General features: G+C 41.2%; 55 protein-coding genes and 1 pseudogene. 28 read left to right on the top strand and 28 right to left on the bottom strand.

All coding sequences use genetic code 11. The features are described 5' to 3' along the window. Nucleotides 1-59: 59 nt before the first annotated feature. A pseudogene (locus AACX33_RS12530) lies at nucleotides 60-413 on the top strand (endonuclease domain-containing protein); the annotation flags it as partial. A gap of 14 nt (nucleotides 414-427) precedes the next feature. On the opposite strand, the gene AACX33_RS12535 reads toward AACX33_RS12530, so the two are convergent. Further along, nucleotides 428-1,936, bottom strand: coding sequence for a UbiD family decarboxylase (locus AACX33_RS12535; protein WP_193997860.1), 1,509 nt, complete (start codon nucleotides 1,934-1,936; stop codon nucleotides 428-430). 670 nt (nucleotides 1,937-2,606) lie between these two features. On the opposite strand from AACX33_RS12535, the gene pstS reads away from it, so the two are divergent. The 8 genes from pstS to AACX33_RS12575 all read left to right on the top strand — a co-directional run bounded on the left by pstS (nucleotide 2,607) and on the right by AACX33_RS12575 (nucleotide 11,968). Next, on the top strand, nucleotides 2,607-3,656 hold the full coding sequence (gene pstS / locus AACX33_RS12540; RefSeq protein ID WP_193997859.1) for a phosphate ABC transporter substrate-binding protein PstS: 1,050 nt from the start codon (nucleotides 2,607-2,609) through the stop codon (nucleotides 3,654-3,656). 82 nt (nucleotides 3,657-3,738) lie between these two features. Next, nucleotides 3,739-4,731 carry a phosphate ABC transporter permease subunit PstC gene (gene pstC / locus AACX33_RS12545; protein WP_193997858.1) on the top strand — a complete coding sequence of 331 codons (993 nt, stop codon included), beginning with the start codon at nucleotides 3,739-3,741 and terminating at the stop codon, nucleotides 4,729-4,731. A 60-nt stretch (nucleotides 4,732-4,791) separates the two neighbouring features. Then, entirely contained in the window at nucleotides 4,792-5,673 is an 882-nt protein-coding gene (gene pstA, locus AACX33_RS12550) for a phosphate ABC transporter permease PstA (RefSeq protein ID WP_193997857.1), read from the top strand. A 45-nt stretch (nucleotides 5,674-5,718) separates the two neighbouring features. After that, a complete protein-coding gene (gene pstB / locus AACX33_RS12555; RefSeq protein WP_193997856.1) occupies nucleotides 5,719-6,498 on the top strand; it encodes a phosphate ABC transporter ATP-binding protein PstB in 780 nt (259 codons plus the stop codon). Nucleotides 6,499-7,048: 550 nt separating this feature from the next. Continuing rightward, entirely contained in the window at nucleotides 7,049-7,834 is a 786-nt protein-coding gene (locus tag AACX33_RS12560; RefSeq protein WP_193997855.1) for a phosphate ABC transporter ATP-binding protein, read from the top strand. A 241-nt stretch (nucleotides 7,835-8,075) separates the two neighbouring features. Next, nucleotides 8,076-9,464, top strand: a complete 1,389-nt coding sequence (locus tag AACX33_RS12565) for an NYN domain-containing protein (protein WP_227789067.1) — start codon at nucleotides 8,076-8,078, stop codon at nucleotides 9,462-9,464. Nucleotides 9,465-9,735: 271 nt separating this feature from the next. Next, the gene (hppD, locus tag AACX33_RS12570) at nucleotides 9,736-10,776 is read left to right on the top strand and encodes a 4-hydroxyphenylpyruvate dioxygenase (RefSeq protein ID WP_193997854.1); all 1,041 of its coding nucleotides are present in this window, start codon (nucleotides 9,736-9,738) and stop codon (nucleotides 10,774-10,776) included. Between the two features lie 493 nt (nucleotides 10,777-11,269). After that, complete coding sequence (locus AACX33_RS12575) at nucleotides 11,270-11,968, top strand: HAD family hydrolase (protein WP_193997853.1); 699 nt, start codon at nucleotides 11,270-11,272, stop codon at nucleotides 11,966-11,968. Nucleotides 11,969-12,056: 88 nt separating this feature from the next. On the opposite strand, the gene AACX33_RS12580 is transcribed toward AACX33_RS12575, so the two are convergent. After that, entirely contained in the window at nucleotides 12,057-12,683 is a 627-nt protein-coding gene (locus AACX33_RS12580) for a CPP1-like family protein (protein WP_193997852.1), read from the bottom strand. Between the two features lie 703 nt (nucleotides 12,684-13,386). Here AACX33_RS12580 and AACX33_RS12585 point away from each other — a divergent pair. After that, on the top strand, nucleotides 13,387-14,106 hold the full coding sequence (locus AACX33_RS12585) for a response regulator transcription factor (RefSeq protein WP_193997851.1): 720 nt from the start codon (nucleotides 13,387-13,389) through the stop codon (nucleotides 14,104-14,106). Between the two features lie 521 nt (nucleotides 14,107-14,627). Here AACX33_RS12585 and AACX33_RS12590 read toward each other — a convergent pair. From AACX33_RS12590 to AACX33_RS12600, 3 genes are all read right to left on the bottom strand, one after another. Next, nucleotides 14,628-14,825 (bottom strand): DUF2811 domain-containing protein, encoded by a 198-nt coding sequence (locus AACX33_RS12590; protein WP_089092473.1) that lies wholly within the window; start codon nucleotides 14,823-14,825, stop codon nucleotides 14,628-14,630. A gap of 578 nt (nucleotides 14,826-15,403) precedes the next feature. After that, nucleotides 15,404-16,054, bottom strand: coding sequence for a bifunctional phosphoribosyl-AMP cyclohydrolase/phosphoribosyl-ATP diphosphatase HisIE (hisIE, locus tag AACX33_RS12595; RefSeq protein ID WP_193998039.1), 651 nt, complete (start codon nucleotides 16,052-16,054; stop codon nucleotides 15,404-15,406). Between the two features lie 102 nt (nucleotides 16,055-16,156). Continuing rightward, nucleotides 16,157-16,345, bottom strand: coding sequence for a ChaB family protein (locus tag AACX33_RS12600; RefSeq protein WP_193997850.1), 189 nt, complete (start codon nucleotides 16,343-16,345; stop codon nucleotides 16,157-16,159). A gap of 107 nt (nucleotides 16,346-16,452) precedes the next feature. Between AACX33_RS12600 and hemL the strand changes: the two genes are divergently transcribed. Further along, complete coding sequence (gene hemL / locus AACX33_RS12605) at nucleotides 16,453-17,751, top strand: glutamate-1-semialdehyde 2,1-aminomutase (protein WP_193997849.1); 1,299 nt, start codon at nucleotides 16,453-16,455, stop codon at nucleotides 17,749-17,751. Between the two features lie 349 nt (nucleotides 17,752-18,100). On the opposite strand, the gene AACX33_RS12610 is transcribed toward hemL, so the two are convergent. Beyond that, nucleotides 18,101-18,262, bottom strand: coding sequence for a metallothionein (locus AACX33_RS12610; RefSeq protein ID WP_193997848.1), 162 nt, complete (start codon nucleotides 18,260-18,262; stop codon nucleotides 18,101-18,103). A 398-nt stretch (nucleotides 18,263-18,660) separates the two neighbouring features. On the opposite strand from AACX33_RS12610, the gene AACX33_RS12615 reads away from it, so the two are divergent. Next, complete coding sequence (locus AACX33_RS12615; protein WP_193997847.1) at nucleotides 18,661-20,265, top strand: serine/threonine-protein kinase; 1,605 nt, start codon at nucleotides 18,661-18,663, stop codon at nucleotides 20,263-20,265. 99 nt (nucleotides 20,266-20,364) lie between these two features. Here the strand turns inward: AACX33_RS12615 and recA are convergent, their stop codons facing one another. Continuing rightward, nucleotides 20,365-21,441, bottom strand: coding sequence for a recombinase RecA (gene recA / locus AACX33_RS12620; RefSeq protein WP_193997846.1), 1,077 nt, complete (start codon nucleotides 21,439-21,441; stop codon nucleotides 20,365-20,367). Nucleotides 21,442-21,940: 499 nt separating this feature from the next. On the opposite strand from recA, the gene AACX33_RS12625 reads away from it, so the two are divergent. Next, nucleotides 21,941-22,960 carry a tRNA-dihydrouridine synthase family protein gene (locus tag AACX33_RS12625; protein ID WP_193997845.1) on the top strand — a complete coding sequence of 340 codons (1,020 nt, stop codon included), beginning with the start codon at nucleotides 21,941-21,943 and terminating at the stop codon, nucleotides 22,958-22,960. A 427-nt stretch (nucleotides 22,961-23,387) separates the two neighbouring features. Then, entirely contained in the window at nucleotides 23,388-24,017 is a 630-nt protein-coding gene (locus tag AACX33_RS12630) for an HD domain-containing protein (RefSeq protein ID WP_193997844.1), read from the top strand. Nucleotides 24,018-24,154: 137 nt separating this feature from the next. Here AACX33_RS12630 and AACX33_RS12635 read toward each other — a convergent pair whose 3' ends face one another. Both AACX33_RS12635 and AACX33_RS12640 read right to left on the bottom strand, forming a co-directional pair. Beyond that, the gene (locus AACX33_RS12635) at nucleotides 24,155-24,583 is read right to left on the bottom strand and encodes a type II toxin-antitoxin system VapC family toxin (RefSeq protein ID WP_193997843.1); all 429 of its coding nucleotides are present in this window, start codon (nucleotides 24,581-24,583) and stop codon (nucleotides 24,155-24,157) included. Then, entirely contained in the window at nucleotides 24,576-24,809 is a 234-nt protein-coding gene (locus AACX33_RS12640; protein ID WP_193997842.1) for a hypothetical protein, read from the bottom strand. The genes AACX33_RS12635 and AACX33_RS12640 overlap by 8 nt, the downstream gene beginning before the upstream one ends. A gap of 196 nt (nucleotides 24,810-25,005) precedes the next feature. On the opposite strand from AACX33_RS12640, the gene AACX33_RS12645 reads away from it, so the two are divergent. From AACX33_RS12645 to bioF, 10 genes are all read left to right on the top strand, one after another. Beyond that, on the top strand, nucleotides 25,006-25,395 hold the full coding sequence (locus AACX33_RS12645; protein ID WP_193997841.1) for a hypothetical protein: 390 nt from the start codon (nucleotides 25,006-25,008) through the stop codon (nucleotides 25,393-25,395). A gap of 106 nt (nucleotides 25,396-25,501) precedes the next feature. Beyond that, entirely contained in the window at nucleotides 25,502-25,789 is a 288-nt protein-coding gene (locus tag AACX33_RS12650) for a type II toxin-antitoxin system Phd/YefM family antitoxin (protein WP_227789068.1), read from the top strand. Continuing rightward, entirely contained in the window at nucleotides 25,782-26,063 is a 282-nt protein-coding gene (locus tag AACX33_RS12655) for a type II toxin-antitoxin system RelE family toxin (protein ID WP_193997840.1), read from the top strand. Before AACX33_RS12650 ends, AACX33_RS12655 begins: the two co-directional genes overlap by 8 nt. A gap of 58 nt (nucleotides 26,064-26,121) precedes the next feature. Next, nucleotides 26,122-27,378 carry an exodeoxyribonuclease VII large subunit gene (gene xseA, locus AACX33_RS12660; RefSeq protein ID WP_193997839.1) on the top strand — a complete coding sequence of 419 codons (1,257 nt, stop codon included), beginning with the start codon at nucleotides 26,122-26,124 and terminating at the stop codon, nucleotides 27,376-27,378. After that, nucleotides 27,371-27,604 carry an exodeoxyribonuclease VII small subunit gene (xseB, locus tag AACX33_RS12665; protein WP_193997838.1) on the top strand — a complete coding sequence of 78 codons (234 nt, stop codon included), beginning with the start codon at nucleotides 27,371-27,373 and terminating at the stop codon, nucleotides 27,602-27,604. Before xseA ends, xseB begins: the two co-directional genes overlap by 8 nt. Before the next feature lie 16 nt (nucleotides 27,605-27,620). Beyond that, complete coding sequence (locus tag AACX33_RS12670) at nucleotides 27,621-28,805, top strand: MarR family transcriptional regulator (protein WP_193997837.1); 1,185 nt, start codon at nucleotides 27,621-27,623, stop codon at nucleotides 28,803-28,805. 2 nt (nucleotides 28,806-28,807) lie between these two features. Continuing rightward, the gene (locus AACX33_RS12675; RefSeq protein WP_193997836.1) at nucleotides 28,808-29,680 is read left to right on the top strand and encodes a mechanosensitive ion channel family protein; all 873 of its coding nucleotides are present in this window, start codon (nucleotides 28,808-28,810) and stop codon (nucleotides 29,678-29,680) included. Nucleotides 29,681-29,910: 230 nt separating this feature from the next. Then, nucleotides 29,911-30,660, top strand: a complete 750-nt coding sequence (locus AACX33_RS12680; protein WP_193997835.1) for a sucrose-phosphate phosphatase — start codon at nucleotides 29,911-29,913, stop codon at nucleotides 30,658-30,660. Continuing rightward, entirely contained in the window at nucleotides 30,657-31,301 is a 645-nt protein-coding gene (gene ruvA, locus AACX33_RS12685) for a Holliday junction branch migration protein RuvA (protein WP_193997834.1), read from the top strand. The genes AACX33_RS12680 and ruvA overlap by 4 nt, the downstream gene beginning before the upstream one ends. Before the next feature lie 90 nt (nucleotides 31,302-31,391). Further along, a complete protein-coding gene (gene bioF, locus AACX33_RS12690) occupies nucleotides 31,392-32,558 on the top strand; it encodes an 8-amino-7-oxononanoate synthase (protein WP_193997833.1) in 1,167 nt (388 codons plus the stop codon). A 21-nt stretch (nucleotides 32,559-32,579) separates the two neighbouring features. Here the strand turns inward: bioF and AACX33_RS12695 are convergent, their stop codons facing one another. From AACX33_RS12695 to acpP, 6 genes are all read right to left on the bottom strand, one after another. Next, nucleotides 32,580-32,939, bottom strand: a complete 360-nt coding sequence (locus tag AACX33_RS12695) for a hypothetical protein (RefSeq protein ID WP_193997832.1) — start codon at nucleotides 32,937-32,939, stop codon at nucleotides 32,580-32,582. Nucleotides 32,940-33,065: 126 nt separating this feature from the next. Continuing rightward, nucleotides 33,066-33,476, bottom strand: coding sequence for a PIN domain-containing protein (locus AACX33_RS12700; protein ID WP_193997831.1), 411 nt, complete (start codon nucleotides 33,474-33,476; stop codon nucleotides 33,066-33,068). 4 nt (nucleotides 33,477-33,480) lie between these two features. Next, nucleotides 33,481-33,774, bottom strand: coding sequence for a hypothetical protein (locus AACX33_RS12705; RefSeq protein ID WP_193997830.1), 294 nt, complete (start codon nucleotides 33,772-33,774; stop codon nucleotides 33,481-33,483). Between the two features lie 128 nt (nucleotides 33,775-33,902). Beyond that, a complete protein-coding gene (gene tkt, locus AACX33_RS12710) occupies nucleotides 33,903-35,915 on the bottom strand; it encodes a transketolase (protein WP_193997829.1) in 2,013 nt (670 codons plus the stop codon). Between the two features lie 317 nt (nucleotides 35,916-36,232). Beyond that, the gene (gene fabF / locus AACX33_RS12715) at nucleotides 36,233-37,483 is read right to left on the bottom strand and encodes a beta-ketoacyl-ACP synthase II (RefSeq protein WP_193997828.1); all 1,251 of its coding nucleotides are present in this window, start codon (nucleotides 37,481-37,483) and stop codon (nucleotides 36,233-36,235) included. Nucleotides 37,484-37,714: 231 nt separating this feature from the next. Next, nucleotides 37,715-37,966 carry an acyl carrier protein gene (acpP, locus tag AACX33_RS12720; protein WP_089092768.1) on the bottom strand — a complete coding sequence of 84 codons (252 nt, stop codon included), beginning with the start codon at nucleotides 37,964-37,966 and terminating at the stop codon, nucleotides 37,715-37,717. A 366-nt stretch (nucleotides 37,967-38,332) separates the two neighbouring features. Here acpP and AACX33_RS12725 point away from each other — a divergent pair, with 366 nt between their 5' ends. Further along, nucleotides 38,333-39,238 carry a CoB--CoM heterodisulfide reductase iron-sulfur subunit B family protein gene (locus AACX33_RS12725; protein ID WP_193998037.1) on the top strand — a complete coding sequence of 302 codons (906 nt, stop codon included), beginning with the start codon at nucleotides 38,333-38,335 and terminating at the stop codon, nucleotides 39,236-39,238. 74 nt (nucleotides 39,239-39,312) lie between these two features. Here AACX33_RS12725 and lpxD read toward each other — a convergent pair whose 3' ends face one another. Then, nucleotides 39,313-40,359, bottom strand: a complete 1,047-nt coding sequence (lpxD, locus tag AACX33_RS12730; protein ID WP_193998036.1) for a UDP-3-O-(3-hydroxymyristoyl)glucosamine N-acyltransferase — start codon at nucleotides 40,357-40,359, stop codon at nucleotides 39,313-39,315. 472 nt (nucleotides 40,360-40,831) lie between these two features. Between lpxD and AACX33_RS12735 the strand changes: the two genes are divergently transcribed. Continuing rightward, on the top strand, nucleotides 40,832-42,079 hold the full coding sequence (locus AACX33_RS12735) for a right-handed parallel beta-helix repeat-containing protein (RefSeq protein WP_339406623.1): 1,248 nt from the start codon (nucleotides 40,832-40,834) through the stop codon (nucleotides 42,077-42,079). A gap of 217 nt (nucleotides 42,080-42,296) precedes the next feature. Here AACX33_RS12735 and AACX33_RS12740 read toward each other — a convergent pair whose 3' ends face one another. The 12 genes from AACX33_RS12740 to AACX33_RS12790 all read right to left on the bottom strand — a co-directional run bounded on the left by AACX33_RS12740 (nucleotide 42,297) and on the right by AACX33_RS12790 (nucleotide 55,644). Further along, nucleotides 42,297-44,468, bottom strand: a complete 2,172-nt coding sequence (locus AACX33_RS12740; protein ID WP_193997827.1) for a GumC family protein — start codon at nucleotides 44,466-44,468, stop codon at nucleotides 42,297-42,299. A 63-nt stretch (nucleotides 44,469-44,531) separates the two neighbouring features. Next, nucleotides 44,532-45,314, bottom strand: coding sequence for a WecB/TagA/CpsF family glycosyltransferase (locus AACX33_RS12745; protein ID WP_193997826.1), 783 nt, complete (start codon nucleotides 45,312-45,314; stop codon nucleotides 44,532-44,534). Between the two features lie 58 nt (nucleotides 45,315-45,372). Then, nucleotides 45,373-46,545 carry a glycosyltransferase family 4 protein gene (locus AACX33_RS12750; protein ID WP_227789070.1) on the bottom strand — a complete coding sequence of 391 codons (1,173 nt, stop codon included), beginning with the start codon at nucleotides 46,543-46,545 and terminating at the stop codon, nucleotides 45,373-45,375. A 23-nt stretch (nucleotides 46,546-46,568) separates the two neighbouring features. After that, nucleotides 46,569-47,879, bottom strand: coding sequence for an O-antigen ligase family protein (locus tag AACX33_RS12755; protein WP_193997824.1), 1,311 nt, complete (start codon nucleotides 47,877-47,879; stop codon nucleotides 46,569-46,571). Next, nucleotides 47,879-48,985 (bottom strand): glycosyltransferase family 4 protein, encoded by a 1,107-nt coding sequence (locus tag AACX33_RS12760; protein ID WP_193997823.1) that lies wholly within the window; start codon nucleotides 48,983-48,985, stop codon nucleotides 47,879-47,881. The genes AACX33_RS12755 and AACX33_RS12760 overlap by 1 nt, the downstream gene beginning before the upstream one ends. 219 nt (nucleotides 48,986-49,204) lie before the next feature. After that, nucleotides 49,205-50,659 carry an oligosaccharide flippase family protein gene (locus AACX33_RS12765; protein ID WP_193997822.1) on the bottom strand — a complete coding sequence of 485 codons (1,455 nt, stop codon included), beginning with the start codon at nucleotides 50,657-50,659 and terminating at the stop codon, nucleotides 49,205-49,207. Between the two features lie 3 nt (nucleotides 50,660-50,662). Continuing rightward, nucleotides 50,663-51,214, bottom strand: a complete 552-nt coding sequence (locus AACX33_RS12770; RefSeq protein WP_228048715.1) for a hypothetical protein — start codon at nucleotides 51,212-51,214, stop codon at nucleotides 50,663-50,665. Then, a complete protein-coding gene (locus AACX33_RS26515; protein ID WP_227789072.1) occupies nucleotides 51,169-51,342 on the bottom strand; it encodes a glycosyltransferase family 2 protein in 174 nt (57 codons plus the stop codon). The genes AACX33_RS12770 and AACX33_RS26515 overlap by 46 nt, the downstream gene beginning before the upstream one ends. 18 nt (nucleotides 51,343-51,360) lie before the next feature. Continuing rightward, nucleotides 51,361-52,800 (bottom strand): sugar transferase, encoded by a 1,440-nt coding sequence (locus AACX33_RS12775; RefSeq protein ID WP_193997821.1) that lies wholly within the window; start codon nucleotides 52,798-52,800, stop codon nucleotides 51,361-51,363. 1,172 nt (nucleotides 52,801-53,972) lie between these two features. Further along, complete coding sequence (locus AACX33_RS12780; RefSeq protein ID WP_193997820.1) at nucleotides 53,973-55,205, bottom strand: NAD(P)/FAD-dependent oxidoreductase; 1,233 nt, start codon at nucleotides 55,203-55,205, stop codon at nucleotides 53,973-53,975. 52 nt (nucleotides 55,206-55,257) lie between these two features. Then, a complete protein-coding gene (gene rd / locus AACX33_RS12785) occupies nucleotides 55,258-55,422 on the bottom strand; it encodes a rubredoxin (protein WP_193997819.1) in 165 nt (54 codons plus the stop codon). A gap of 27 nt (nucleotides 55,423-55,449) precedes the next feature. Continuing rightward, on the bottom strand, nucleotides 55,450-55,644 hold the full coding sequence (locus AACX33_RS12790; protein WP_193997818.1) for a hypothetical protein: 195 nt from the start codon (nucleotides 55,642-55,644) through the stop codon (nucleotides 55,450-55,452). Between the two features lie 739 nt (nucleotides 55,645-56,383). Here AACX33_RS12790 and AACX33_RS12795 point away from each other — a divergent pair. Together AACX33_RS12795 and AACX33_RS12800 are read left to right on the top strand one after the other, a co-directional pair. Further along, on the top strand, nucleotides 56,384-56,941 hold the full coding sequence (locus tag AACX33_RS12795) for an SRPBCC family protein (protein ID WP_193997817.1): 558 nt from the start codon (nucleotides 56,384-56,386) through the stop codon (nucleotides 56,939-56,941). Between the two features lie 5 nt (nucleotides 56,942-56,946). Next, on the top strand, nucleotides 56,947-57,522 hold the full coding sequence (locus AACX33_RS12800; RefSeq protein ID WP_193997816.1) for a DUF924 family protein: 576 nt from the start codon (nucleotides 56,947-56,949) through the stop codon (nucleotides 57,520-57,522). Nucleotides 57,523-57,671 lie beyond the last annotated feature (149 nt).

Genomic DNA, 57,671 nt, shown 5'->3' on the forward strand with positions numbered 1-57,671 from the left:
GGGGTGGGGTTCCTTGGCAAACATCGCCCAAACTCTGGTAGAAACTCAAGCCATTAACACGACAGATGAGGCGTGAACTCACCCCAGCAGAAAAGCAACTTTGGCAAAAGTTGAGAAACCAGCAAGTCTTGGGGTTTAAATTCCGCCGTCAACACGCAATTGACCGTTTTATTGTTGATTTTTACTGTGGAGAAGTGCAGTTAGTGGTGGAAGTGGATGGTGAGATTCACGACTATACCCCAGAAAAAGATGCAATTCGGCAAGAATTTTTGCAGAGTTTAGGGTTGCGAGTTGTGCGGTTTAAGAATGAGGATGTTTTGCAGAGTATTGAGGAGGTGTTGGCGGAAATTGTGCGTTGGTTGCAAGAAGAACCCCACCCCCAACCCCCTCCCCGCAAGCGAGGAGGGGGCTAAGAATGTCATAGTTTCTAGCGCATATCGTAACCGAACAAATTTGGATCGACTTCTCCTAACTTTAAATCTGCTAAACCATATTCAGCCCATCGTCTTTCTACCATCGCCGCTATATCTGGATCTGATTCTAAGGGAGAACCCCATTCATGATCGGTTTCTGGTGGAATCTTGGTCGTCGCATCAATTCCCATCCGTCCACCTAAACCAATTTTCTCACTGGCAAAATCTAAGGTATCAAAGGGTGTGTTGGGCAAAATAAATACATCCCGACTGGGGTCAACTTTGGAACTAATCGCCCAAACGACTTGACGCGGATCACGAATATTGATATCTTTATCCACGACAATCACAAATTTGGTGTAGGTAAATTGGGGTAAGGCACTCCAAAACGCCAAAGCTGCCCGTCGCGCTTGTCCCGGATATGCTTTATCAATGGAAATAATCGCCGCTTTGTAACTCAAAGCTTCCATTGGTAAGAAGAAATCGACAATTTCGGAGACTTGTTGCCGCAGAATAGGAGTGTAAATCCGATTGAGTGCGATCGCCATCATTGCTTCTTCTTTTGGTGGACGACCGCTAAATGTGGTTAAATAAATTGGATCTTTGCGGTGAGTCATACACTCAAAGCGCACCAATGGCGAATCTTCCACGCCGCCGTAATAACCCATATGATCACCAAAGGGGCCATCTGGTAACACTTCCCCTGGTGTAATTGTCCCTTCTAAAACAAACTCGGAATCGGCAGGAACTTCCAAATCTACAGTTTTACACTTGGCTAAGTTCACACCGGAACCGCCATATAGTCCCGCAAACAACCACTCTGATAAATCTACAGGAATAGGTGTCGCAGCTGCCATGATAATTAGAGGATCTACACCCAGTGCGATCGCCACTTCTAACTTTTTACCACGTTCAGCAGCTTTGCGTAAATGTCTCGCCCCACCGCGCACAGATAACCAGTGAACAGTCATCGTATTTTGGGATTGCAGTTGCAAGCGATACACACCCACATTTGGCGTACCTGTTTCACAATCCTTGGTAATTACCAACCCCAGGGTGATAATTTTACCAGCATCATTGATGTAAGGACGAATCAAGGGTAACTTATTCAAATCCAAATCATCACCTTGCAGCACCACTTGCTGACAAGCTGGGAAAAAGTCTCTTCCTGGTTTAGCCTTCACCACATCAAACAGGACTTTCCCAAAATCTATCGCCTGGGAAATCTTCTTTGGTGGTTTTGGTTGTTGCAGCATACCCAGCTTTTTACCCAGAGTTTCCAACTCCTCTGGATGCTGCATATTCATTGCCCAGCATATCCTTTCCACTGTTCCCATCAAATTTATTGCCACCGGGAAGGATGCACCTTTGACGTTCTCAAATAGTAACCCTGGCCCACCTTGTTGCAGCATCCGGTTGGAAATTTCCGCAATTTCAAACTCTGGGTCAACTAAAGCCGAAATTCTCTTTAATTGTCCTTTTTCTTCTAGAATTTTGATGAATCCCCGTAAGTCTCTTGCCATTGTTCTAACAAAGGTGAATATTTAAGAAATGTAAAGCATTCTCTTATATTATTCATCATTACCCAATATTAGTCTGTCAAAGCCTCCTTGCAGACCAGCATCAAATTTGGGTCGGTGCAGTCATCAGACCGCTTTAGCGGTAAATTAACTTAGTAGTAATACCAATTTAATATAAAGATGGATAAATAGAATTTAACCAGAAATCCAGTTCCCCTCCTCGCTTGCGGTGAACCAGCGCTGTAGGCGGGTTTCCCACCGTAGGCGACTGGTGAACCCGAAGGGGGAGGGGTCGAAATAATATGCAGCCTCACAAATAATTGGTGTACGCAGTTCATGATGGCTACTTAGATTGACCGATAGTTCCTTTATGATACAAGCCCCCAGATTTATCTGTGGGGTTTTGTTGGCGTAGCCTGCTAATAACGCCTTTGTTTGTCAGCAACAGGCATTGATTCCTGTAGACAAATAAAATATAGCCTCTCAGGGAATTTATAATCATAAAAATTCCCCAAATACCAATATTATTTTTGATTAATAATTTATCCTATAAATTGGTTTTTAATAATACTTTAAAGCCGTATTAATATAAGCTTAAACTAAATTTAACCTTAAACAAATTAATCTAATGTTGTAAATAAAACAGCAATCAATCTTTAAAATTAGAGGTATTATGGGTTTTTCAACCACCATATTGCAGCGAGCATTTGCTACTTCAGTGGTAACCACTGCTGTTGCACTTGGTTCTATTTGTACAGCACCAGCCCAAGCTCAAGCCCAAACTCTCAACGGTGCAGGAGCAACTTTTCCAGCGCCTTTGTATGAAAGATACGCTCGTGAAGTGAGAAAGAAATTTCCAGATATGAGAATTAACTACCAAGCAATTGGTAGTGGTGGTGGTATTCGGCAAACTATTGCTGGAACCGTTGACTTTGGTGGTAGTGATGCTGCAATGACAGACGCTGACATGGGTAAAGTCAAGAATGGTGTGATTTTAGTACCCACAGCAGGTGGTGCTGTTTCTGTCGTTTATAATCTGTCCGGTGTTAATAATCTCAAATTATCTCGTACTACTTTACCAGCTATTTTTTCTGGTCAAATTACTAACTGGAACGATCCCAAAATCAAAGCTGATAATCCTGGTGTAAATCTACCCAACCAACCAATTCGATTTGCTGTTCGTGCTGATGGTAGCGGTACAACTTTCATTTTCACCAACCACTTGAGTTCAATTAGCTCTTATTTTAAAGGTAGAGTCGGAACTGGTACTGCGCCCAAATGGAATTTGCCCAATGTCCTTAGTGGTAAAGGTAATCCAGGTGTAGCTGCTTTAGTTGCTCGTACTCCTGGCGCTATTGGTTATGTAGAATATTCTTACGCTACGCAAAACAAACTCAAATCAGCACAGATCCAAAATAAAGCAGGGCAGTTTGTGGCTCCTTCTTTGCAGTCTGCAAACGCAGCTTTAGCATCTGTGAATTTTCCTGATAATTATCGTGTTTTTGCAGGAGATCCAGCACAAGGTTATCCTATCGTTGGTCTCACCTGGATGATGGTTTATAAACAGTATTCTAATGCTGCCAAAGCTGATGCTGTGAAGAAATGGATTAATTGGGTATTGACTGATGGCCAAAAATTAAATGATGACATGAACTATACGTCAATTCCTCCCGCAGTGACAAATCGGGTATTGCAGACAGTGAATAGTACTGTTAAACCATAAATTAGCCATCTTAATTCTTTTAGCAGGGTGGGCTATTTGTTCACCCTATTAATCCCAAATAATCTAATTATTTTGATTTTTCATGAAAAATTCAGCTAATTCACCCTACAATAATTCATTGCCTCTAAATGATAAAAACATTGAATTGATCGCTAAGGATGGCATAAAAGGTTGGTTTGACCAAGGATTTACATGGCTCGTCTATACTTTTACTGCGATGACTGTGGCGATGCTATTTGTGATGAGTTGGATCATTTTTAAAGAAGCTAGACCAGCTATTGCGAAGTTTGGTATAGAGTTTTTATGGGGGAAAGATTGGGATGTAGGTAATGAGGTTTTCGGTGCTTTACCTTATATCTATGGAACTCTGGTAAGTAGTGCGATCGCTATTTTATTTGCTTTTCCTGTAGGTTTAGCAGTGGCATTAGTTACCAGTGAGAATTTTTTACCAGTTTCTATCCAAACAACTCTGGCATTTGTGGTGCAGTTAATTGCCGCAATTCCCAGTGTGATTATTGGTTTATGGGGAATTTTTATTTTTATTCCAGCTTTAGAACCCCTACAAAAGTGGATAGCTAAATATTTTAGTTGGATACCAATATTTAATACCACAGACCCTTTTGGGACAAATATGTTAACTGCGGGAATTATCCTCGCAATTATGATTCTGCCCACAATAGCAGCAATTAGTCGGGATGTGTTATTGGCAATTCCTAAAGAATTACGTAGTGCATCTATGGCTTTGGGTAGTACCCGTTGGGAAACAATTTTTCGAGTATTGCTACCTGCTGGTTTTTCGGGAATTGTCAGTGCAGCAATGCTGGCTTTAGGAAGAGCTTTGGGCGAAACAATGGCTGTGACTATGGTGATTGGTAATTCGGCTCAAATCAGTGCTTCTTTATTAGATCCTGCTTATACAATACCTTCTGTCATCGCCAATGAATTTGCCGAAGCCGAACGAGGATTGCACATTGGAGCTTTAACTTATCTGGGATTAGTTTTGTTTGGAGTGACTTTGTTTGTGAATTTTGGTGCTGTTGTCTTGGTAGAGTGGGTGGGAAAGAAAAATCGCTAAGAGATGAATCAAATATATTGTATGTTATCCGCAAATTAAATATGAGAATTATTGATAAATATGAGTAGTCATCAAAATTCAAAAATTCCCCAATCTTTAGCTAATGAATTATTTAGCCCTTTGCCAAAATCAAGGCAGTTATTTACTTATTTAATGAATGCGATCGCCTTGGCATTCACATTTATAGCTTTAATTCCTTTATTATCCATTTTGTGGGAAATTATCGCCAGGGGAATATCTGGACTCAAGCTAGAAATGTTTGTTAATCCTGTGATTGATTTTGGCTTTGGCAATGCCATTCTTGGAACAGCAACAATTGTGACAATTGCTGCACTATTAAGCGTTCCCGTAGGCATATTCACGGGAATATTTTTAGCCGAATTTGGACGTACTCACCCAGCAGCTAACTTTGTCCGCTTTATCACTAACATTCTGACTGGTGTGCCTTCCATTATCGTGGGTGTATTCGCTTACAGTATAATCGTTTTAGTAACTAAACAATTTAGTGCGATCGCAGGTGGCTTTGCTTTAGCTACAATTATGCTACCCGTGATTGTCCTGACCACGGAAGAAGCCTTAAAACTAGTTCCTACAGATCAACGCCTAGCCTCCGCAGCTTTAGGAGGTAATCGCTTACAAACCACTTTTCGCATCGTAGTGACTGCGGCATTACCTGCAATTACCACAGGTATTCTCTTAGCCATCGCTCGTGCGTCTGGTGAAACAGCCCCTCTGGTTGTGACGGCTTTGTTTAGCCTAGATTGGTCAGAAGGACTACTCAGCCCAACAGCCTCCTTACCAGTATTAATTTATAACCTCTACAACGACCCCGACCCACAGAAACATCAATTAGTCTGGACTAGTTCTATAGTTTTACTTGGCTTGGTTTTATTTGTCAGTATTATCTCTCGCTTAGTTACTCGTAAACGAAAGATTAAGTAAAAAAAATTAAAACTGCCCACATTACTGGGTAAATTTATCTAAAAAATGAAAACATTAACTCCAGCTATTCAAGTCAAAAATCTCAGCTTTTACTACAGCACCACTAAAGCCGTTGATAATGTTTCCCTAGATATTTATCAAAATCAAGTAACTGCACTTATCGGCCCTAGTGGTTGTGGTAAATCAACCTTTATTAAGAGTCTGAATCGAATTGGCGAATTAGAAGGTTCAGTCAAAGTAGAAGGACGTGTAGAATTTTTTGGTCAAAATATTTATGACCCCCGCATCAATTTAAATCGACTACGCCGCCAAATTGGTATGGTATTCCAAAAGCCAAATCCTTTTCCCATGAGCATTTACGAAAATGTTGCTTATGGGATCAGAATAGCTGGCAAATGTTCACAGATAGAGTTAGATGCAATAGTGGAATCTGCCCTAAAAGGCGCTGCACTTTGGAATGAAGTCAAGGATAAATTAGATAAATCAGCATTAGGTCTTTCTGGTGGTCAACAACAGCGACTCTGCATTGCCCGTGCTTTAGCCGTCAAACCAAAAGTCCTCCTCATGGATGAACCTTGTTCGGCTCTTGACCCCATCGCTACCATGAAAATTGAGGAACTTATCCAAACTTTGCGCTCGGAATTGACGATCGCTATTGTGACTCATAATATGCAGCAAGCCACTCGTGTTGCAGATTTTACAGCTTTTTTCAGCACCGATGAAAGTCGTATTGGTCAAATGGTTGAATTTGGTGTCACAAATCAAATATTTAATCACCCTTTAGATTCCCGCACCCATGACTATGTTTCAGGACGTTTTGGTTAAAGCGTTGATAGTAGTTATGTAATTTATACAAATAATACTTAAATTAACCTCAAGCTGCTATTGTTGGGACATAACCTATATCTGCCCACATCTCGTTGAAAAATGAAGAGATAGTATTTTAGCATCCTAACTGCACTGTCAGCAGCACAGCAAATCCACTTGTATCTATTGAGTGAATACCGGAAAGTCATGATCTTCCTGACAGGATTCACAAGGAATGCGATAATCAGATGACAATTTCAGGTAAGAAGTATATCGTTTTAACCAAAACTCATTAGGTCTCAATCAAGTTTTCTAGTGTTATTTGCTTGATTTTATGCTTACCAGATCAGCACAACACATTTCATCTAACTTGAACACAAAAAGTGGCCTTTAATTAAACGATGTCAGAACGAGCATTTATTTTGACGCTGGGTAGTCATCAATGAATGAGTAATAGCCTCCTTTATTCGGAACTATGACGAACCCATATTGACTTGACACACAACAAAACAGGAATACTTATTTTACACCTTTGTTTAGTCAATATTTATTGTACCAGTTTCTTAGGATGAATAAACTAATTCCAGCCATACAAGTCAAAAATCTCAGCTTTTATTACAATGCCCAAAAGATATTTGAAAATATATCAATGGATATTTATCAGGGTAAAGTAACTGCAATTATTGGCCCTAGTGGTTGTGGAAAATCTAGTTTTCTTAAATGTCTGAATCGCATGATTGAATTAGAAGCAAAAGTACGGGTTGAGGGGAGGGTAGAATTTTTTAATCAAAATATTTATGAGCGTCGGGTCAACTTAAATCGCCTCCGCCGCCAAGTGAGTATGGTACTCCCCAAGCCGAATCTTTTTCCGATGAGCGTTTACGATAATGTGGCTTATGGCGTGAAAATCGTCGGGTGGCATCCGAAACCAGAATTAGACGCAATTGTAGAATCTGCCATTAAAGATGCTGACCTCTGGGAAGAAGTGAAAAATAAATTGCACAAGTCGGCTTTAGACCTTTCTGGCGGTCAACAACAGCGACTCTGCATTGCTCGTGCTTTAGCAGTTAAGCCACAAATTATCTTGATGGATGAGCCTTGTTTTGCTCTTGATCCTACTGCTAGCATGAAAGTTGAAAGTTTAATCCAAAGTTTGCGCTTGCGTTCAGAATTGACAATGGTAATTATTAGTCACAACTTGCAGCAAGTTACTCGTTTATCTGATTTCACTGCGTTCTTTCATGGTAATGAAAATAAGATTGGTGAAATCATTGAATTTGGTACGACAAAAAAAATTTTTACTCACCCTGTTGATTCTCGTACTCGTGACTATATTTTTGCTCATCTTAGTTGAGCGATTGTCTTTGGTAAATAGTTAGCTAGTTTCCGAGAAAGTTGCAGTTTGAATTAATTTTCTCTACCCAGGAGAGCGGATTTTTTGTTTCCCACGCTTATCCTCATACTTTAGCTAAGTTTCAACGATTTTATTTAGGCAGTTTCACGGTTATCAGTTGTTTTTAGCTAGATATAACATAGTGTAATTACCATCTTTGCTGATGCTCTGAACCAGGTTATTCCAATGTACTGTATGAGTTATGCCAAATGACAAACGGGTGCTAACTACCTCTGATTCTGAGTTAATTAACCAACTTAGTATTGCTGTTTGTAAAGAAATTATCCAAATTTTACAGCAGCATCCTGAATTAGTTGTGGCAAATTACCAAAGTGTTAACTGGAGACTACCTCAATACCAATCTGCACTCATGGCTGGGTTAAATAAAAAAATCAGCAACTTAGCAGATTATCTGACACTGATGCCAAAGATTAAAGAATACTTGGGACTTTTTCTAGTGCCGAGTTTTTTTGCTTCACCCGCCTTCCGTAATCTAGAAGTTATAATTAATGAGTCACTTCCAGAGCTAAATTGCACTGAGTTAAATAATCAAGATGTTTTGGAGCCTCAGAAAAACTCTTTTTCTCCGCCAGCGATCGCTATTTTACTGCTAGATGCAGAAAACTTACAACTGAATACTCAAACCGAAAATTTCTTAACAAAAGTTTGTACCTATCCCCTGCAAGTCAAGATTGCCTTTGCTAATTGGAGTAGCATGGGTAAACGAGATGTGGAATTACATCAGCGTGGATACGAATTAATTCACGTTCCTGTGGGTAAAGATAATGCTGATGGTAAAATGATCGCCTTGGGTTCCTCGGTTCATGAGCGTTATGCCCATGCTAAAGAAGTTATCGTGTGTTCGTCAGATAAAGTGATGACTAATCTGTGCAACCATCTTCAGCAAAATGGCTTAATGGTCTATCAAGCGATCAAAAAAGGAGAAGCTTTGATAGTATTGGATAGCTCTACAGGCAAACAAATCACACAATTTCCCAATTCTACTCCTGAGATTCCCACCATTGAAGTTTTTCTTCAGCAAATTAAAGAATTAATCTCAGCAGAGCAAGAACATCATCAAGTTTATTGGGTTAAACTTTCCATTCTTTCTAAAATTTTTAAAACTAAATATAATTTTACTATCAGTCAAGTAGTTGCTCACCATTTTTCCGGTAAGAAAGCTAGAGATATTTTTGTTAACTATCCGGCTGATTTTGCGATTCACCAAGTTGATCCAGCATCTGAAATATACATAACGCTATTTCAAGTTAATCAGTCACTACCAATAAATGCCAAGGAAGATACTTCATTAACCAGTGCGAAGAAGTCTCCTTTATTGTCTAGTATTAATTCCGCAGCAGATTTGGAAACAGCACTCAAGGATATTCTCCAGGAACTAACGATACAATCTCCGACAAAGTACATTGATATTAGCCCGTTGGGTGTTGAATTTAGTCTGCGCTATGGTAAACCGATCACTGAGCAAATTAAATCCTTACAGTTGAATGGTAATTTTATTAAATTCTTGCAGTCGTGTAAATCTTTTAACTTGAAGCAAACAGGGAAAGCATGGCAAGTTGCTTTACGTTAAATTTTCAAATGCTTTATACTGATATCTCATATCTGGCATCTCTACGCACAAACCCAGACAAGGTAAAAAGATGCACGATAATGCTACCTTATTTATATTGGATTTTATCACTAAATCAAGGGGTTTGGTTTAAATACTATGTAATTAAATAACATGAATTTTTATTTGTGCAAAATGTAAGGTGTATGATTAATCAGGAAATACTTGATAATCTAGCAAAAAATCTCAAAATTACAGATAGGTAAGCTGTTGTGCTGGATTTTCAGGATTTATGAACATCGATCACGTTCATTTCTATGTCGAAGATGCCAAAGTCTGGCGGAATTGGTTTGTACACCACCTGGGGTTTACAGCAGTAGATAGTAGCATCAGTTCGGCTCACACTTGTACGGAAGTGGTGAGCAACGGTATTGTTCGCTTTTTGCTGTCTTCAGCTTTATTGCCTACGAGTCCGGTGGCGGCGTTTTTGTGCCAACATCCTCCAGGGGTAGCAGATGTGGCTTTTGTGATGGAAGATGTGGAAGGAGCGATCGCACTTGCTCAATCTCACGGCGCTACAGTCATCCAACCCATCCAGTCACAGGCCTTTGGTGATGTCTTCCGCAAGTGGGGCAAAATTGCCGCTTGGGGTGGTTTGACTCATACGTTGATGGAAAGCTCAGGAGTGACAGATGATGATCTACAATCAACCACAGAGCATACTTTTAGTTCTATAGATCACATAGTGCTAAATGTGGCTGTGGGTGAATTAGAGTCGGCTGTTGCTTGGTACGCAAAAATTCTCGATTTTCAACCCCAGCAAAGTTTTAAAATTCAAACTGACCGTTCGGCTTTATATAGCCAAGTCATGGTTTCCCGTAACGGTAGAGTACAAATACCGATTAATGAACCAGCTTCGCGCAATTCCCAAATTCAAGAGTTTCTGGATGTGAATCGGGGGCCGGGTATTCAACACATCGCCTTGGGGACTCCTAATTTAATGAGTGCGATCGCGCAATTTCGCTCCCGTGGTTTATCTTTACTCTCGGTTCCCCAAACCTACTACTCACAGATTCAACAGCGCCCTGGATTCCCTTTATCAATCCTAGAACTTGAGGCGATCGCCGAGCAAGAAATTTTGGTGGACTGGAAAGAAAATGCCGAAGACGCAGTATTACTACAGATTTTTACTCAGCCGATTTTTGGACAACCGACTTTTTTCTTTGAGTTTATTGAGCGCCGTTATCAAGCTAAAGGTTTTGGGGAAGGTAATTTTCGCGCTTTATTTGAGGCGATTGAAAGTGAGCAAATTAAACGCGGCACTTTGCAATAACTAATGAGTTGACACTCTCCGGGCTAAAGCTACGGAGATTCTTGGTTCAACGAGTCCACTTAGATGAAACCCCTTGCGGTATCTCACCCAGAGGTGGTTCTCTCCTCAAGCGTTAACTTTCGGTATGCCCTACCGTAGTTGGATGACTCCAAAATTTGTTTGTGCTTAAAAACTGGTCGTCTAGTCCCCATGAAAATTTTACCTATTCCTGGAAAGGAGCTAGAACTATGGAATAGAACCCCATATTTTCAATTGTCTTGGCGAAGCCTCTCCCTTTGGGAGAAGGTGCAGCGTAGAGCCGTTAGGCAACATCGGGTTTTTATACAGGTTGATTACCCTTCCTGTTCAAATCAGTTTAACATCAAAGCACCCTCAAGGGTGCATCTAGCTTTCATCACCTGCCTAAAGTACGAAAAATGCAACGATGTTGCTGTTTCTCAGGTGTTTTCAGCGTCTTTCTTATAATTGTCATAAAAATTTACAATTTCCGCCGATGCTAAGACTAATCACCGACTTCGACGGCCCGATCATGAATGTCTCTGAACGGTATTACCGTGTTTATCAATTTTGTTTGCAGCAAATCCAACATCCCGAACAATCTGTGCAACAACTGGAGAAAGCCGAATTTTGGCAACTCAAGCGATCGCGCGTCCCGGAAAAACAAATTGCCTTAAAATCTGGTTTAGATGGGACGCAAGCACAAGAATTTGCTCAGTTGCGGCGCAAAACCGTACATACAGACACTTACTTTCAGTATGACAGCCTGATCCCAGGTGCTGTAGAGGCGCTGTTACAAATTCAACAGGCGGGAATTGATTTGGCTGTGATGACAATGCGTCGGGTACGGGAACTAGATTATGCAGTGAAAAAATACGACTTAGGCAGTTTTTTTCCAGAAAATCGCTGCTATTGCCTGGAAAACGACTATGTTAAAACTACTGACATTGAAGATAAGCCCTTATTGATGGCACGGGCATTAGCAGAACTGCCCCCCGCAGCCGATACTTGGATGGTTGGGGATACAGAAGCAGATATTGCGGCGGCGAAAAAACACGGTATTAAGGTGATGGCTGTGGAGTCTGGAATTCGCGATCGCACTCAATTAGAAATTTACCATCCCGACTTAATTGTTCAGGATTTAAGTACAGCTGTCAAACTGATCCTCGAATCTCAAAGAGTCGAAATTGGTTAATAGTTCCTGGTCTTAACAACATGGGTAAAAGATAAAATTAACTTATCTATTACCCTTAATTAATCTACAATTCAAAATACTCATCGGCTTAACGTAGAAAACTGCTAATCAGCCACAACAATATAAATGTTAACACTGTAGAAAACTGCTCAGATGTTAACTGACCCAAGTTGATCTGCGGCAACAGCCAACTAGCAATTAGCCCGCCGACAATTAAACCGACAATTAAACCCACCAGCGTTAATAAAACTGCTCTACCAAACTTGCCTTCCTTACGCTTGAGGAAGTAAATACTGATTCCTACACCTACGACTAAAGCCAACTGTAAAACCTGATTGCCTGCGGACTGAGTAAATACACTAATAGTACTTAAACCCAAATACCAAGCTCCAGGTAAGAGTATATCTTTAGGCGCGGGTTGATCGAGCATTCTTTGCAGCCATGCAGGCGACTGCTCACGAGGGCTGGGACTTTCTTTTGAAGGCAATTGCACGCGCAATTCTGGAAACCTGATTCGTTCAGGTACTTTTATTTTACCTTCCTGGCGCATCCGTAGGCGATCCATTAAAATCGCATCGTAAGCTACTTCAATTAGGTCTAGACTCTTGGCATCGCCATTGTATTGCTCCAATTGGCGATTACGAGCATCCTGAATTTCATCGAAGCTAGCATCTTCTGATACCCCAAGTTTCTCGTAGGGATTTTGATCGCTCATGGGAGTTTATACTTTCTTTAGCCTTAGTCAGAGGAAGTCTTTTGCTTCAGGAAAAACAAATTTAAGTTTATCTTGATTCAAACCAACGGATCAATCCATTTTTTGCCCTACAAGGATAGTAGCATGGGTTAGTTGGATTGACTTGGAATTTCTAACTACCTCAACTTTAACATATTGGTATAACTCCGTGTATACCCTCGTGTCTTTGGTCAATGAGCGCCTGACTCTATAATTTTGATTAAAGATGCCTAAAACGCATTTTTTATGAAAAAATTAACTTTTATGTTTCTAAATTTGGCAATTTAGAGTAGGCTGAGGAAAAATTCTAGAATTAGTCTCATAATAACTTGTGGTATGTATCCACATATGGATTTAAAATTAAAAAGTTTTAAATCCCCACTTAATTGGGAAAATCAAGTCTACTAGGTTACCGAACTGCCGTGGTGAATGTTAAGAATATCGCTCTAGTACATATCAACCTTGATAATTATCATACTTCTACGTAAGTATATGTGTGACTAGTAAAATTTTCTTAGTTTCATTTTCCCGAATTCTGATTACACTATTATTTATTATTTTGGATAATCAGGAAATGCATTCCTTACCCCTGTAGAGTCTTAAATAACCCCTAATGTGGAAATTGCGTTTTTACGCAATCCTCCTTCTGTGTTCATCTTACGAATTGTTGTGCAAAGTGATGGTCATGGCTCCCGCCAAGATTCTTGTAGTTGATGACGACCCTGCGGTCCGAAATTTAATCCAACGCTTTTTGATTAAGCAGACCTATCAGGTGGAGGCTGCTGAGGATGGTAAAACAGCCTTAGCCCTATTTGAGCAATTTAACCCCGATTTGGTGATTCTAGATGTGAATTTACCAGATGTTATTGGGTTCAACCTCTGCCAGGAAATGCAAAGTCGTAATGGTGTGTTTGTGTTGATGCTGACTAGTCGCGCCGATGAAGCCGATAAAATTCGCGGCTTTTCTAAAGGTGCTGATGACTATCTCACCAAGCCATTTGGACTGGGAGAGTTAGAAGTGAGAGTAGCAGCAATTTTGAGGCGACAGAGGATTGTGACTACCTCTGAACAAAAACGCCTAGTATTTGAAAAGTTAATGATTGATCCTGCACGACGGGAAGTCGCATTTAACAACCAAGCAATACCCTTAACGGCGCTAGAATTTGACTTATTGCATTTTTTAGCTAGCCATCCGGGTAGAGTCTGGCGACGTGCAGAACTGATTCAAGAGGTCTGGGATTATGAATATGTTGGTGATCAACGGGTTGTAGATGTACACATCGGTCAAATTCGCAAGAAAATTGAAGTCGATGCTAGCCAACCAGCATTAATTCAAACTGTACGTGGCGTAGGGTATAAGTTTGAATGTCCCGCTCACTCTCCGCAGTTGGAAACTCATACTTGAGTGCATAGTCTTTAGTCTAGAGTTTTTCTCGATTAACTCTTGATGAAGTAACTCAGTCGGTAGGCACGAATAAATCTTGTTACATAACAAAATTTCCCAAGTTCCTCACTTAGGCATTCGCGGAGTTTCCCCCTATATCTGATGTTTCCTTCAATTTTGTTTCACTGCTAAAGACAAACACGCCATTACCGTATTCCAGAGATTTTTGAGCAAAAATATCTACTTAATTTTCTTTCCTGTTATCTTGTCCCCATCCACCCCTTGCTATCTGTAATCAGTATCCATTGATGGGGCACGGTAACCGTGCCCATGCTCAGGCAGGAGCCAAAATAACACAGTCTTTGAGATTCAGTTGTCCAAAAAAATTCCCACTATGGTGTCGTACTCTGTGCGATCGCCTCCGGCGGGCGAAGCATTATCGCACACCGTTGGATCACATCTTCTCATAGTTAGAAATATTTTTGCCCACCTACTTACCAGCACTTTGAGTTTTTTGGCTAATTGGTGCAGGGCATTTATATTTAACAATTATGAAACAATGTTTCTAAATATACGCGGGCGGCGCGGCGATCGCTCTCACCATTTTGAAGTAAAAACAGCGACAAAGCAGCCGTCAGCACTCGATTTTGATCCCAATCAGGATGTGCTTCTAAGTAATTTTTGAGAGATTCATGTAGTGTTTCGGGAATTTCTGTAAAGATACTAACTGTTGCGTTCATGAGTTTTTCCTTCTCTGAGGTCAATCAAGCGAGACAAGTTGCTTGCAGTGATGGGGGATTTGCCTTACATAGTCCTGTCTTTACCTGACAATCTACACCAGCCTCTGAGGTGATTTTTGGTGTCAATGGTTGGACAGACTATAAAAGCCAGTCGCATCATTGTGCGCCAAGAGGGGGTGGGTTTGTCAATGCTGCGAAATGTTAAATCCAGTGGTATAAAAAATAAAACTTGACGCAATAATCAGGACTATAGCTAGATTTTTATTACTTAACTTAACATAAACTCAGTGTCTTATGATTTAGGCTATTCTGAATCAACAATCCCCAGTAAAACTGCAACTGCCGATTAGCTCGTAAAACATCTGTGGAAAACTACCAAAATCCCTGTGGAAATCCTGTGGAATTGGTGAGGAAAATTTTAGGTAATGATAAGAATTAAAAAATATTAGTCATTAGTCATTAGTCATTAGTCATTGGTCATTGGTCATTGGTCATTGGTCATTGGGAAGTTACCGTCTTCTCCCCCCTGCTCCCTGCTCCCTGCTCCCCTGCTTCTTCCCCCACTCCCTGCTCCCCTCTTATCGCCGACGTTCTTGTAACTTGCGATATACTGACTTCACATCGACTTGATGATGAGCTAAGGCAACCAGCGTATGGTAGAGTAAATCTGCAACTTCACCGGCGATCGCATCCTCTTCATCATCCTTAAACGCCATGACGACCTCAGCGCTTTCCTCGCCGATCTTTTTTAAAATTTTGTTATCGCCACCGGCCAATAACTTACAGGTATAAGAAGTGTCCACGGGATTGTCACGGCGATCGCAGATCACCTGAAATACTTGAGATAATGTATCCCCTGGTGGAGCAACAATTGCCCCTTCTACTTGATGAAAACAACTGCGTTCTCCAGTGTGACAGGCAATATCTCCTAGCTGCTCCACACCAATGAGCAGTGCATCACTATCACAGTCATAACGGACACTTTGCACCTTTTGAATATGTCCAGAAGTGGCTCCCTTATGCCATAACTCCTGGCGAGAACGACTCCAAAACCAAGTTTCCCCAGTTTCTAAAGTCTTTTTTAATGATTCCTGACTCATCCACGCCATCATTAAAACAGTGCCATCCAAATAATCTTGGATAATTGTCGGCACTAAACCCCGTTCATCGTAGCAAATCTTATCAACAGGAATAGAGTGTGGTAGTGAATGCGGATCAGTAGAAAACATACCAGCTAATTTGTGATCATTAAACAATATTGATGGATTCACGATACCATTCTGAATAGAGCATCTGGTATGCTGACTTAAAATTGAACTTGCTGATTCAGCTTAAACAAAAGCATTCCTATCTGTAGCCAACCGCATTTTTACGGCACTTAAGGCTACTTGGTGGGCTTGAGAAGCTTCACCATACCAATGGATTGCCGAGTTAAAAGCAGCCCGGTAAAGATCCTGGTAAGCCTCAGATAACTTAGTGCGAATCTCTAAAGGCAAGTCATCATTGGACTTGTATAACATATTGTTATTTTTCTGGTTTGGATAACTCTATAAGGTAGAATTTCTAAACAGTTTTTAACCCTATCCTAAGATAGAGCTTTTTATTTTCCACTATTTAGGAGAGAGCCTTGGTAAATACCACAATTAAAACCACAAAATCACAAGAAATCTTTGCCGCAGCCCAAAATCTCATGCCGGGAGGAGTTAATTCTCCAGTTCGCGCCTTTAAATCAGTTGGCGGACAACCCATCGTTTTTGATCGAGTCAAAGACGCATACATTTGGGATGTAGATGGCAACCAATATATTGATTATGTCGGCACTTGGGGGCCAGCTATTTGTGGTCACGCCCATCCAGAAGTGATCGCAGCGCTCCATGAAGCTTTAGAAAAAGGCACTAGCTTCGGCGCTCCTTCCTTACTGGAAAATGTTCTGGCCGAAATGGTAATTGATGCCGTTCCTAGCATCGAAATGGTCAGATTTGTGAATTCAGGCACTGAAGCTTGTATGGCAGTGCTGCGGTTAATGCGGGCTTTCACAAACAGAGAAAAAATCATCAAGTTTGAAGGCTGCTACCACGGTCACGCCGATACATTTCTCGTCAAAGCTGGTTCTGGTGTAGCTACACTTGGTTTACCCGATTCCCCCGGAGTACCTAAATCATCAACCATCACCACTCTGACGGCTCCTTACAATGACTTGGAAGCGGTGAAAGCATTATTGGAACAAAACCGCGATGAAATAGCCGGTGTGATTCTGGAGCCAGTAGTTGGCAATGCTGGATTTATTACACCTGATGCTGGTTTTCTCGAAGGTTTACGAGAACTTACCCATGAACATGGAGCGTTGCTAGTCTTTGACGAAGTGATGACAGGATTTCGGATTGCTTATGGTGGCGCTCAGGAAAAATTTGGTGTAACACCAGACCTAACAACATTGGGCAAAGTTATTGGTGGTGGCTTGCCAGTAGGAGCCTACGGCGGTCGTCGGGATATCATGTCCATGATTGCGCCCGCAGGCCCTGTGTATCAAGCGGGAACTCTTTCAGGTAATCCCTTAGCAATGACGGCTGGGATTAAAACCCTGGAATTGTTGCAACGACCTGGTACTTATGAGTATCTTGATCAAATTACTCGGAAGTTAGCAGATGGCTTAGTGCAAATTGCCCAAGAAACTGGTCACCAAGTTTGTGGTGGTCAGATTAGCGCGATGTTTGGCTTATTCTTCACCTCTGGGCCAGTGCATAACTACGAAGATGCCAAAAAGTCAGATATGGCTAAATTTGGTCGCTTCCATCGTGGGATGTTAGAGCGTGGTGTTTATTTAGCACCTTCTCAGTTTGAGGCTGGTTTTACCTCTTTGGCTCACACTGAAGCCGATATTGAGCAGACATTAGCTGTTGCACGAGAAGTTCTATCTAGTCTCTAAGTGTTGAGTGCTGATTTAATTAAGTACACAACCTCACCCCCAACCCCTCTCCTTGCTTTCGCGTAGCGTCTCCCAATGGGAGAAGGCTACCGTGTACACACAAGTGATCGAATCGCCCCCTAAGCCCCAATTATGGGGGAACAAGAATTTTCCAAGTCCCCAAACTTGGGGGATTTAGGGGGCAAAACAGGCTCAAACGCAGACAGGCAGGACTTGTGTGTACACCGTAGTTTTGCTAAGGAGAGGGGAGACTGTCAAAACATATCTCAAAAACAGTAGCACTACAGGTGCTTTTTTTTTAGCCAGGACTCAGCACTTACTGAGACGCGATTAATCGCGTCTCTACTATTTAACAGCCACAGCCATTATGACCACAGCCTTTGATCGTTTTGTGACCTTCAGCACAGCCTTCAGAACAATAGTATTTACCTTCTTTGTTGATCGCATCCTCAAGTGAAACAATACACAGGCAATTGGGACAAGCGCATTTCATTTGGGTTACGGTATTCATATTTTTCTCCATCACTTTTGAATAATTCTCTTATAACATATGAACATATGTTCAGTCATTATTCAGACGGTTGAATTTGTGAGGAAAGAAAACTGTGAAAAAAAAATTTAAATAATTGTCAGAAATTAAGTATAATTATTAACTGAACTCCAAAAAATTCCGAATTTGAAGACTAAATGTTATATTTTACCCAAAAAATAGCCTAGACACTATTTGAGACGGTAAGTATAATAAATAATCTTGTTTTGATCATTCTTTTACGTAGTCCTGAGTTAACTTGAGGAGCTATTTCCAGCATTTACCCCAAAAATCACCTAGCAAGAGTTAATTGTGAGTGTTAATAATTAAAAGTGAGTGTAACGCTTTCAGTCATTATTCGTGCAGCGAGTTGACAGTGCATGAGCTATTGCTTAAATCCTACCTGTACCAATCCAGAAAATAAGGCATATAGCCACAGGTGTCACTCATGTGGCGCGCGACTATTATTGCGCGATCGCTATCGGGTGGTCAAACCATTAGGTCAAGGTGGCTTCGGAGCAACATTCTTAGCTAACGACCAAGCCTTACCAGGAGAACCGAGTTGCGTAATTAAACAACTACGTCCTTCCGGAACCGCACCACACATCTTGCAAATGGCGCGAGAGTTATTTGAGCGAGAAGCCAGAACCTTAGGTAAGATTGGCAATCATCCTCAAGTACCAAGGCTACTTGACTATTTTGAAGAGCAAGAACAATTTTATTTAATTCAAGAATATATTAGTGGTTCGACTCTGCAACAAGAGGTGAAACAGAATGGGATCTTCAGCGAAGCGGGAATCAAACAGTTTTTGAGCGAGACTTTGCCGTTGTTGCAATACATCCACGAGCAAAAAGTAATTCACCGTGACATCAAGCCAGCTAATTTAATTCGCCGGACTCAAGATGCCAGAATGGTGCTGATTGACTTTGGTGCTGTGAAAAATCAAGTCAGCCAAGCAGCACTCAACCAATCAGGACAGACAGCATTAACGGCATACGCTATTGGTACTCCTGGTTTCGCACCTCCAGAGCAAATGGCTATGCGTCCAGTGTACGCCAGTGATATCTACGCCCTGGGTGTGACCTGTGTTTATCTGCTGAGTGCTAAAACTCCTAAAGATTTAGATTACAATCCCAAAACAGGCGAGATGATGTGGGAGCATCTGGTACAAGCCAATGATCATCTCACCACTGTGATGCGAAAAATGTTAGACGTGTCAGTACGCAATCGCTACCAGTCAGCAGAAGAAGTACTGCGAGCCTTAGAGATGGAACCCTATTTGGACAGTTTAGCCCAGAGCTTGCTGGTTAAATCGGATGCTAGTGTTAAAGAGCCAACAAATCACAGCGTGGAAAATTCTGCTATTTTATTCCACAACCCTTCTCCTGCGGCTAATAGCGGAGGAGGTGCAGCACAAGTAGCCGCAGCAATCCGAGCTAGACGAGCCAAGAATGCAGAAGCCGAGGGAATACGTCAGGGATATTCGGCAGATAAACCAGCAAATGTGGCTAACAACACCAGTATTAGTTCCCAGCGTCACAATTCTCAAGGGCGCAAATTAAATTCCCAAAGTTTACTCACGGCTTATTTGAAGGGAAGACGGGATTTTGCTCTACACAATTTAAGTTTTCTGAAATTGCCGGGTGCTGACTTATCCGAAACAAATTTTCATTCGGCTCAATTGCAAGGTACTAATCTCCAAGGTGCTAATCTCCACAATAGCGACTTTGGCAGAGCTAGTCTCAATAAAGCAAATCTCAGGGACGCTAATGTGAGCAAAGCCTATTTCAACCATGCGGATTTAGAAGGAGCAGACCTGCGAGGCGCAGACCTCAGTGAGGCCTATCTCAGCAATGCTAATCTCCGAGGAGCTAATCTGTGTGGTGCTAATCTCTCTGGTGCCAAGGTTTCTGATGAGCAGCTAGGGTTAGCGAAAACCAATTGGATGACAATCCGCCCCAATGGTAAACGAGGGTTATTGTAATTTAAAATAGAAAAGACTGAATCTATATCAATCCAGTCTTTTGTCAGATATTGCAGTATTTACACGTTCTGTTTGATTAATTCAGAACGCGCATCAGTGCTATTCTTCTTCTTCTAATTCCACTTCTTCTTCTTCTTCCTGATTAGCTTTGGCTACAGAGTTAGCAGAAACAACAGCCCCCATATCTAGCTTTTGTCGCACCAGTTCCTTGATTTCGGCAGCAAATTCGGGCTTTTCTTCTAGGTACTTGATAGCGTTGTCTCGACCTTGGGAAATGTTATCACCGTTGTAACTGTACCAGGCTCCTTTGCGAACAATCACGCCTGTTTCTTCTGCTAAGTCAACCAGACAACCCAAGGTGGAAACTCCTTTACCAAAGATAATGTCAAATTCCGCGACTCTAAAGGGCGGTGCAACTTTATTTTTGGCGACTTTGACTTTGACTCGGTTACCAAATTCTTCAGTGCCTTTTTTCAAGGTTTGAATCCGGCGAATATCCAGGCGGACTGAGGCGTAAAATTTCAAGGCGTTACCGCCAGTTGTAGTTTCTGGGCTACCGTAAGTAATACCGATTTTCTGCCGCAACTGGTTGATGAAAATGACTGTACAGCCTGATTTACCTATGTTGCCAGTGATTTTACGGAGAGCTTGGCTCATCAACCGGGCTTGAAGTCCAACGTGGATGTCACCCATATCTCCTTCAATTTCGGCACGAGGTACTAGTGCTGCTACTGAGTCGATGACGACAATATCAACTGCGGCGGAGCGCACCAGCTGATCGACAATTTCTAAAGCAGATTCGCCTGTATCAGGTTGGGAAACTAGCAAGTTTTCAATATCTACACCCAAAGCTGCCGCATAGGTAGGATCTAGGGCGTGTTCTGCATCAACGAAGGCGGCAACACCGCCATTTTTTTGGACTTCGGCGAGGGCGTGTAGCGCTACTGTGGTTTTACCAGAACTTTCTGGCCCATAAATTTCAATTACCCGTCCTTTGGGTAATCCTCCGCCCAATGCTAAATCTAAGGTGAGCGCCCCTGTGGAAATTGTCTCTACTCGCATCCGGGTAGCATCACCCAGGCGCATGATTGCTCCTTTACCGAAGCTGCGCTCAATCTGGTTGAGTACTATATTTAATGCTTTTTCTTTGCCAGAAGTATCTGTGTTGATAGCCATTAGGGACCTCTAAATATAGGAATTATCTGGATGTCAGGAATCTTGGGCTGGGAGGTTCAGTAGAACAGATATACTATTTTAACCAGAAAATTCTAGAATAAAACTTTTAAAAAAGCAACGTGACCAAATGGTAACGCGATCGCTCTTAAATAAGGTTAGCGATACTACACAATTATATGACAATTTTTTAACTACAGAGCTACGCAGATAAAACAGGACTTGATGCTATTATCAGGCGATCGCTTGAATTTGACTACCTCCCCAAAAGCGTAGATTGTCTAGTTTAGACCACAGCACAGTCATTTATTGGCTATATATCTGCGACTAACTCCAGTTTACAGGGAAGCGCTCCACTGCCTAGCAGTAAGTTATGGGGAGTTTGCGGATTGTAAACTTTTGTATACAAAGTTAGTCAGCCTCTGTCCCCATTCGTGAGAGGCTAAGATAAATATCAAATTGCCACAGGTACGCTATCACCTGTCGATCGCTGTTCATCTCTATGTCCCAGGTATCACTCCCCCAATCGCTCCAAAAAGACCTCCCCCTCACCGCTCTTGCGCCCATGCAGGATGTGACAAACCACTGGTTTATGAAGGTGATTGCCCACTACGGCAGTCCTGACTATTTCTTCACCGAGTATTTCCGCGTCAATGATACCTCACGGCTGAATCGGAGCATTCTGGCAGCAATCACCGAAAACGACACGGGTCGCCCGGTTTTTGCTCAAATGATTGGCGAAAGCATTCCAGACTTAGTAAGAACAGCACGGGAACTCTGCGGCTATAATATCGCTGGAGTTGACTTGAACATGGGCTGTCCAGCACCTAGAATTTATCGCAAAAATGTTGGGGGTGGATTGCTGCTTTCACCAGAAAAAGTGGATCGGATTTTGGGAGAATTGCGGCAAGCAGTGAATGATCGACCTTTGACTGTGAAGATGCGGGTAGGCTTTGAAAATACAGATACCTTTTACGAAATTCTAGATGTAATAAATCGCCACAGTATTGATTTGCTGAGTGTGCATGGTCGCACGGTGAAAGATATGTATCACGGGGCAGTAAAGTATGATTTGATCGCTGAAGCGGTCAGACGGGTCGATTGTCCAGTGCTGGCCAATGGCAATATCTACTCGGCGAAAACTGCCCTGGAAGTGCTTTCTCAAACGGGCGCGGCGGGTGTGATGGTGGGACGCTGGGCGATCGGGAATCCTTGGCTTTTTAATCAAATTCGACAGGCTTTGCGCTTCGAGCCGATTACGCCCGTTCCTTTAGTAGAGGTACGCAACTATATTGATCGTTTATGGCAAACCCCAACAGCGGCAACTATGCCAGTGCGATCGCGCATCGGCTACCTCAAAAGGTTCCTCAATTACATTGCCTTGAGTGTTGACGCTGAAGGTGATTTCCTGCGACTGATGCGACGGACGCAGACTGAGGTAGAACTGCTTAACCTCTGCGATCGCGTTCTCCTGACTGAAGGAACGAAAACTTTAGCCCTCACACCCTACTCAGGCGTGTAAGTAGTTTCTAGCAAAATGTGCGGAAAACGGACAATTTTTTAACTACAGAACTACGCAGATAAAACAAGACTTGCTGCTATTATCAGGCGATCGCTTAAATTTGACTACCTCCCAAAAAGCGTAGATTGTCCAGTTTAGACCACAGCACAGTCATTTATTGCCTATTTATCTGCCACTTACTCCAGTTTACAGGGAAGCGCACCAATCCCTAGCAGTAAGTTATGGCGAGTTGCTCATTGTAAAGTTTTGTATAGAAAACCAGTGAGCATCTGTCCCTGTTCGGGCGCGGACATAAAGATTTACTATCAACGGGTTCAGGCAAAACTACTATATGTGAAGTAATGATCAAAGCTGTTGAAAAAACTTACATTCATCGCCTGGAAGAACGACAAATTTGGACTGTACTTATTTCTCAATTACCTCCACCATGAAAACTAAAGCTCCTTTACCCCACGATTTTCTCAAAAACCAAAAAGTATCAGCCATTGTTGAAGCGTATTTTGAGTTCAATCATCTCAAACAACTCTATCGCCAAGGTTGGTTGCAACGTGGTATCCCCTCTCAGAATTGCGAGAGTGTTGCTGAACATTCATTTTGCGTCACTCTATTGGCACTATTTTTGGTGGAATCTTACTTTCCTGAATTGGATAAGTGGAAAGTGATTTGCATGGCGTTATTACATGACCTTGGAGAAATTCATGCAGGTGACTTTACACCTCTAGATAATGTGGAGTCCTCAGAAAAACAGCGTCTCGAATATCAATCTGTGGAAAAAGTTCTATCGAAACTACCTGGTGGTTCCACTCACTTGGCGTTGTGGAAAGAGTATGAAGCAGGAACATCACCAGAAGCTCGCTTTATTCATGAGATTGATTGTTTAGAGATGGGTTTGCAAGCCAGTGTTTATAGACAACAAAATCTGGTTGATCCAAAAAGCTTCTTTGCCTCCGCTCAAAAGGTTCTTTGTGACTCCAGGCTTCTACAGATATTGCAAGAATTAGAGTCTCTGAAAATATGTGATGATATGGAGAATTATGACAACAAAACGATTCAGTAAGCTAGCGCAAATTATCAAGTCACACAAGCCTGCCCACAAGTAATAACTGTATTTGCAGTAACTTCAATAGTGGAGAGATCGCAACACAGACAAGAGATAAGAACCTGCTAAAATTATGGTAAAGTTTTATGCTAATATTATAAACGCCAGTTATCTAGTCTGAGTGAATAACCTAAGTTTTGAATTCTTTGGTAATGAGATAAATTACCAGTAACTAAAGTCAGATTATGATGGATAGCAATAGCAGCAATCATACAATCAGGATAACCAATCCTTTTTCCTACTGCCTCTAAATCAGCGTATATTCTCCCGGCTAAAACTGCTTCTGTCAATTCAAAAGATAATATTTCCTGTGAATTCAGGATAGTTAAAAACTGCTGAAGACGTTGCTCTTGCTTGCGTTTTTGCCAACCTTCTACAATTTCCATAACTGTGATTACAGAAATTGTATATTTATCAAATTCATTTAAGTAAATATTAGCCTTAGCAATAATAACAGGATTTACTCGTTTAATAATTTCTGAAAGAATATCCGTATCAATTAGGGATTTTTCTACTTTATTCATCCGCTAAATTATGCCCTCTTTTTTCCATAGCTTCGGCAACAATTTCATCTACAATCTCTGGAACATCAGCATATAATCCCATTAATGGATCTTTTTTCTCCTGAATTTCTGCTAAACGTTCAATTACGTGAGTAATCAATTCTGATAGACTTGATTGATTGACTATTGCTAGAGTTTTTGCTCGTTCAAAGGTAAGTCTATCTACTTCAACTTCTATTTTTTCCATGATGGTTTTACCAGTCTACATTAATCAATAGATTAGTTTATAGTGTAACGCAACCTGGAATGCGTTAATTAGTGTTTTTTCCTGATAATCAAAGTAAATTGTTCTGATGATTCTGACTTGTTGAATGCTTCCTAAGCAGATTTAGAGCGATCGCATCACAGACAAGAGATAATAGAGAAGAATCTCTATAAGAGCCATGAGTACCAAAATCACCATTACCTTGCCAGATGAGATTTACCAACGTGCCGAACGCTTTGCACATTTAGCAAATCGGGATGTTGCCAGCATTCTGAGCGATACAATTAAACTCTCGATTCCACCCGTCAGTACAAATGTTAACAGCTTTGAGTCTGTGTCCACCCTGACAGATGAACAAGTCTTGGCACTGACCGAACTGCAAATGGAACCAGAACAAGATACTCGGTTAAGTGAACTGCTTGATTGCCAACAGGCTGATACTCTTAATGAAGATGAGCGTCTAGAGTTACAAACCCTGATGCAAGTTTATCAGGAAGGACTTTTGCGGAAAGCAACTGCGCTGAGTGAAGCCGTAAAACGTCACTTGATTGAACCTTTAAGCCAGTGAGCCAAATTTCTGAAGAAGTCCGGGCGCGAATACGGACACAGGCGAACAATCAATGCGGTTACTGCCGTAGTCTTCTATGAGAAGAATCTGCTAAAATATAGTCAAAATGTCTAAAATAGTCAAAGCTATCATGCAGACCTACACTCTCACAGATGCTCGGAACAAACACGGTGAGGTTTTTGACAAGGCTACTACCGAACCAGTTTTACTAACCAAACAATCTCGTCCCAGCCATGTGATTATCTCAGCCCAGAGTTATCAAAAATTAATTCATCGGCTGCAAGAATTAGAGGATATGGTTTTCGGTCAGGCGGCTGAAGCTGCTTTGCATAATTCCCAAATGGTGGGTACAGAGGCTTTCACGTCTGCATTGGAGGATTTAGCTAATGGCTAGGCTGGATGGTCTAGCAACGGTGCTTGATTTTTTGAATGGTTTGCAACCTAAAATAGCAGCCCAAATTGCCAAAAAGGTTTTATCTTTAAATATTGAGCCTTTACCAGCTGATAGTGAAAAGCTATCGGGTTATGAAGGTTACTATCGAGTTGATAGTGGGGAATATCGAATTATATATAGATATTTTCCTGAGCAAAATTTAGTAGAAGTAATTTTAGTTGGTAAGCGTAATGATGATGATATCTATAAAAGATTAAAGCGCTTGTTGGGATAAATTTTGGTATTCATGAAGAATGCTAAAATCGCTCCAGCACCAATGCTCACCAACCGAGATGACTTTTAACTCTCTGATTCCCGAAACAGCGCTTTCAGTAGCAGGATTAACTGACTATATCCGCTTGCTGTTAGAGCAAGATGATCAATTACGCCAAGTTTGGGTAACTGGGGAAGTTTCCAGTGCTAACAACCATCGCAGTGGCTTATTTTTTACCCTACAAGATCCAGAGGGGACAGCCGGAATTAAGTGTGTGGTCTGGAAAAGTCAAATCCCGAAACTGGCTCAAATGCCAATTGCTGGTGAGCAGTTAATTATTTTGGGTAGTATTCGAGTTTACCCGCAACGGGGAGAGTATCAATTATCTGTTTGGCAAGCTATACCTGCTGGTGCTGGTTTACAGGCGCTACGCTATCAACAATTAAAAAACCGCTTGCTGGCTGAGGGTTTATTTGATCCAGAACGCAAACGACCTCTACCTCTGCACCCCCAAACGATCGCAGTTGTCACTTCACCCACGGCGGCGGCTTGGGGCGATATTCAAAAAACGCTTAAGCAGAGATATCCCGGTTTACAGGTGTTATTTTCTCCCGCTACGGTGCAGGGTGAGCAAGCACCTGATTCGATAGTTAAGGCGATTAATCGGGTAAATCGTGATGGTCGCGCCCAGGTGCTAATTTTATCACGGGGTGGTGGTGCGGTTGAGGAATTGGCTTGCTTTAATGATGAACGGGTGGTCAGGGCTGTTGCTACTTGTTCTATTCCGGTAATTACTGGTATTGGTCATCAACGCGATGAGTCTTTAGTAGATTTAGTTGCTGATGCTTGTGTACATACACCGACGGCGGCGGCGGAAACTGTTGTCCCATCTCTGGCAGAGTTGTATGTTCAGCATCGGCAAAGGATAGTGGCGCTACGTGGGGCGGTAGGAGAATTTCAGGAAATCGCTGAGGATAAATTACAAGGTTTACGCGATCGCTTGCGGCGTTTGAGGTTAGATAGACAGGTGCAGCAGGAGATACAGCAACTCAGTTGGAAAAGACAACAATTACTACAGGTGACGCTGAGGCGATCGCACGCAGCCCAGCAGCGTTTAGAATTGTTACGGGAAAAGTTGGCTAGTCTTGACCCCAAAGCGGTGTTACAGCGTGGTTATGCTGTGGTCAGGCGGGAAAATGGCGCGATCGCTCGTTCGGCTTCTGAGTTGGCTGTGGGGGAAGATTTGTTGCTTCAGTTGGGGCAGGGTGAGGTTAAAGTGAAGGTGATGGAAAACGAACCACAGAGGCACAGAGGACACAGAGGGTTGAATGGTTAAGCGTAAGGATGCTTCGAGTTCTGATTCGATGGCGGCTTGGAATTATGAGGGGAAGGTGCTGGAAATAGAAGAAATTATTGCTCGCATTGAGGCGGGTGAGTTGGATTTGCAGGAGGTGTTTGAGCAGTTTTCTACTGCTGTTGAGTCTTTGCGTCAGTGCGAAAGTTTTTTGCAGCAGCGACAGCAACAGGTGAATCTGTTAATTGAAACTTTGACGGATGAGTAACTGTTAGCACTAAATAATGATAGGCGCAAAATTCCGATCTTCTATCCATTGGTTTCAGTCTTGGCTCTCCCAGGCTAAAACAACTAATCCCGATAATCTCCTCAATAAACCGCCTGACGACATTATTCAGGAGTTTTCTCAAAAACTAGGTCAATTATCCCATCCACTGGAATATCGTACTTCTATCCAAGAAACACTGACTTCAGCTTTGGCAGATTGGCAGCAAAATGTTACAGCTGCCAATAGTCTGGTGATTCTAGGTTGTTCGGTGGAACCAATTGCTGAAATTGTGCAGGAAAGTCTAACAGATGAATTCCCTAAAGGTTTGAAAATTATCCATCCTCTAGCGCAGTGCAAACGTTCACCTGATTGTTCATCTCTGGAAAAAGCAATTAGTGAAGCTTTATGTTCTGAAACAGAGTCTGACTCCGCAGATGATGGCGGTGATGCTAATCCAGAACTGACTCAAAGGCAGACTTTGGTCGTGATTCCCTCTCTGGCGCAGTGCTTTCTACGATGTATTGAGGGGTGGGAAGGTATCGAGTTTCTGCAAAATGCCGTTGTCAAGGATAAATCTCGGTTTTGGCTGATTGGTTGCAATTATTCGGCTTGGACATTTCTCGATCAGGTTTGTCAGGTGAGTGCTTATTTAGAACAAGTTCACCCCCTACCTAAATTGAAAGGAGATGCACTGCAAAAATGGTTAGCACCTGTCACCGCACAATTAACTCCTGAAGACAGCGACGCGGATATGGATTTAGCTGACTGTAAATCTCTTGCTAGTCTTGCTTCTGGGGTGAGTAGCGTGGCGGCTCAATTATGGCTGCAAGCATTACGGATTCGTGCGGCGGATATCCCTGATGCTGTTTCTGAGTCTCAGCCTGCATTTACGCCTCAAGGTGTGACTCTGGAAATTCCCATTAACCTCCGACAAACGAAGCCGATTTTGCCGAGTTTACCTGATTTGACTGCTACCGATCGCTACCTGCTACATTCTCTATTGCTACATGGGGAGATGACTCGGACTGATCTAGCTCTGAGTTTAGGCGAAAGTGAACAACTTGTGCGATCGCGTGTACAGATGCTTCAGCGTGCAGGTGTGATCATGCAACACCAGGGGCAATTAAATATTTATCCTGCATACTATCCTTCTCTCAAAACAGAGTTAATTAATAACAATTTTTTGATTGGAGAGGAATAATTATGCCTTTTTCTATGATTTATAATATTAGCTTGTTTGCTCAATTGTTAGATGATAATGGCATCGCCGAAAGACTCCTGACTGATATTACAGTCAACAAGATTCTCAAAGCTCTAATTAGCGTTTTTATCGCCTACGGAATTTCTGTATCAATTCAATCTTTCGTTAATTGGCTATCTGAGCGAGTCCCGCGTTTGTTCCGACTCACAATTAAACAGTCAGTACCTTTTTGGAAAGGACTGATTTTGATCATCACTGTAGTTTACCTCCTCAACCTCTTTCTGAATCTGTCTCAAAGAAATCTTTTAGCATTCACTGGCACGATTGCTGTAGCATTAGGATTTGCATTCAAAGACTATGTAAGTTCGATTATTGCTGGAGTTGTGACGTTATTTGAAGCACCCTATCGAGTAGGCGATCGCATTCGCATTGGCGAACACTACGGCGAAGTGATCGGTTACGGTTTACGTGGACTCAGACTGCAAACCCCTGATGATAACACTGTCACCATTCCCCACAATAAAACTTGGACAGATGCTATTTCTAATGCTAACAGTGGGCAGTTAGAAGCACAAGTAGTTACGGAATTTTACTTAGATCATGAAGTGGATACTGAGAAGGTAATCCAAATTCTTTATCAAACTGCTTACAGTAGTAGATACACGCAGTTAAAACTGCCGGTGGTTGTGATCATGGAAGAATTACCCTGGTGTACCCAATTCAAACTCAAATCTTACCCAATGGATGCTAGGGACGAGTTTATTTACAAAACCGATTTGATCCGACAGGCTAAACAAGCATTTACCAAACATCAGCTTTCCTATCCAAACAAAATAGGACAGGTGACTTCTCAGACGATGTTTGAAAATAATTGATCTTAGCAGCAGTCGTATTTTCAGATACTGAAAGAATTATCGGACTCGTAATCTGTCTCAATTTTGACATTTGATATCTGTGGAGGGTTACTCGGAGGAATACACAAGAGCCAAAATCTGGTAAATTAACTCCGAAGATATCATCAAGAATCAGTTTCTGCAAATTGCATTTGGGTAACTGTTGAATTTACAGGCATTTCTGCAACTACTAACTGGGATACATCAAAATCATGAAACCATTTCTTTTTGTCTCTGACTTGGATAACACCTTCGTGGGTGATGACAACGCTTTAGCCGCATTGACACAATCACTGAGTCAACATCGCCAAGCATACGGCACTAAGATTGTTTATGCTACAGGGCGATCGCCTATTCTTTACCGCGAACTCCAAAAAGAAAAAAATCTCATGGAACCGGATGCTTTGGTTCTGTCTGTAGGTACGGAAATTTATCTTGACGGTAAAGATACCCCCGATGCGGGTTGGTCAGAAATCCTCTCCTCTGGTTGGGATAGTGAATTGGTATTAAAAATCGCTCAGTCTTTTCCTGAGTTGGAGCTGCAACCAGATTCAGAACAACGGGCTTTTAAAGTCAGTTTTTTCTTACAGCAAGAGGTAGCAGTAAATGTCTTACCGCAACTAGAGGCAGAGTTACTCAAATCTAAATTAAATATTAAATTAATCTATAGTAGCGGTATTGACCTTGACATTGTGCCTCTTACCAGCGATAAAGGTCAGGCAATGCAGTTCCTCCGTCAAAAGTGGAGCTTTGCAGCAGAACAAACAGTTGTCTGCGGTGATTCAGGTAATGATATTGCTTTATTCGCTGTAGGCGAGGAACGGGGAATCATAGTCGGGAATGCACGTCCAGAGTTACTTAAGTGGCACAGCGAGTATCCCGCTAACTATCGTTACCTGGCACAAGCTGTTTGTGCTGGTGGAATTCTCGAAGGTTTAAGGTACTTTGGATTCTTAGAATGATTAGCTATCTCAAAGGGATTGTCGCTGGTATTCAAACAATTGGCGGGGGTCGCATGATGTTGACTCTCGAAGTGAATAATTTGGGGTATGATTTGCAAGTTCCGCAACGCTTGGCAAAACAATTGCCAGAGTCGGGTGGAGTCACACAAATTTTTACCCATCTGCAAATTCGCGATGAAGTGCCGTTTCTCTACGGCTTTGCTTCCCCCGCCGAACGTGATTTGTTCCGCCAATTGCTCACTGTCAGCGGTATTGGTACTGCTAGTGCGATCGCACTCTTGGATACTTTGGAAGTTCCAGATTTAGTCCAAGCAATTATCGCTGCCAATACCCAAATCTTAATTCAAGCGCCTGGTGTGGGCAAAAAAACCGCAGAGCGCATCTGTTTGGAACTGAAAACTAAGTTAGTCGAATGGCGCAAATCAGCAGGCTTCTTCGTCGCCACAGGCGGCCCCGCACCAGGGATTTTAGAAGAAGTGCAAATGACTCTTTTCGCTTTGGGATATACTGTCGATGAAGTTAGTCACGCCTTACACGTAGTCAGTGAAGATATTGGACTCACAAAAGACGCTTACGTAGAAGATTGGATTAAACAAGCGATCGCGCATCTTAGCAGCAGCGAAGAAGTTACTCATTCGTAGTTCGTAATTCGTAATTCGTAATTCAGAAAGTCTTGGTTTTCAGGCTTGCATCTATATTTTGTTAATATTGGCTCTCTCTCATCTTCCTCTATGCCCCAAGACCCTTACAGTTGGATAGAAGCATCTCTAGCAACTATCCACAAAGCCAACTGGTATCGCTGTGTACAGACAATTGATGGTCGCCCTGGTGCTACTGTGCTTTTGGCTGGGGAAGAAGTAATCAATTTTGCCAGTAATGATTATTTGGGATTGGCTGGGGATGAACGCTTGATGAAAGCGGCAATTTATGCTATTGAGAAAATGGGGACTGGTAGTACTGGTTCTCGATTACTCAGTGGACATCGGGAATTACATCGGGAATTGGAACAGGCGATCGCAGCTTGGAAACAAACAGAAGATGCTGTAGTATTTAGTTCTGGGTATTTAGCCAATTTAGGTGCGATCGCAGCTTTAGTAGGTAAGCGTGATTTAATTTTATCTGACCAGTATAATCATTCCAGTCTGAAAAATGGGGCGATTCTCAGCGGTGCAGAATTTCTCGAATATCCCCACTGTGATATGGAAGCGTTAAAAACTCAACTGAGTCAGCAACGCCAAAACTACAGACGTTGTTTGATAATTACTGATAGCGTCTTCAGTATGGATGGTGATTTGTGTCCATTACCAGTATTATTAGATATAGCAGATCAGTTTAGCTGTATGCTGCTCATAGATGAAGCTCACAGTACTGCAGTACTAGGAAAAACTGGTGCAGGATGCGTAGAACATTTTCACAGCACAGGTAGGATCTTAATTCAAATTGGCACATTAAGTAAAGCCTTGGGTAGTTTAGGCGGCTATGTAGCGGGAAACGCCAACCTCATTGATTATTTACGAAATCGCGCCCCCAGTTGGATTTACACTACAGCACTTTCACCCGCAGACACGGCGGCGGCCTTAGCCGCAATTGAGATAGTGCAGAAAGAACCGCAACGTCTGACGCAACTATGGCGGAATGTGGATTATTTAAAAAGGTTAATTGCAGAACAATTACCCTACCTGAAATTATTACCTACGGAATCACCCATAATTTGTTTACAGTTACCCAGTGCAGCAGATGCACTCAAAGTTGGCAAACAGCTAAGAAGTCACGGCATTTTTGCCCCAGCTATTCGTCCCCCCACAGTCCCGACAAGTCGGATACGGATATCTGTGATGGCTACTCATGAAACCGCACATATTGAAAAATTGGTATCAGTTCTCAGCAATATTTTATAAATTCAGCGTTTGCTCAGAGTATCAGGGATTGAGCAGAAACGTAGGTATTTCCAGAATATGAAAATAGACTAGCAGCGCAACCACTATTGTATAAAAAGTGGAGCCACCCAAACCCAGAAGTAAATCTCTTTTAAGGTTCCGCTTCTCTTCTGTGATGAACATATCCATCGCTCCCATTTGCATCATCACAATTCCCAACACATTCGAGAGCCAATAGCCAATGATTGTAAACGGTAAAAACCAGTTAGGTTTAGCCCAGCTTACCAGATAACCAAACAACAGTGCGATCGGTAGATTAAAAAATATATCATTCCACCACGATAAGGGAGAAAGCATATAGCCAATCCCAACCAGTAATCCTCCTCGCAATTTCTTAAACACTCACACACTCCTGCTAATTAAACTAAAACACATCTATTTTGCACCCATTAGATTTACTGAATATCTTGTAGGGTAGGCATCTTGGCATAGGTGTTAAGTTAAATGAGGAACGATATTTCCTCAACCTCAAAATTCTGCTCTTGCCCAATTTTCTAAATTAATACCTTGAACTCTTAACAAATCTGAATCATTAGAGACTAGAATCAAGCCGCGTGTAATTGCAGTTGCTGCAATCAATATATCTTGCTCTTGAATAGTAAAACCCCTACGTTTTAAATCTACATGAATTTCGCAGGCTTTCTCTATAATCTCCATATCATCTAATAACAAGATGGTATGTTTTTCAAGAAACTGCTTAAATTCAGATAACTGTCTCGAAGCATTTATAGATAAAAGTCCTCTTTTAATTTCATAGTAAGTAATGCAACTAATAAATACTTCTTCCCCTTTACGAGTAACTTCTCGTAATTTAGTATCTACGGTTACATTCCTTTTCAAAATATAAGAGACAATATTTGAATCAAGTAAGTAATCCACCTATTTATCTGCCTTCCACTGCTGCATCAAAAATTGCTATTTGCTCAGGTGTTAAATCATTTAACGTACCAGAAACAGCCTCTAGTACCAAAATTTTATCTATTCTTCTGATTAAATCATCCTCCTTAATTTCTCTCATTTCTTTCGGTGAAAACTGCCCAAATAACTCTACCAACATTTCGATCATCTCACGTGGCTTTAACTTAACTTGATATAAACTATTACCCTGAATCAACTTCTCTACAATTGGCGAGATCCGATTGTGTAGCTCCTGATTGTAACTTACAACTTCCTGCATAATTACCTCTCCATACATAAACTCATTACCCCAATTATAATAGACATCTCCGCGTTACCTCTGCGTAAAAAAAAGGGCAGACCTTTCAGTCCACCCCAGAAAAACTTAAGAGAATATTTCGTTGCTAATTAACCCAACAAAGCCTTAGCCTTAGCCAAAACATTATCAACACTAAAGCCAAACTTCTCCATACAAACACCACCAGGAGCCGAAGCACCAAAAGTGTCGATACTAACAGTATCACCTTCACTACCAACATACTTATGCCAGCCGAAACTGCTAGCAGCTTCTACGGATAAACGCTTGGTAACAGCTTTAGGTAGAACAGACTCCTTATAAGCTGCATCTTGCGCGTCAAACAAATCACTTGAAGGCATAGAAACAACACGAACTTTCTTACCTTCGGCTGTCAATTTTTCCCCTGCTGTCACACAAAGGCTCAATTCTGAACCAGTACCAATCAAGATGATATCGGGAGTACCTTGGCAATCTACCACAGTGTAACCACCCTGAGCCACTTTCTCAATCGATGTACCTGCCAAGTTGGGGACATTTTGACGAGTGAAGGCTAACAGAGAAGGAGCGTTTTGCTTGGACTTGGTAATTGCGACTTTGTACGCACCAGAGCATTCGTTACCGTCTGCGGGACGAATTACAGTCAGGTTAGGAATAGCACGTAAAGATGCCAGAGTTTCTATTGGTTGATGGGTAGGGCCATCTTCACCTTGTCCAATGGAGTCGTGAGTCATTACCCAAATTGACCCAGCTTGGGACAAAGCAGATAAGCGGATGGCAGCACGCATATAATCTGTGAAAATCAGGAAGGTTGCACCGTAGGGAATTAATCCCGAACCATGCAACGCCATACCGTTACAGATTGCGCCCATCGCGTGTTCCCGCACGCCAAAGTGGACGTTACGGTTTTGGTATTCACCTTTTTTAAAGTCACCGAAACCTTTGATTTCAGTCAGGTTAGAGTGAGTCAAGTCAGCCGAACCACCAATCAACTCAGGTAGAACTTGGGCTAGTTTGTTTAGGCAAACTTCTGAGTGTTTGCGGGTGGGTATTCCTTTATCTTCGGGAGTGAAGCTAGGTAATACTTTATCCCAACCGTCGGGGAGTTTAGCGCTAACGAAACGTTCAAATTCAGCCGCTTCTTGAGGATATTTGGTTTTGTAGTCAGCAATGGTTTTGTTCCAGTCAGCTTCATAGCTCGCGCCGCGCTCAACTGCTTTATGCATATGGTTTAGCGCGTCTTGAGGCACTACGAAAGGTTCGTATTCCCATTTCAAGTTGTTGCGGGTTAAGGCGATTTCGTCAGCACCCAAAGCCGCACCGTGAATACCAGCAGTGTTTTGTTTGTTAGGAGAACCATAACCGATGGTGGTGGTGACCTTAATCATGGTCGGCTTGTCGGTGACAGCTTTTGCTGCTTCAATTGCTTTAGCAATGGCATCTAAATCGGTGTTACCATCTTCAACGTGCAGGACGTGCCAGCCGTAAGATTCAAAGCGCTGAGAAACATCTTCGGTGAATGCTACATCTGTAGAACCATCGATGGAGATGTGATTGTCGTCGTATAGAGCAATCAGTTTGCCTAGTCCCAAGTGACCCGCGAAAGAAGCAGCTTCACCGGAAATGCCTTCCATGTTACAACCATCACCCAAAATTACGTAGGTGTAATGGTCAACAATTTTGGCATCTGGTTTGTTGAATTTGGCAGCTAGATGGGCTTCTGCCATCGCTAAACCAACTGCATTAGCAATACCTTGTCCCAAAGGTCCAGTAGTAACTTCTACACCAGCGGTTTCAAAGTTTTCTGGATGTCCTGGGGTTTTAGAACCCCACTGACGGAATTGCTTGATATCTTCAATGGTGACGCTATCGTAGCCTGTCAAATAAAGCAGGGCGTACTGCAACATTGAGCCGTGACCAGCAGACAAAACAAAGCGATCGCGGTTGAACCACTGGGGATTTTTGGGATTAAACCGCATAAAGCGATCCCAGAGGACAAAAGCCATAGGAGCAGCGCCCATTGGCAGTCCGGGGTGTCCCGATTTGGCTTTTTCTACGGCATCAACTGCCAAAAAGCGAATCGAGTTAATACAAAGTTCTTGGAGGGATTGGGTTGCAACAGCCATAATCTCTTGTTCTTAACGACAGGTTAGCACTCTTGGAGCTTCTTTTCTAACTGGGGTGGTTCTGCACAGTTAACAGTTAAAGGTTATCAGTTTTCTTCATTAAGCCTGGTAACTGGCCACTGATGGAATTTTCCCCACAGTATCTTTATCATCCCATTCCCCATTGTTGATGGACAAGCGGGATCTCCTGAGATTCTAGTGATAAATCAGTCCGATTATTAGGGCATGATGAACGCTTGACTTCACAATGAAAGGTATTTGTGATACTTTTCACACAATCATCTCAGGAGAGCCGAAAAACGGCACAGGTGAGAATTTTAGGTGTACTTCTTAAAGGCTAGTGTGACATTGTGACCACCAAACCCAAAAGAGTTGGATAATGCGATCGCAACTTTTTGAGCGCGGCTGGTATGAGTTACGTAATCTAGATCACACTCTGGATCAGGATTTTCTAGATTGATCGTGGGGGGAATTTGATCATGAGCGATCGCTAACACTGTGGCGACTGCTTCAATGCCTCCTGAACCGCCCAAAAGATGACCTGTCATCGATTTGGTGGAACTGATGGCGATTTTATAGGCTTGATCACCCAAAGCTGTTTTCATCGCCGCAGTTTCCGTAGAATCATTGGCTGGGGTGCTAGTACCATGAGCATTAATGTAGCTCACCATGTCTGGAGTGATACCGCCATCTTTGAGCGCCAATTGAATGGCTCTAGCAGCACCCGAACCACCAGGGACTGGGGCAGTCATATGGTAAGCGTCACAGGTCATACCATAGCCGACCATTTCCGCATAAATGCGAGCGCCACGACTGAGGGCGTGTTCTAGCTCTTCTAAGACGAGAATGCCCCCACCTTCACCCATGACAAATCCATCGCGATCGCGATCGAAAGGACGGCAAGCATGAGCTGGGTCATCATTGCGAGTGGAAAGCGCGCGGGCTGCGGCAAACCCAGCTAAACCCAAAGGTGTAATTGCTGCCTCACATCCGCCGCAAATCATTGCTTGAGCATAACCATTTTGAATCTGGCGGAAAGCATCCCCAATGGCGTTAGAACCTGCGGCACAGGCAGTCACAGCACAGGAATTAGGCCCTTTAGCACCGATGTGAATTGCTGTTAATCCAGCCGCCATATTGGCGATCATCATCGGGATCATGAATGGACTACAGCGATCAGGTCCACGGTTGAGGTAGATTGTTTGCTGGTCTTCCATTACCTTCAGTCCACCCACCCCGGAGCCAATCATCACTCCCACCTGTTCGGCATTTAGTTCATTAATGACTAACTTTGCATCAGAAACAGCTTGTTTGGCAGCAGATACCCCAAATTGGGCAAACCGATCCATACGCTTGGCTTCTTTGCGATCCATGTAAGCGAGGGGGTCGAAGTTTTTCACTTCACCCGCAATGCGACAATCATGGCTAGACGCATCAAAAAATGTGATGTTGCCAATGCCATTGCGTCCGCTTAACAATCCTTCCCAATATTCATCTGGTGTATTACCAATCGGTGTAATCGCGCCAACACCAGTTACAACAACGCGTTTACGTTTATAATCTGTCATTTCTTAGTTAAAATTGGCGAGAAAGCTGCAAATAAAAATCTGAGTGCTGAATGCAAAGTCGTGAGGTGGGAGTAGGAGAAAAGGAGACACCGGGAATAACTTTTGACTTTGAAGTTTTAAGTTTTAACTTTTGATTCCTCTACAATGCCAGATGCTTGACTTCTCCCCTGGGGAGAAGACCGCAGTAGCTCCTCAGCACGGGCTACATACCTAACAGCACTCAGGACTTTTTTAGGCGGATGCAGCAACTTTATCGTTGATGTAATCCACCGCCTCTTGAACCGTCGTAATTTTTTCGGCGGCTTCATCGGGAATTTCGATATCAAATTCTTCTTCCAATGCCATAACTAATTCAACCGTATCGAGGGAATCAGCCCCCAGATCATTAGCAAAATTAGCTTGTGGTGTAATTTTGTCGGTTTCAACACTGAGTTGATCGACAACAATTTTCTTGACCTTTTCAAAAATTTCTGCTTGACTCATACGATAAATGTCCTTGACCAGTTCCTATTATCCGCTCTTGATGGGCGATGTGTTTTTGAGCATATACATCTTATCGGAAAGCGGGATCGCCCGTATACTACCAAGGGCTTTTCCTGAAGAAAAACTTAACTCCAAAGGACACACTTAGGCTCTGTACCTAAGATAACAGTTCAATTACTCAAAAAGCCTTTGGATACCAGGACACGCCACGCGATCGCATCAATCTGTAAATGCTTCTATTTACCAATTCTTACCAATTTTTTGCAGATTGTCCCAAATTAATATACAAGCCCTGTCCAGTGTTCCTGTCCAGGAATGATAAAACCGTTATTATCAGGGCAAACGCCTTTACTCAAACATACTTTTATGCTAACTCAGACACTCAGATACGCCTATTATCCTGGCTGTGTTGCCCAAGGAGCTTGCCGGGAACTTTACCAATCTACTCAAGCCCTGACTCAAGCATTGGGCATTGAACTGATTGAACTGAAAAAAGCTGCCTGTTGTGGTTCAGGCACTTTTAAAGAAGATTCCCAATTATTAGAAGATACTGTCAACGCCCGAAATATTGCCTTAGCAGAAGAATTAAATCTACCCTTACTGACTCATTGCAGTACTTGTCAAGGTGTAATTGGTCATGTCAACGAAAACCTGAAACAATGTCAAACAGACAACCCCGGCTACGTTGAGCAAGTAAATGGCTTACTGCAAAAAGAAGGGTGTTCACCTTATCGTGGTAGTAGCGAAGTTAAACATATTCTCTATGCTCTGCTCACAGATTATGGTTTAGAGGAAATTACCAAACGTGTGACTCGTAAGTTAACGGGATTAAAATGTGCAGCTTTTTATGGCTGTTATCTGCTCCGCGCTCAAAAATATATGCCCTATGATGACCCCTTCCACCCCGAAGGCATGGAAAATATGTTTCGCGCGGTAGGTGCAACACCAATTTATTACCGTGGTCGCACCCAATGTTGCGGTTGGCCTCTTTCTAGCTACGCCACTAACCAGTCTTTCCAGATGGCTGGGATGCATATTCAAGATGCCTTAGCGAACGGTGCAGACTGTATAGTGACTCCCTGTCCTTTGTGCCATCTGAATTTAGATTCTCGTCAGCCAGAGGTGGAAAAGGTGATTGAGAAACGGTTAGGTTTACCAATCCTGCATTTACCGCAGTTGATCGCTTTAGCGCTAGGAGTTAGCCCCAAGGAACTTGGTTTAGATCGTCACATTGTTTCTACCCAGCCAGTTTTAGAAAAGTTAGGATTTTAGCCAGACATGGGGCATTGGTTATCTCCCTTGTCTCCCCACTTTCTTGTAGGGACGCGATGAATCGCGTCTCTAACTCACTTTTTCCCTAACTGGCGTTGTAATTGTTTAAAGGATTGATACATTTCCGGGAGACGATGATAAATAGCAGATGCTTTGAGATATAGTTTGTGAGGCACGGCTGGCATCCCAGAGACAATTTCTCCTGGTGCGACATCATGATGAATTCCGGCTTGAGCCGATGCGATCGCACCATCACCAATTTTTACTTGATTGGAAACTCCTGACTGTCCGGCTAAGATCACGCGCTTCCCCACTTTCACGCCTCCAGCTAATCCAGCCTGACCCGCGATCGCACAACCAGTACCAATTTGACACCCGTGTCCTATTTGCACCATGTTGTCGATGATGGTATGACTACCTACGCGTGTTTCTCCCACGGCTGGGCGGTCAATGGCACTGTTACAGCCAACTTCTACATAATCTTCTAAGACAGTGTAGCCAGATTGTTCCATTTTCAACCAACCAGTGCGGGTAGGCACAAAACCAAAGCCTTCTGCACCGATTACAGCCCCACTGTGAATGACGCAATCGCTACCGATACGGGTACGTTCATGGATAGTGCAGTTAGCGTGTAAGGTGGTGCGATCGCCTATTTTGGCATCTGGATAAATGACTACATTGGGATGAATAATTGCACCATGGCCAATTTCCACACCCTGCTGAATTACTACATGGGGGCCAATGTAAACATCGTGACCAACTTTTGCAGTGGGATGAATGACCGCAGTCGGATGAATTTCTGGACTGGGACGGTATGGTTGGTAAAAAAGTGCGATCGCTTGGGCAAACAACAGGCGCGGATCAGGCGTGGCTATCCAGGCAATACCGCGTTCTTGTGCTTGTGACTGTAATCTTTGATCTGGAGGCAAGATTAAAACACTAGCGTTTGTCTGGCTGACAAGAGACGCGAATTTTGCCCCTTCCACGTAACTCATATCACCAAGTGCAGCTTCATCTAAAGCAGCTAAACCTGTAATTTCTGGGTCTTGATCTTGGCTAGTGCTGAGGCAATTATCTGGGGAAGTTTCGGCAAGTTTACTGACAATTTCGCTAAATTTCATGGTGGTGTGTTTAAAAGTGATTGGTGTAAGTAACGTCATAAGTAAATATATTATCGTGTTTATAAAAAGAGTAAATTTGCGGAAAATTTCTCAGAAAATCAGTGATTAAACGAAACTTAAATCTAAAGCAGGTTTTTTTTCTTTAGTCATCAGTACAATTTCTTACTTAAGTTTACTTACGTGTAGAGTTATAAATAAAAATACTGTATAAGTAATTAAACTATATTTTTGCGAAGAATCATTTTTTGGAATACGATAAGTTAGTGATTACACGGTTGGCACACTGATTTATTCAAGGTTACTTTAAGTTACAGTATTTATAAAAAGTCATCTCCTCGTGGTAATTAAAAGTTTCAGTTTCACCGCATCTCTGCTACTTCCGTTGGTATTAAGTAGTTCAACTAACTTCCAAGCACCGTCTTTATTCGCAGATGCGACACCGTTCTTTAACTTTCAACAAATGAGATCCACGTTGACTTGGACTACTACTGCTCCGACAACATATTATGTCAGTGGTGAAGGTAGCGACACCAATACTGGACTCTCTACTTCATCACCCTTCAGGACAATTCAACAAGCAGCGAATCTGACTAAACCTGGGGACACAGTACTCATTATGAACGGAGTTTACACAAATTCCGATCCTTGGGGGCAGGTAATATTAATAACACGCTCAGGAACCCCAAATGCTTGGATTAAGTTTCAAGCATATAGTGGACATTCACCGAAACTAAAACACAATGGATGGAATGGAATTTTAATTAGAGATGGCGCATCGTATATTGAGATCAACGGGCTGGAAGTAGAAGGGAACAATAATAATGTCACCCTTGAGTATGCCATGAGTCAGAAGAGTAACGGAAATAATCCACTAACGAATGGCAACTGCATCCATATTGATGGACGACAGAATGGTCATCCTCATCACATAAATCTTCTTAATAACAAAGTTCATGGTTGCGGTGGTGGTGGCATTGCAGTAGTTCAAGCGGACTATGTAAAAGTAGATAATAATGAGGTTTTTAATAATGCTTGGTACTCTGTTTATGCCAATAGTGGCATTTCATTTTATCAAAATTGGAATCATAGCCAAAGCTTCGGTTACAGCATATCTGTGACGAACAACACGGTTTACAACAATCGGCAGTATATTCCCTGGATTGCGACTGGGACTATCACTGATGGTAATGGCATTATTATCGATGATGGCAGGAATACACAGAACGGCTCGACTCTAGGTGTGTATACAGGAAAAACTATTGTTGCCAACAATGTTGCATTTAAAAATGGTGGTTCAGGTATACATACCTTTTTAAGTGATCGTGTTGACATTATTAACAACACCACTTATTTGAACAACCAAAGTCCCGAAATTCAGGATGGGCAAATATTTGCTAATCAGTCATCTGAAGTCAAAATTTGGAACAATATCTTATATGCTTACCCTGGCAAAAAAGTAAATTCGGATTGGAACAATAATAATGTCAGTTATAACTACAACATATATGCCAATACTTCCGCTATAACTGTTCTTGGTTCCCAGGATATTATTGCAGACCCACAATTCGTCAATCCCTCAATTGCCGACTTCAGACTAAAACCAACGAGTCCAGCGATCAACACTGGTTACTCTTGGACTGGTTTGAAAACGGATTTATTAGGCAAGTCTCGTCCTTCTGGCAATCGATACGATAGAGGCGCATACGAATATCAGTTCTAGTTCAAGAGATATAGTACTTTGTAAATGAAGTACACATCTTAAATATGATAAGTCTTGTGGGGGAGGGCAAATATGCCCTCTCTTGTGTACCTCACTCAGATGAAATATACTGTAGCATTGAGTTATATGGCAAAATCCTGATCTATCAACAAATTTCTGCCTCCTAGAGATTTGTAAAAGGGGTAAATTTAACCCACATAACTCAAGCTAAAACCATCTATTTTGCCAACTCTTCAACATGAACATATTCTTTGGCATGATACGGATTAATAATAGATTCATTTTTTTCACTGACTCCATTAACCAATAAACCTAAGACATTATGACCGGAACGCTCTAACATCTCTTGAGCAGCATGAGCGCTACTAGAGTCAATTACTCCAGTCCGAGCAACTAATATAATGCCGTCAGTCATTTGGCTGAGAGTCAGAGCATCGGCGGCAATCAGCATAGGAGGAGCATCAAGAATTACAAAGTCATACTCGGCTGAAAAACTATTGATTAAAGATGCCATTCGTTTAGAATCAAGCAAAGCTAGCGGATTGGGAGGTCTCACTCCAGCAGTTAAGATATCAAGACCATCCATTACCTTACACGCAGCAGTTTTAAACTCAGCCTGACCAACAAGTACTTCACTCAAACCTGCTGCATTGGTTAATTGCCAAATATGATGCTGAGAAGGGACGCGCATATCTGCATCAATTAGTAACACTCGACGACCTAGTTGAGCGATCGCTGCTGCTAAATTAGCTGAAACTGTAGACTTACCTTCTTGTGGAACTGCACTAGTCACCACAATAGTTTTTAGCACTTTATCTGAACTCAAAAATCTCAGATTCGCTTGAATCATCCGGTACATTTCGCTTGTGAGAGAGTGGGGTGTATCCCTCACAGGAATCTCTGGAATCTTTGATTCCACATCTCGATTATGGGGACGTGCTTTTTTACCAACTAAGGGAATAATTCCCAGCAATGTATATCCAAATATCTCTCTGATTTCCTGAATTGTTTTGAGAGACCTATCTCTCATTTCCAGCAATAAAATCGTCGTAATTGACAAAAACGTCCCGAAGAGGAAGCCGATAATCACAATTAATAATTTCGTCCCTGATGATGACTTTTCGGGAACTAAAGCGTGAACAATGATCCGGGCAATCGATGTATTTTTATTGGCTGATAACTTTAACTCTTGAAACTGTTTTAATAGAGCTTGATATGTAAATTGAGCTAATTCAACTGCCTGTTCTAGCTGATTTTCTTTTTCTTTTAACTGGGGGATTATTTCTATTCTATTTTCGTAGATTTTACGAGAACTATACAGGGAATCTAGTTTTTTGGCTAAACTTAAGCGTTGCACTTCTGCTGCCAAAAAATCGCTAATCAGATTTTGTTTAAGTTCACCAATTTGCAATAGTCCTTGGGAAACTGATATTTGACTACCAATAGTCTGTTCAATTTGTTCTTGCAGAAGGGACTCTAAGTTAGTTTTTTGCTCTTCTAGTAAAATAATTGAGGGGTTTTCATTTTGGAATCGACTACCTTCAGTTGCTAACTTTCGCTCTATCTCTTGAAGTTGTGCCATAATTCCTTGCACTGCGGGTGATTGACTTAAAAGAATCACATTGAGTGCCTGCTCCTCATTCAGAGCTACTTGATTACTCAGAGCATTTCTCTGGGCAATTACCTGGTCTAAATCCGACCGAATATTAGCAATCTGACTATCTAAATTAGTCATTAACTCTATTGCTGAATTAGATTCTTGTGATAGGTTGACAACTTTATTTTTTTCTTTAAATTCACGTAGTGCTAATTCAGCTTTTCGTACAGCAGCTTCATTTTGAGGTAATTCTTTGGCAATAAACTGTCGAGTTTCTTTTGCTTCGGCTCTACTGGTAAGGATATCATTTTCTATATAAACATTCATCAATTTATTAACTACTGCCGCCGCTGCTTCCGGGTCTTTACTTTGATATGTCAGACTTAAAACATCCGTTCCCCCAATAATTCTTAATGACAGAGATCTCTGGAGGTCCTCTATTTTCAATCGTTCTCCTTTATCGTCTGTTAGTTGCAAATCGTCTAATACTTTTTGCAAAATAGCAGGTGAAAAAATCACCTCTATTTCTGTATTGATGGGATTCTGGCTAGATACAACAGACTTCAAATTACCATCATTATCTGTGCCACCAAGCAGGTTTGCTCCTACTATTTTAGGGGGAGCTTTGAATATAAGTTTTCCTTCTGCTACATAGGATGGCTTCACTAAGGTGGTCATTAATACACTAGCCGCAACTGTTGCAGCCAATATACCTAATCCTAGCCACCTATGACGTTTCAAGCTAGATAAATATTTGCTTAAGTGTATATCTACTGTTTCTCTGGATTGCATAAAATTTTTAGCACTTAGGTTCTAAAATCAAGCATCAGACAATTTTTTCTTAGGATACTATTATTATAGTCCCAGCCAACTACCAATCAATTGAATCGTAAAAAATAAGATATAACGAGGATTATGCAAAAAATAGCGTTTCCATAAGCGTCTTGGTTCCATGATCAGCCTAAATAACCACTCTAAACCTATTTTTTGCATCCACATTGGAGCCTGCTTCACACGACCAGAATGAAAATCAAAAGCAGCACCGACACCTAGCATCACGGCTGGAATCTGATCTTTATGTTCCGCAATCCACAATTCTTGTCGAGGACAGCCAATACCTACAAACAGAATTTGCGCTCCTGATTCAGCAATTTGGCGGGTGTAAGCAGCATCTTCTTCTGGACTCAATTTACGGAAAGGCGGTGAAATTTGGCAAACAATATTAATCCCCCGAAACTTTTTTTCTAAAAATCCAGCAAATGCAGCTAAACTTTCTGGTGTACCCCCATAAAGAGCAATGGAAATATTCATCAATGTTGCCGCTTCACACACATATAAGGTGAGAGTCGGACCGTAAACTCGCGATGTTTCTTTGACACCGAGAGATCCTAAAGCCCATACTAAAGGCATCCCATCCGGCGCAACCAAATCAGCACTGTTAACTGTTTGAGCAAATTTGGGGTTATCAAAGGTTTCCATCGTCATGTGGACGTTAGCAAGACAAACACATTTGCTCTGTTTTTTTTCAGCCCAAGCTAAAATTCTTTCAGTTGCGTCTTTGTAGCTAGTAGCATCCACACGCATACCGAGAATATAACGATGTTCTAAGGGCGATATCTCTTTGAGTTTAGATTGCATATTGGGCTATCTCCAAATTGTCATAATGGGAAAGTTTGAGAAAATTGTAGATATTTGATTAGATTATCTTTTTTTTGCGACTAAAATTAGTTTTTTCTTTAATTATTGATGTATACACATCTAACAGGGAATTCATGTAATTTTTGATGTCTAAGTACTCAATACTAGTACGAGCCGCACTTCCCAATGAATATCTTAAGGCTTGATTTCTAATGAGGATTTGTATGGCTTCAACTAACTGTTCCTGATTTCCTGGTTCTACTATGAGACCATTTTTATTGTGATCAATTACTTCAGGGATGCCACCAACTGGCGTTACAATCACAGGCAAACCCCAAGCCATAGCCTCTAACATTGACATAGGAAGACCTTCATTATAGGAAGGCAAGACAAATGCATCTGCTTCTGCCATGAGAGCATCTCTCTGTGCAGGATTTAACCACTCATAAATAGTAATTTTGTTTTCAATTCCTAGTTCTTTGATGAGATTTTGAGCTATTTCTAAATCTCCATTTCCTGCCAAAACTAATTCTGCACAATTCTTATCTGATTCTGGCAATGCTGCCAATGCCCTAATCAAATCAAATGCTCCTTTATCTTGCTTAGGAAAAGCAATAATAGACTTAGCTAAATCTAGTGCGCCGCCACGTTTGCCAATCAGCCCCAAAAAAATAAATTTTACCAAAGGATGTCCCTGACGATCTGGAACATTCGATGGAAATTTCACAGGATTATGTAGGACTGTAATTTGACTTTCTTCCAACTGAAATACTTTTGAATAATAAGATTTCCAACTTTCAGATAGGGCGATAAACTTATTACATTTACCAAATAAGTTTCCTAAAAAATACTGTATCAAACTAGGAAGTCCAGCATAAAATTCTTGAAATGTTGCACCGTGAGCATGAAGAATAAAAGGCTGGCGAAAAATTAATAAAATCAGTACAATGATTGCTTTGCGAAGAGTACTGCCTCGTTCAGCAAAATGAATGTGAACTATGTCAGCTTCTGCTTGCAGCAAAGCCCACACAAGTTTCTTAATTGCTTTGATAAATACTATAGCGTTATGCCGTGCAGATCCGGGGGCAAATGTGCCAACATGGTGAACTTGTAATTCTGGAGGTAGATGATCGAGAATTAGTTTTTCAACTGATGTAATTCCTCCCTGGATATCGAGACTAGCACCAAGCATTAATACTCTAATTCTTTCTGGTGGATTGTTATTAGTCATATCCATATTTTTTGGCAACATAATTATTTATATAGAGTATTTTTAAATTTCTTTTTGTTATCTCTAACTCCTGGTATTTCCTGCGTTAAACCAGAGTCAATTACTGGTGATTGAGGTACGCGTAATCCAAAGAATATTGAGAATTGAATTACCAAGAAAAAATCGTTTTGGATAATTAATGTACTTTCTGTAAAATTGGCTAGGACAATATATATGAGATATATTACTGGCCAAAAGCCATCAGGAGTTTTAACGAATCGGAGATAATTTAGTCCCTTCCATAAACTCGTGAAAAATCCGACCAGATATATTGATAAGCCTACGAATCCCAACTCTAGCAAGAGATCGAAATAACCATTATGGCTGTTTGGAGATTTCCAACCAGCTCCGTACCAGACATAGGCAGAGTGACCCTGTAAGCCTAACCAGAAAGCACCAAATCCATAACCCAACCAAGGACGTTCCCAAATTTTATCAAAGATATATGGCCACATATTTGTTCGACCAGTTAGCGTTAAATCTTTACCGAATAAAGCTGCGATAGCTTCTGCATTACTCTGCAAAAATATTTGTAAGATTGTGCTTAGTGTGACAAGAGCAACTAAGCCCGGAATCATATAATCATATCGCCACCGGACAACACGAACTAAAGATAATACCAAGGTCATGATAAAAACATTCCCTAGTGGGGATGATGAGCCTGACCTGATGATTAAGAAGATTGATAAAATGCTCATGAACAAATAAAAGTTCCTTCTTTTTTGTGTTTCCAACGCCATTAATAAAAACACAAATACACTGGGAGCCATGACTTTGCCCAGAACATTTTTATGATAATAAATTCCCCGCCAAGCTCCCCAATGAACTCCAGTCATTCGCCCGTATTTTGGCAATCCTAGAATAAATACACAACTTGCGAATATAGCTATACCAAATGTCCATGCTAGAAGTTGCAACTGCTCTTTTAAAGTGTAGCGACTGGCTAAGTAAAGTGAAAAAAGAGTTGTCCCAAAAAGGGCTATACTACGGGTTCTAGTGAGATTCGGCACATCAGACCAAAAAATGGAGAACAGAGCCAGGATGACCAAGGCCCATATCAACCCATCTTTAGTTATGACATTAATTACTTTTTTCCAACGCAAGACAAGTAAACAAAAGGTAACCAGATAAATCACTAAAAAGACCAACTGAACCACGGCAAAATCAGCAGATCCTCCTGATCCATCTCCTTCGCTCATACCTCCTGCCGCGATCACAACTAATGGCCCGCCAGAATAATGTAATAACGATAGAACTGTAAAAGCTTTTTCGGCAAATAACAGATTTTTTTTCATCAGCCAAATTGTGGGGTATTTTTGCTGGTGATGGCTTTACTGTAAACCTCTACAGTTTGAGCAGCAATATTTGACCAATTCAAATCTTCTTGACAGCGAGCCAATGCTCCTTTCTGCATCTTGTGTTGCAAGTTAGAATCACTCAACAGCCGAATGATCGCATTAGCCAAAGCATGAATATCTTGAGGTGGCACAAGCAGACCATCTTGTTCGTGTCGAATCATTTCCCCTAAACCGCCGATATTGGATGCAATAACTGGCGTTCCCATAGCATAGGCAATTGCCGCTACTCCACTTTGGGAAGATTCAATATAGGGCAGAACTACTGCCGCACTGCGCTTAAATAAAGCTGCGACAGCTTCAACAGGGATAAAATTGTGTAAAACTTCGCAGCGTGTTCTATCCCAATAATTCAAGAGTTGATCGATATTTTCTCCCCGTCCTGCAATAATTAACTTGACTTCGGGAATACGTTCAGCAACCAGAGGCATGGCTTGCAATAAATATTTCAAACCTTTATAAGGCCAAATGCGTCCGAAAAATAGCAGTGTGTAAGGTTCGCGAGGATATACTGTATCATCTGCCCAGTGTTGAAACAGAGTGCCAAGTTCTCCATGGGGCAGAACATTAATTCGTTTTTCAGGTAAGCGGAATTGTTGTGTTAGAACGTCCTTAAGCAATTTAGAGTGGACAATTAGCTGCTGAGAACGATAGAAAGCTATTCTGCGCGTATACTCGGAACCTGGGATCAGATCGCGATCGCCTGGGTGACGGAATACGTCGTGAATAGTAGTAACTAAAGGTGGCATTTTGTTTAGCAACAGCGTCAAGTCATACCAAGGTTCGTTAGTCTCCTGAACGTGCAGTACATCCGGTTGTACCTCTCTAATGAGGTGCATCATTTTATTCATTACAAGTAGATTGCGCGGATCACGAGTACGGGGTTTTTTTAACCGAAATACACGGATGCGTGGATCTAAAATATCTTTACTTATGGCTGACACTTTTTCGGTTTGAATTAGATTCAAATCAATGTATTCGGCTAAGCTATTTGCCAATTGTATACTGTATTCATCAAAACCAAAATGCAATAAACAAATTTTCATTTTTTTATGTATCATCTAACACGAAGTTTCTGTAATATTTGGCGTGGCGTAGCCATACTGCACATTATTTTGACCCCTCCCAACCTCCAATTACCTTCACGTAGTGTCTCCTTTAGGAAAAGGGCTGTAGGGATCAGGAGAGTTTCCGCAGTTCATGGGGTTCTTTCTATGGGTCTTCATATGGAAATGGTATAGTTTTATATTTAATAATTAGTAATTTCATCTTTTAGGTACAGTTTTATTCCATGCATTTGAAATTTTCTGCCACGTAGAAAGGTAACCTCCAAGTGCATAAATAGCAATTAAACTAGCAAATACAAGATAAAAAGAAGTGGCGATTATCAGAGTTATTAAGAAATTTAAACTCAGATTTTTCAGGACAAATAGAACAATAGACATTAATCCACAGATGATTAATGGGCGACGAAAAACCCGCCATAAACGCAATGAAAATAGCCGACTATATACAGCATACATAAGTAAGCTCAGGTTAGTAAAAGCCATTACCCAACTCATGAATGCTGCACCGACTAATTTAAATTGAGAAACCAATACTATACCTGCCAATCCACCAACAACAGTTGTGACAACTACTTCTATGAGGTTAAATTTCTCAAATCCATTAGCAATCAGTACATAGCTGAAGGTTCGAGAAAATATGGATGTAATAAGTGTTAGCGAAATAATCCGTAAAATTACATTTGCCTGGAGAAAATTTTCTTCTTGATAAACAAATATTAGCAATTCATTGCCAAAAAATAATAGCCCTACTAAAAAAGGTAACGCCATACAAAGTAGCATTTCAATAATATTTTCAGTCACTTGGCGCTGCTGTTCACGTCCTAAATCTACTGCTTTTGACATACCAGGAAATGCTGCCAACATTAAACTACTAGCAATAATAAAGAAGGGTTGCATCAGTTGTCCTACTGCACCATAAAGACCTACGAACAACTCGCTACCTAAAAGAGATATGATAAGTACATCGGTCTTACTGGCAATAATTCCTATACCTTCAATAGCAAAAAATGTTCTAGCATTCTTGGTGGTATTCCACATGAAATTTGGACTAATTTGCCACTTTGGTTTAACTATTTTAATTAGCAACAGCCATTCTATCGCCAGAATCAAAAATTCTGAAATTACCAAGATTCCAGCAATATGTTTAATGCCATAATTCAATTGCATTACCCAAAGCATGGCTACTAAACGCAGTATGTAAACTGGTACTGTAGATACAGCTATTAGGTACATTCTTTCTTGAGCTTGAAAAATCGCTTCTGTGATGTTAGAAAGCGCAAAAGGCACGATAGTTAAGCCCAGAATATAGCAAATAACTGAAGTATCAGAAGCATAGGGTAATAAGAATACAACAATAACTAGTAATACATAACCAATGATGCTGAAAATTAACTGCAATATAGAACCACTAACCAGATAAACAGGCGTTTCTGTGGGATTGCGAGCTAGTTCTCTGGTAAATAAGGTTTTAAGTCCTTGGGAAAAGAGGTTGACAAAAATGTAGTAGTAGCTGATTGCTAGTAAGTATTGCCCTAGTACATGAGCGCCTAGATTACGAGCTATGGCTGCACTAATTACGAAAGTTGTAAATCCCTGTGTTAAACGATTTACTAAAAGTGACAATGAATTTTTTAGGAGCTTTTTTTGTCCCATTATTTAATTTATTGACTTATTAATTTTAGGTTTTCCAGGTTTTTTTTTGGCATGATACAGCAATTTCAATGCTGATTTATTTCCCAATAAATAATATTGAATTCTGCGGTCAATTATCCCTGGGATTTGAAAGAAAACGTGGATAAAAAAATAGGGGTTGTATACCATCTGAATCAAGGCAGATAACCATTTTTTTTGCTTTAGCGGTTCAACTACACGGTAATAAGCTAAGTTTCTTTTGAAGACTGTAAAACTTTTGGACAAAGCTCGAAATAAATTAGGATAACTGTGAACTGCATCCTCTTCTCTAATGAATTTTTCAATTTTATGACAAGATTTCTCAAGATTTTTTCTGGGACTTGAGGATACTAAAGAACCTGACCGGGAGCGATAGAAATAATATGGTTCAGGTACAAGTACAAAGCGTGCGCCATCAATTAAGCACTTTAAGTCTAACCAAAAATCTTCAGCTATATCTAGCTTCTCATCATACTGAATACCATTTTGAATTAAAAAATTTCGTTTGAACAAGGGCTTTGATAACCCCAGATGCAAACCCTGTTTTCCATTACAACAATAATTTCAATGTTATTCAGAGTTTGTAATAATACAGACTCTATTGATTGGGCAATATAAGTTTCAGTGTTATATGCCGGAATAATCACAGATACGTCAGGTTTCATATTTTTTTGTGCCTATTTTTAATATGCTCCTTCTTTTTTTAAAACAACGCTAATTGTTTTGAGCAAAATTTCAAAATCTAATCGCAGTGACCAATTTTCAATGTAGCTAATATCAAGATTTATGACTTGCTCAAAATCGAGCATATCTGAACGTCCGGAAACTTGCCATAGTCCGGTAATTCCAGGTAAAACTTCATGACGAATAAAATGGCTTTCAGAAAAATTATCGACATCTCTAGTTGGTAAAGGGCGAGGACCAACTAGACTCATCTCCCCGCATAAAACGTTAAAGAGTTGAGGCAATTCATCCAAACTATAACGACGCAGAAATTTACCTATATGAGTAATGCGAGGATCTTCTTTTATTTTAAAGAGGATACCATCTTTTGTTTCATTTAAAGCTTCTAGTTCTTTTTGTAATTTTTCTGCATCAGCCCTCATAGTACGGAACTTCCATACTTGGAATGTTTGTCCATGTAAACCTACACGAGTCTGTCTATAAAATATCGAACCGGGGGAATCCATTTTTATAGCTAGAGATATTGCTATATAAATGGGAAATGTGAACATGAGGAATAAAGCAGTAAAACAAAAATCAAAAGTTCGCTTGATCCAAAAATCTTTCCCTGTAATAACTGCACAAGGAAAATTTATACAAGTCATTCCACCTATTTTTTGAAAATCGACTTTTCGATGAATTCGTTTTAATTCCATTGGTAAAATGTGTACGGTTATACCATCAACTTCAAATAACCAGTATAAAAACATTCTATTTTTGATAGCATCCCAAGAAATAAAAACTTCTGTGACACCTAATTCTTTCAGCTTTTCTACAGTGTTTTGGCGATAGGATCTATCTAAGGCTTTGGGAGCTTCTATGCCCCGAATGATGTATTTATTTTCTTTGTTTAGTAGACTAATTATTTGTTCATTATCTTGAGAATTACAGATGATAAAAACTGCATTCCGTCCTAATAATTTGATTTGGCGAAAATAGTTGACTGTAACAGCTATTCCTAATCTACCAATGTAGACAAAAAATAAGCTGAATAACCAAGAATATATCAATTCTGAAGTAGTAAGTTCTACAGATGATTCGTGCAGAAAGTGGATTAATATGATTAATCCATGTGCAAAAGTCAGGCTTTTGATAATATTCCAATAGTCATAACGTTTTCGCCCGGTTTGATAATTACCTTCCAAACATAGTGTACCTATTTGAATTAATATTGTTATTAAGTTTGGTAAGTAGTATTCATTTGTATACCAAAGAGAAGGCTCTGAGGCAGTATAATATTCAGCTAATGTCCAAGCAACGAATAGAAAAATGTAATCTAACGATATCAGTGTGATCAATCGCAGCGACCATGAGCCTTTCCGTAGTCTCAGGCGTACAGGCGCACGTAAATCTAGTGCAGCTTCGTTCAATTTATCAACTTTAATACTTTGATTGTTCATAGTTCGTTAACACTGGATCTAAGTTGGCTATGTTAAATACAATCTATGGAAAATGCTCGATTTCAGCACCTCATAACACGGTGTTGTGAAATTTTTTTTACTCTTAAGGTTCAATAAGATACCAAACTTTTTTTCTCAACCAGTAAATGTCTGCACAAAAATTCTATTTTTGTCTGAGCAGAAAGTAGTGATTATGAAAATTAGTGGATGCAGATATCACAGCTTTACAAATTTTTACAACACTGTAAGTCAAACTGTGTTTTACTGATATTGCATCAACAAAATAGGTTTAGATGGAGATTTAATATCTCATTTACAGGGCACATCTCCTCCAGAAACAGTAGATTACACAATTGTACTGATGTACAAATTACCTGATGTTAGCGGTCAAGTTCAGAAAATGTAGATTTTTATTACCTAAATCACATCTTGCACTCATAAAAATTAGCGATTTAATTTAGTTACTCAGTATTAAACCCAAACCTTGATTTAGCGAAAAAAGACCATAAAAATTAGGTAGTTATATCGCCCATCTGTTTACGGTTTCTGGTTCACTACGGAGAGGTGCAAGATACAATCTAAGTCTTATCCTAATATTACTGCAAAGTAAAGTTTATACAAATATTCAATCTTTATGTAACATTTACTAAAACTTTATATTTGAATATGATGGATATTAGGACTTACGCATTGACAGGACAAACCAAATAGGGGGTATGGATTTTAGGCATTAAACCTTGATTTTCCCACACTTTTTAGGCGATGCCTGGGGCGGGCTAAGTCTACGCTATTGATTCAGGGATGTATTGATAAAAGCCTGAAATGTCCTATTTCCGTTAACTCACAAAATCAGAAATTTATACAGTGCGTAAGTCCTAGATATTTTGACCGAAAATAATGGGATACAAGCCCCGTCCTTTTAGGACGGCTTTCTGGTAATATTAGAATATAGTCGCCAGAGGGCATTGGGAGACTTTAAACGAACGTCGAGGGATGGTAAGACTATTTCGGGAGCATCGACCCAATGAAGCGTTAAGGAATCCTCTCTCCTTCAAGAAGAGGAGGTATGTCAAAAACACAATGATGTGTAAAAACGTAATACTCATAAAATTAGGATATTTTGACATTTTGAGTACAATATTGCCTAATTCTATGTATTTATTTATACGATTTTAGCTACTCATGGCGTTGCCAGCTAAATATGAGGTAGTCCAAGCACTTTGGAAGTTAAAACCACCGGTAATGCCATCAATATCTAAAATTTCTCCGGCAAAGTAAAGACCAGGAATTAACTTACTCTCCATTGTCTTAAAGTTGACTTGTTTGAGGTTGACACCGCCGCAGGTGACAAATTCTTCTTTAAACACTCCTTTTCCTTTGATTAAGTATTCTCCTTGAGTCAGTTCTTGCACTAGCTGATTTAATTTTTTGTTGGATATTTCTGCCCACCGCTCTTCTGTGGTAATACCTGCACGGTCTACAATGTATTGCCAAAGGCGGTGGGGTAGATCAACGCCGCGATGCAAGGCGATCGCTTTTTGGCCCCATTGTGTTTTGACGGCTAAGATTTTTTGTCGCCCTTGTTCGGCGCTGAAATCAGGGAGCCAATTGACTAATAATGTGGCTTGATAGCGGTTTTCGTGGAGAAATCTCGCACCCCAAGCCGAAAGTTTGAGGACAGCCGGGCCACTCATACCCCAGTGGGTAATTAATAATGGTCCAGTTTGTTCGAGTGGGGGTTTTCCTGTACCAGCTAACCGTAACTGCACAGTCGGAACACTCACGCCAGCCAATGCTCTGAGATTGGGGTCGGGAATATTAAAGGTAAATAAAGACGGTACAGGGGGTTCGATGTGATGACCAAAGTCCCTGGCAATTTTATAACCCACAGGGTTGCTTCCTGTGGCTAAGAGTAGGCGATCGCACTTTTTCGTTTCTCCCGATTTCAACAGAATTTCAAATCCTGCTTCTGGGTTAACTTTTTTGACGGACACTACTGGTGTTCCCAGGCGTAATTCTACCCCAAATTTGGCTGTGGCTTTAATTAGACATTCCACTATGGTTTCGGAATTATCTGTAATGGGAAACATCCGCCCATCGGCTTCTGTTTTCAGATGTACACCGTGGTCTGTAAACCAAGCGACTGTATCTTGAGCTTGAAAGCGGCTAAAAGCACCCCGCAGAGCTTTTCCACCTCTGGGGTAATTTAGGACTAATCTCTCTGGTTCAAAGCAAGCGTGAGTGACGTTACAGCGTCCTCCACCGGAAATTAGGACTTTCGCCAGTGGTTGACGACTAGCTTCGAGTAACGTGACTTGGGCGTGAGGATTAACTTTAGCACAAGCGATCGCGCCAAAAAATCCGGCCGCCCCACCCCCAATAACTACAATGTTTAACGGCAGCAAATTAAAAAACGTCTCTATATATCAATACCTACTTCTAGGCTAGCCGTTATTTTCACAGTTCTAACAGTTCAAATAAATCTTTTGTCGCGCCGCAAACTGGACAGACCCAATCCTCTGGGATATCTTCAAAGGGTGTTCCTGGGGCTATACCGCTATCAGGATCACCAATTTCGGGGTCATATTCGTAGCCGCAAACACTACATACATACTTTTCCATCGTTTTGTCTTGTTTTATATACTGAGACTACAAGCGCCACCAGGTTCTTTGGACATAGCTAATAATCCCGATGGCGATCGCCCCTAGCAATAATAGTCCAATAACTCCACCTGGAATAAACGTCAAAATGCCAAAACCTCTCAGCACCCAGACGGCTAGCCCAATGCCGAGAAGAACGCCAAAAATTTGGGTTAATGTCCGATTTAAAGAAGATTGATTCACTTAATTGCCCTCTCAAATCAAGATTACCGAAAAATTGGGTATAAAGCCCCGTTGTTTTACGACGGCTTTCAATTTATGAGTGTAGCAATATGCTGCTATAGTAATTGTAGTGGAAAGGTAATCAACCACTTAAAAAACCTAGCCGTCGAAAGACAAAGCACTGAACCTTCTCCCAAAGGGAGAGGCTTCGCCAAGATAATTGAATCTATGCGGTTCTACTGCATTGTTCTAGTTTCCTCCTAGCAGTAGGTAAAAGATTCATAGGGGCTAGACTTGTGTTGAGCGAAGTCGAAACACGAATCAGTATTTTGAAACCAATTGTTTCAAACAAAACAGGACTTGCACTAATGATGCAAATAGGGTAGGGCATACCCGAATTAACGCTTGGGGAGAATCCCACCTCTGGTCTAGATGACGCAAGGACTCTAGGTTAAGTGGTTTCGTTGAGCCAAGAATCCCCATCGATTTATCGCGGGGAGTGTCAATATTCTAGCTGTTGCAATGCCCGATTTTGCTCCAGAAGTAGTGTTATTTTAAAGCTCACTAAGTTATGCTTTTAATAAAAAGTGATAACAAATACAGTTTTTACAGTATAATTCCGGAATAATTCCCTAAAAATGATTGGTTTAGGCAATATAGCAATGGAACTAGAATTTAGTTGGTTGGACTCAATCCTATCTAAGTGGTTCGCAGTTTCAGGGCTGACAGTGGGAGAACTTGAGGAGTAACTGAAATTAATATGTCTGCGTTTCATCTCTCAGACTCGATTATTAAAGGTTTGAATATGCCTTGGAGTCACGAAAAGCAATCGTCGTTGATGCAGGGTGAAATTTTGTTGCAAACGCAATCCCATACAGCCTGGGGTGGATCTGTGACCGCTTGTATGTATTTACCGCTGTTGCGATCGCAAGTATGGCAACAATTAACTGATTACCCTCGTTGGGTACAGTATTTTCCTGATGTCACCAAAAGCGAAGTTTTATCCAGAGGTGAAGTCAAACAACTGTATCAAGTAGCACAAAAAACCTTTTTATTTTTTACAGTTCAAATGGAAATCTATCTTGAGGTTGTAGAATTACTAGGGCAACAAATTGAATTCCGGATGCAAAAAGGAACTTTTGTTGACTTTGCAGCCATTTTAGATTTAAAAGATTTTGGCGATGGCACTTTGTTGGCATATCAAGTCAAAGCTACGCCTAATATCCCCATGCCTTCAATTTTCATTCAACAAGCCATGAATTTTGAATTGCCTGCAAATATGCGTAAAATGCGACAAGTTTTATGTAAGGTTCAATAAAGGTAATGTCACAGGCAAAAACAATTTTGGAATTTTGGTTTGGTTATCCAGATGCACCTGATTATGGCAAACCACAGGCTAATTGGTTTCAGAAAACAGCCGAATTTGATCAGGAAATCCGCAATCAGTTCCTCTGTGATTACCAAAAAGCCGCAGCAGGGTATTTAGACGACTGGATTGATTCAGCCGAAACCTGTTTAGCACTGATTCTACTATTGGATCAGTTTCCCCGAAATATGTTTCGTGGTACGCCTGAAGCCTTTGCAACTGACTGGGAAGCACTTTCAGCCGCCCAACACGCAGTTGTACAAGGCTATGACTGCCAATTTTTGCCTGTGCAACGCTGGTTTATTTATTTACCTTTTGAACACAGTGAAAACCTTACCCATCAGCGTCAGGGTGTCAAGCTATTTCAGCAACTGAGTCATGATGCTGATAGTGTGAAAGCAATTGAAAACTCATTTATTCATCAAGAAATAATTGCGCGTTTCGGGCGTTTTCCTCATCGTAATAGCATTTTAGGACGGACTTCCACTGCATCGGAAGAGGAGTTTTTGCAGCAGCCAAGTTCATGGTTTTAGGCTAATTGGTGATCAAGTTCAGTTACAGCGATTTTCGGGTAAATGAATTACATTTTTTGTTTCACGCAGAGGCGCAGAGGCGCAGAGAGGAATCAAGAGTGTGGTCTAAATACATGAAAACTGCTGTAATTCTTGACGATTACTACAAT

It is taken from the genome of Nodularia sp. LEGE 04288 (genome assembly GCF_963896525.1).
Taxonomy (GTDB): Bacteria; Cyanobacteriota; Cyanobacteriia; order Cyanobacteriales; family Nostocaceae; genus Nodularia.

Bases quoted from the DNA above. Each gene is read 5' to 3' on its own strand.
- AACX33_RS12535 (WP_193997860.1), bottom strand. From the start codon at position 1,936: ATGGCAAGAGACTTACGGGGATTCATCAAAATTCTAGAAGAAAAAGGA.
- pstS (WP_193997859.1), top strand. From the start codon at position 2,607: ATGGGTTTTTCAACCACCATATTGCAGCGAGCATTTGCTACTTCAGTG.
- pstC (WP_193997858.1), top strand. From the start codon at position 3,739: ATGAAAAATTCAGCTAATTCACCCTACAATAATTCATTGCCTCTAAAT.
- pstA (WP_193997857.1), top strand. From the start codon at position 4,792: ATGAGTAGTCATCAAAATTCAAAAATTCCCCAATCTTTAGCTAATGAA.
- pstB (WP_193997856.1), top strand. From the start codon at position 5,719: ATGAAAACATTAACTCCAGCTATTCAAGTCAAAAATCTCAGCTTTTAC.
- AACX33_RS12560 (WP_193997855.1), top strand. From the start codon at position 7,049: ATGAATAAACTAATTCCAGCCATACAAGTCAAAAATCTCAGCTTTTAT.
- AACX33_RS12565 (WP_227789067.1), top strand. From the start codon at position 8,076: ATGCCAAATGACAAACGGGTGCTAACTACCTCTGATTCTGAGTTAATT.
- hppD (WP_193997854.1), top strand. From the start codon at position 9,736: ATGAACATCGATCACGTTCATTTCTATGTCGAAGATGCCAAAGTCTGG.
- AACX33_RS12575 (WP_193997853.1), top strand. From the start codon at position 11,270: ATGCTAAGACTAATCACCGACTTCGACGGCCCGATCATGAATGTCTCT.
- AACX33_RS12580 (WP_193997852.1), bottom strand. From the start codon at position 12,683: ATGAGCGATCAAAATCCCTACGAGAAACTTGGGGTATCAGAAGATGCT.
- AACX33_RS12585 (WP_193997851.1), top strand. From the start codon at position 13,387: ATGGCTCCCGCCAAGATTCTTGTAGTTGATGACGACCCTGCGGTCCGA.
- AACX33_RS12590 (WP_089092473.1), bottom strand. From the start codon at position 14,825: ATGAACGCAACAGTTAGTATCTTTACAGAAATTCCCGAAACACTACAT.
- hisIE (WP_193998039.1), bottom strand. From the start codon at position 16,054: ATGTTTTCTACTGATCCGCATTCACTACCACACTCTATTCCTGTTGAT.
- AACX33_RS12600 (WP_193997850.1), bottom strand. From the start codon at position 16,345: ATGTTATACAAGTCCAATGATGACTTGCCTTTAGAGATTCGCACTAAG.
- AACX33_RS12610 (WP_193997848.1), bottom strand. From the start codon at position 18,262: ATGAATACCGTAACCCAAATGAAATGCGCTTGTCCCAATTGCCTGTGT.
- AACX33_RS12615 (WP_193997847.1), top strand. From the start codon at position 18,661: ATGAGCTATTGCTTAAATCCTACCTGTACCAATCCAGAAAATAAGGCA.
- recA (WP_193997846.1), bottom strand. From the start codon at position 21,441: ATGGCTATCAACACAGATACTTCTGGCAAAGAAAAAGCATTAAATATA.
- AACX33_RS12625 (WP_193997845.1), top strand. From the start codon at position 21,941: ATGTCCCAGGTATCACTCCCCCAATCGCTCCAAAAAGACCTCCCCCTC.
- AACX33_RS12630 (WP_193997844.1), top strand. From the start codon at position 23,388: ATGAAAACTAAAGCTCCTTTACCCCACGATTTTCTCAAAAACCAAAAA.
- AACX33_RS12635 (WP_193997843.1), bottom strand. From the start codon at position 24,583: ATGAATAAAGTAGAAAAATCCCTAATTGATACGGATATTCTTTCAGAA.
- AACX33_RS12640 (WP_193997842.1), bottom strand. From the start codon at position 24,809: ATGGAAAAAATAGAAGTTGAAGTAGATAGACTTACCTTTGAACGAGCA.
- AACX33_RS12645 (WP_193997841.1), top strand. From the start codon at position 25,006: ATGAGTACCAAAATCACCATTACCTTGCCAGATGAGATTTACCAACGT.
- AACX33_RS12650 (WP_227789068.1), top strand. From the start codon at position 25,502: ATGTCTAAAATAGTCAAAGCTATCATGCAGACCTACACTCTCACAGAT.
- AACX33_RS12655 (WP_193997840.1), top strand. From the start codon at position 25,782: ATGGCTAGGCTGGATGGTCTAGCAACGGTGCTTGATTTTTTGAATGGT.
- xseA (WP_193997839.1), top strand. From the start codon at position 26,122: ATGACTTTTAACTCTCTGATTCCCGAAACAGCGCTTTCAGTAGCAGGA.
- xseB (WP_193997838.1), top strand. From the start codon at position 27,371: ATGGTTAAGCGTAAGGATGCTTCGAGTTCTGATTCGATGGCGGCTTGG.
- AACX33_RS12670 (WP_193997837.1), top strand. From the start codon at position 27,621: ATGATAGGCGCAAAATTCCGATCTTCTATCCATTGGTTTCAGTCTTGG.
- AACX33_RS12675 (WP_193997836.1), top strand. From the start codon at position 28,808: ATGCCTTTTTCTATGATTTATAATATTAGCTTGTTTGCTCAATTGTTA.
- AACX33_RS12680 (WP_193997835.1), top strand. From the start codon at position 29,911: ATGAAACCATTTCTTTTTGTCTCTGACTTGGATAACACCTTCGTGGGT.
- ruvA (WP_193997834.1), top strand. From the start codon at position 30,657: ATGATTAGCTATCTCAAAGGGATTGTCGCTGGTATTCAAACAATTGGC.
- bioF (WP_193997833.1), top strand. From the start codon at position 31,392: ATGCCCCAAGACCCTTACAGTTGGATAGAAGCATCTCTAGCAACTATC.
- AACX33_RS12705 (WP_193997830.1), bottom strand. From the start codon at position 33,774: ATGCAGGAAGTTGTAAGTTACAATCAGGAGCTACACAATCGGATCTCG.
- tkt (WP_193997829.1), bottom strand. From the start codon at position 35,915: ATGGCTGTTGCAACCCAATCCCTCCAAGAACTTTGTATTAACTCGATT.
- fabF (WP_193997828.1), bottom strand. From the start codon at position 37,483: ATGACAGATTATAAACGTAAACGCGTTGTTGTAACTGGTGTTGGCGCG.
- acpP (WP_089092768.1), bottom strand. From the start codon at position 37,966: ATGAGTCAAGCAGAAATTTTTGAAAAGGTCAAGAAAATTGTTGTCGAT.
- AACX33_RS12725 (WP_193998037.1), top strand. From the start codon at position 38,333: ATGCTAACTCAGACACTCAGATACGCCTATTATCCTGGCTGTGTTGCC.
- lpxD (WP_193998036.1), bottom strand. From the start codon at position 40,359: ATGAAATTTAGCGAAATTGTCAGTAAACTTGCCGAAACTTCCCCAGAT.
- AACX33_RS12740 (WP_193997827.1), bottom strand. From the start codon at position 44,468: ATGCAATCCAGAGAAACAGTAGATATACACTTAAGCAAATATTTATCT.
- AACX33_RS12745 (WP_193997826.1), bottom strand. From the start codon at position 45,314: ATGCAATCTAAACTCAAAGAGATATCGCCCTTAGAACATCGTTATATT.
- AACX33_RS12750 (WP_227789070.1), bottom strand. From the start codon at position 46,545: ATGACTAATAACAATCCACCAGAAAGAATTAGAGTATTAATGCTTGGT.
- AACX33_RS12755 (WP_193997824.1), bottom strand. From the start codon at position 47,879: ATGAAAAAAAATCTGTTATTTGCCGAAAAAGCTTTTACAGTTCTATCG.
- AACX33_RS12760 (WP_193997823.1), bottom strand. From the start codon at position 48,985: ATGAAAATTTGTTTATTGCATTTTGGTTTTGATGAATACAGTATACAA.
- AACX33_RS12765 (WP_193997822.1), bottom strand. From the start codon at position 50,659: ATGGGACAAAAAAAGCTCCTAAAAAATTCATTGTCACTTTTAGTAAAT.
- AACX33_RS26515 (WP_227789072.1), bottom strand. From the start codon at position 51,342: ATGAAACCTGACGTATCTGTGATTATTCCGGCATATAACACTGAAACT.
- AACX33_RS12775 (WP_193997821.1), bottom strand. From the start codon at position 52,800: ATGAACAATCAAAGTATTAAAGTTGATAAATTGAACGAAGCTGCACTA.
- rd (WP_193997819.1), bottom strand. From the start codon at position 55,422: ATGGAAAAGTATGTATGTAGTGTTTGCGGCTACGAATATGACCCCGAA.
- AACX33_RS12795 (WP_193997817.1), top strand. From the start codon at position 56,384: ATGTCTGCGTTTCATCTCTCAGACTCGATTATTAAAGGTTTGAATATG.
- AACX33_RS12800 (WP_193997816.1), top strand. From the start codon at position 56,947: ATGTCACAGGCAAAAACAATTTTGGAATTTTGGTTTGGTTATCCAGAT.